The following is a 49,768-nucleotide window of genomic DNA, read 5'->3' as shown; positions in this document are numbered from 1 at the left end:
AAAACAATACCATCTAACGGGGGCCAACTCCCCCCCCCCCCCTCTCCCCACCCCCAATTACTTGGGGGCCCCCCCCCGGGGGGTGGGGGGGGGTGTGGGGGCCGCCACGCGCCCGGAGAGGGGTCTTTCTTTGCAGGCGCAGTCCCCTCTCCGTCTCGGCTTCGCCGAGCCACCTCTCCCCACTTTCGTGGGGGCGAGGAACCCAAGCTGGAACGAGGCCGCTCAGCCCCCTCACCCGATATTCTGAATCCGCCCCCAGGTGCTCTTGGTTCCCCAGATGCCGGAGCGATGCGCCTCGAGCCGAACGATCTGGCTGTGGTCGACGAACAGGTTGATCTCGCGGCGCGCGATGCGATCCGCGCAAATTGGCTGGGAACCCCTTGGGGTCACCGGGTGTTGGCACGCAGGAGATTCGAGAGCGATGCCGCAGATCGCGAACAACGCCGCCGCAGGATCTGAACGGTCCGTCCGAAGCAGCGCAAAGCTGTTCCTGTGCGGCGACGTGATGCTCGGGCGCGGCATCGATCAGGTCCTCGCCAGTCCCGGCAATCCGCACCTTGGCGAGCGCTTTGTCAAATCGGCGACGACCTATGTCGAGCTTGCCGAACGCGTCAATGGCCCGATCCCGAGAAAGGTCGACGAGGCGTATGTCTGGGGCGATGCGCTTAACGAATTGGGTCGTGAAGCGCCCGATGCGCGGATCATCAATCTCGAGACCAGCATCACCACCAGCCTGTCCTTGGCGCCCAAGGGGATCAATTACAAGATGAACCCGGCAAACATCGGCTGCCTGGCGGCGGCACGGATAAACTGCTGCGTGCTCGCCAACAACCATGTGCTCGACTGCGATGAGCCTGGCCTCGTCGAGACCCTCGATACGCTGCGGCTTGCCGGCCTCGCCTATGCCGGGGCAGGGCTTGACGCCGACGAGGCGGCGGCGCCTGCCGTCATTGAACCGGCCGGCGGGGGCCGCGTGCTGGTCTTCGGCTTCGCGCTCGAGTCGAGCGGCGTTCCAACTTCATGGGCAGCCGGAGCTTACAAGCCAGGCATCAATTTGCTGGCGGATCTCTCGGCCCGGTCGCTCGAGCAGATCGCCCGATCCGTGCAAGCCATAAAACAGCCTGGCGACCTCGCGGTGGCCTCGATCCACTGGGGCGGCAACTGGGGCTACCAGGTTCCGGCGGAAGACCGCGCACTTGCCCATGCTCTCATCGATGTTGCAGGTTTCGATGTCGTGCATGGGCACTCCTCCCACCATCCCAAGCCGATCGAAATCCATCACGGCCGGTTGATCCTCTACGGATGCGGCGACTTCCTCACCGACTATGAGGGAATCACCGGCAATGAAACGTTTCGTGGTGAGCTTGCGCTGATGTACCTGCCGCGGCTCGCCATACCGGACGGTACGCTTGTTTCGCTCGAGCTGGTGCCGTTCCAGCTCGCCAGGTTCCGGCTAAACCGCGCCCTGCGCGAAGATGCCGCCTGGCTCGCAGCCATGCTTGAGCGCGAGTGCTCATCTTTCGGCACGCATGTGGCGCTCGCGGACGACAATCGTCTCACCGTCGTCTGGTGAAGCCGGCAACCTGCGATCAGCAGCCAGCCGCTCTAGCGTTCAAGCCGCTCAGGCCGTCCTCGGCCAAGCGCACCGTCGGCGCGGGCCTGCAGGTAGGCGTAGATGTCGTCGATGTAAGGAGCGACGTTGGGGTCGTCGGCGAAGCCCTTCATCACCGAAGGGCCGCTGCGCACACCGTCGCGAACGTTGCGCCGAAAGACCTCGAGATCGGGCAGCCGGTCGACAAGGGCCGAGGCGAAGGTCGAGCCCATGCCGTCGGGACCATGGCAGTGATTGCAGCTGCCATGATAGCGACGGAAGCCGTTATAGGTCCGCGCATCGACCTTGCCGCCGACAATTTCGTAGAACTTGCCCGGGGCCAGCTCAGCCTGGGCGCCGAAGCCGGCGCCGACGGTAAAGACGACAACACACAGGACGAGCCATGCAGACGTCGTCTGTCGCCGACGTTGCAGGCTCATCCAGCGCCGCCGCAAGGCACCCGCCTCTGAATCACCAACCTTGGATCGCCTCACTCGACCTTGGATCAGTCAACGGCGAGCTTCGGGGAAGATACCACGATTCCGTCTATAGCCTGCGGACTGACGACGAGTTTGCCGCCGACACGCGATATCTCGATGATCTGGTCCGACTCTCCCAGCTTGCCCGGCACGGAGACCGCGACTATCTGGTTCTCGGTCAGTGTCGCCACGAAACGCACGGGCAAGCCAGCCTCGCCCTGCGCGATCGTGGTGACCACCCGATAGCCGTCCTCCTGCGGCGTGTAATAGACGACACCAAGGAAACCGGCGAGATCGATGCTTTCGGCCTTCATGGCTCCAAGCTCGCCGGCATGCGCGGGCATCGCCGCGATGCAAAGTGCTGCAAAAGCAATGTACTTGTACATAATGCTGCTCCATTCCGAATTGTCCGGGTCGAGCCCGGCTCAAGGTTTCAGCAATAGACGGTCGCGCCGTGATAATCGGCGCACGCAGGCAGAATTCTGGATTAGTCCCCCCGGCTGCATCACAGTGGCGAAGGTCCGCGAGCCGAGAACGCGCTGAACCCACTGGTTGTCACAGTTAAGTGTGACCTTATCTTCTGGGGCGAGAGTATTTCACCGCCCGGGTGCTTGCGCATCCCCTGTTTGGGGGAGATAATCGGAATTTAAGCGATCGCTAAAGTTGGAGAAGCGAGAGCACCTGTGAGAGGGCGCGGCTTTCCGCCCGCATGGGACGCGCTGTCGACATGCGAGGGGGCCGTCGATGGCCAAGGCATTGTCGCATCATGAGCTGTCGAAGCTGATCGGCTCGATCTACGATTGCGCACTCGACCCGGAGCGATGGGAGCACGCGCTTGCCGGAATCAGGGATGCGCTCGACGCCCAGACTGCGGTCCTGCAGCTTGACGACCTCGCCAACGACCGGCTGCTGATCTACAGGACCGTGGGCATAGAGCCGTACTGGCTGGAGCAACAGGCGAAATATATCCCCGAGATCCACGCCCGGCTGCTCGAGGATCTCTCGACATGGCCTTCGCTCGATATGCCGCATGTGGTCTCACGCCATATCCCTCAAACCTACCTGGAGACCTCCCGGTATTTTCAGGAGTGCCTGAAGCCGCAAGGCCTGGTCGACGTCATGTCGTTCTTCCTGATCCACACCCCTACCCGCCTTGCCGGCTTCGCCGTTGCTCGGCATAAGCGGCAAGGCATTATCACCGAGCGCGAAATCAAGCTTGGCAGACTGTTGCAGCCGCATGTGCGCCGTTCGGTGATAATCAGCAACATGCTGGACATCGGCACTGTCGAGCGCGCAGGAATGGCCGAGGCACTCGATGCGCTCACATGCGCCGTGGTCCTCACCAATGAACGTGGCGCCGTCCTGCACGCCAACCGCTCGGCCAAGCACATGCTGCGGAGCGGCGGCCCGATCCAGGATGTCCGGGGCATTCTGCAAGCGAAGATCCCGTCGGCTTCCAGGGAACTTCACAGCGCCATCATGCTTGCGGCTCAGGATGAGGTCAGCATCGGCAAGACAGGGCTTGCCGTCCTCCTCAGCGAATCCGGCCTGCCGCCCGTCTTCGCCCGCGTGCTGCCGATGGCCGGCGGCGACCTGCGCGCCGACATGGAACCCGCGGCGGTAGCCGCGGTGTTCATCGGCAATGCACCGGACGAGCATGACGCCGCCGGAATGCTGGCGAGAGCCTTTGGGCTTACGCTGGCCGAAACCCGCGTGCTCGCCAGCCTTGTCGCCGGGCACACCTTGGCCGAGACCGCCGCCAGCCTTCACATTGCCAACGCGACCGCCAAGACCCATCTCGACAATATCTTCCAGAAGACCGGCGCCTCCCGCCAGGCCGATCTGATGCGCCTCGTCATGCAGATCGTTCCGCCCGCCTGGCAGCCTGGTCCCTGAACCACACTCGTTCACCGCTTTGGATACAGGTATCCAACGCCGCGGATGGTCTTGATCAGTTCTGGCTTGGCAGTCAGTGCGTTTCTAATGTTCAGCGCTTGCGCTTGTTTCGATGAGGCAACCGAGCATCAGGCTTTCCGCGCCACGCCCCCCACCTGCTTGGTGCGCCTGCTCGTGTCGACCTTGGCCCGCATCTCCACCGCCTTCTCGATCTCCCGCTTCAGCTCGTCTTTGATATCAGCCGTTTCGGCCATCAAGGCGTCGATTTTCATGAAATCGAGCACGCGGTATTTCGACACCGCCGGCCTGACCAGTATGTCCGGCTGGCATTGCCTCAGCTTGGCGGCGATGATCGACTGCATCATCAATTGCGTGGCACCGAACATCAGGTCGACGGAGGTCGGGTATTTGCGCCCGCCTTTGGCCGGCGCGCCAACGACGTCGACGGCGATGATGATGTCGGCGTCGTCCTCGATCAGGTCGAACGGCACCGGATTGTAGATGCCGCCGTCGATCAGCAGCCTGCCGTCGCGCATCACCGGGCGAAATACCGCGGGAATAGCCGCCGAGGCGGCAAGCGCTGAATGCAGGTCGCCGTCGCTCAGCACGGCGAGCTTATGGCCGAAGAAATCCGTGGCCGTCACCTTCAGCGGTATTTTCAGATCGGCGAAGCTTTCGGGTATGGCGTCGGGCATGAATGCCTTGAGGATGCGCTCGACATTGAACTGGGTGACACCCAGCCCGCCCTGCAGCGCCTCGGCAAAGGTGCCTGGCCGCGCCCGCCACATGCGCGCCGCCACCTCGGCGCGGCGGCCGAGGATCGAGCGCATGTAGTGGTGAATGTCGCTGCCGGCCATGCCCGAAGCCATGCCGGCGCCCATGATGGCGCCGATCGATGAGCCTGATATGGCGACCGGCCTTATACCCAGCTCGTCCAGCACCTCGATGACATGGATATGCGCCAGCCCGCGCGCGCCGCCGCCGCCGAAGGCGATGCCGAAGCTCGGGCTCATCCCCTGCCCCCCATTTGGGCTCATTCCTCCTTGGCCTCGCCGTGCTTCGGCCCGACGACCATGATGGCCGGCTCGGCGGAAAGCAGCTTTTTCGCCGCCGCCTTGACCTGATCCAGCGTCACCGCGTCGATGAGGGCGGCGCGGCGCTGCATATAGTCGCTGCCGAGCTTGTCGAGCTGCAGCTCGAGCAGCGTCGCGGCGATGGCGCCGGAGGAGTTCAGATTGTTGATGGCGTAGGCGCCGATCAAGTATTTCTTGGTCGCCGCCAGTTCCGCTTCGGTCGGCCCTTCCTGGGCCATGCGCTTCACCACCTCGCGCACCACAGCCAAAGTCTCGGCCGCCCGGTCCGCGCGGGTCGCCGTGGTGATGGCCAGGGCGTCGGCGTGCTGGTGGTCGACCAGGTCGGAACTGACGCTGTAGGCCAGGCCGCGTTTTTCACGCACCTCTTCGAACAGCCGCGAGGTGAAGGCGCTGCCGCCGAGGATCTCGTTCATCAGAACTGCGGCGAAGAAATCCGGCGCACTCCGCTCGACGCCGGGATAGGCGAGTTGCAGCGACGTCTGGGGCTGGTCGTAATTGACCTCGAGCTGCTGGTTGAGTTTCGGATCGACATCGGCGACGGGCGCGAGCGCCTGATGCTGCGGCAGGCCGCCGAAGACCATATCGAGCTTTTTCTTCAACGTCTCGGCATCGATGGCACCGACCACCGCCACATGCAGGCCATCACGAGCGAAATTCGCCTTGTGAAAGGCGATGAGATTGTCCGGCGTGATGGTGGCGATGCTTTGCCTGGTGCCCTCTTCGGGCCGCGCATAGGGATGGGTGCCGTATAGTGCCTCCAGCCATTTGCGCTGGGCGAGTGTGTCCGGGTCAAGCTCGTTGGCGATGATGCCGGACAGCACTTGCGCGCGAATGCGGTCGATTGGCGCCTGGTCGAAACGCGGCTCGGTGACCGCCAGCCGCAACAGGTCGAACGCCGCGTCGCGCTGCTCGGCAAGCATGCGCATCGAGCCATAGATGCCGTCGCGCGCCGCTTCGAAGCTCATCTCGGCGCCGACGTCGTCGAGCTTGATCTGGAAGGACTCGCTGTCGAGATTGCCGGCGCCCTCGTCGAACAGGCCGCTCATCAGATTGGCAAGGCCCACCTTTCCAGCGGGATCCTGCGTCGTGCCGCCGTCGAAGGCGAAGCGGATGGCGACGAGCGGCACGGAATAGTCCTCCACCAGCCAGGCGGTGATGCCCTTTGACGACGTCACCTCCTGGATGCTCATGGCCGCACGAGCGGAAAGCGCCGGCAGGACGAGGAAGACGAGGGAGAGGAGCAGGGTAACTAAAGGGGTGGCAACACGCTTCGGCGCAATCGCTTCGGATAAATGGTAGCTTCCGACTGATTTTCGAGACGAATAGCTGTCGGAGTCAGCGCCGCCCCTCATCGCCCTGCCGGGCACTTCTCCCCGTATAGTGACGGGGAGAAGGGGCTGGCCGCAATGCCCGCGCCCTTCTTCCGAACGCTGGTGATTGGCGAAACCGTCGATGACAGCGCCCCTCTCCCCGTCACTATACGGGGAGAGGATGCCGGCAGGCAGGTGAGGGGCAGCGCAAACGCTCAAGCTCGTCATCACATCAATTCCCTGCCTGTGTCTGCGGCAAGAGATAGCCTGATGTCGAATGGTTGAGATTGAGATAGCGCGCCGCAACCTGCCTGACTTCGTCGGCGGTGACCTTGCGGATGCGGCCCGGCCATTCCTCTACATCCCTGACGTTGCCGCCGGTGGCGAGCGTCGCGCCGTAGATGTTGGCCATCGAATCCTGCTTGTCGCGGGCAAAGATCATCGAGCGGACGAAACGATCCTTGGCCTTCTCCAGCTCGCCCGATGTGACGCCCTCGCTGGCGATGCGGGCGACCTCGGCCTCGACCGCCGCCTGGACATCGGCCAGCTTGGCGTCGCCGCGCGGCGCGCCATAGACGGTGAAGTTGGTGGCGTCGAGCATGGTGCCTTGGAAAAAGGCGCCGGCCTCGGCGGCAATGCCTTGCTTGACGACAAGCTGCTGGTACAGCCGGCTGCGGCTGCCGCCGCCGAGGATCTCCGCCAGCAGGTCCAGCGCTTCCGCTTCGCCCGGCTTCGCAGTGTGATAGGAGGGAACCACCCATTGCGTCGAAAAATTCGGCACGCTGACACGCGCGTCAGCGAGCGTCACCGTGCGCCTGGTGTTCTGTTCGGGTTCGACCGGACGGATGCGCGGCGGCAGGTCTGGACCACGCGCGACCTTGCCATAGGTCTTTTCGGCCAGCGCCTTGACCGCCTGCGGCTCGACGTCGCCGGCCACCACCAGCACGGCGTTGTTGGGCGTATAATATTTGTCGTAGAAAGCCTTGGCGTCGGCGCGGTTCAGCTTTTCCATCTCCTGCATCCAGCCGATCACCGGAATGCGATAGGGCTGGTTCTGCCAGAGCGTGGCGTCGACCTCTTCGCCGAGCACTGCCTGCGGATTGCTGTCGATGCGCGAGCGGCGTTCCTCGAGGATGACGTCGCGCTCGGTGGCGATGACGTCGTCGTTGAGGATGAGGTTGCGCATGCGATCGGCCTCGAAATCCATCATCTGCTCGAGCGCCTGCGGCACCACCGTCTCGTAAAAGGCGGTGTAGTCATAGGAGGTGAAAGCGTTGTTCGAACCGCCGATGGCGGAGACGGCGCGGTCGAACGCGCCGGCCGCATGGTTGGTCGTCGCCTTGAACATCAGATGCTCGAAGAAATGGGCGATGCCGGACTTGCCCGGCGGCTCATCGGCGCTGCCGAACTTGTACCACACCATATGAGTGACGATCGGCGCGCGGCGATCGGGGATGACAACGACCTCCATGCCGTTGTCGAGCAGGAAATTCGTCACCTTGCCGTCGTCCGGCTTGTTGTCGGCCAGAACCGGCCCGGTCATCACAAGAGCCAGCGCAAAAAGCGTACCGCGCAGCCAATCAGCCTGAGATGTCATCAATGACTCCGGTTGTCATGGGGTGGGACGATAGGCGGGGGTGTTGCCACAGGCAAATTGATTTGTTCGTCATTTTGAAGGCGCTGCGCTCCCTTCATCCAACCTCGATGAAGCGGATAACCGTCTCGCCATAGCTGCGCTCGTCGACAACCGAAAAGCCCGGCCCTGCCTCGAACGGCGCCGCTGCCGCCTCCTCGACGACGCAGAGCGCGCCGGGGGCGAGCCAGCCGCCGGCCTTGGCCGAGCGCAAGGCACGCTCGCCCAGGCCCTTGCCATAGGGCGGGTCGGCGAACACCAGGCCGAACGCGGCCATCGTGCCCGCCTCGCCGAGAGCCGTAGCGTCGCGACGGAATATCTTGGTACGCCCGGTGAGGCTGAAGGCCTCGACATTGGTGCGGATCAGGCCGCGCCCTTCCGCCGATTCTTCGATGAAGACGCCATAAGATGCGCCGCGCGACAGCGCCTCGAGGCCGAACGCGCCGGTGCCGGCGAACAGGTCGAGCACCCGCGCGCCGACCAGCCTATCGGGGAAACGATGCGCAAGCACGTTGAAGACAGCCTCGCGGGTGCGGTCGGTGGTCGGGCGGATGGCGCTTGAGCGGGGCGTCGCCAGCGGACGCCCGCGAAACTCACCGCCGACGATCCGCATTGCCTCCCCTGGATCCCTTGGGGCCGCTGCGCGGCCGGTCGCCGCCTTTGCCGCCATCATTTGGGCGTTCGCCACGCGGCTTGCCGAACGGCTTTGCGCCTCCGGGCTTTCCCCCTCCATGGGCGGGCTTGCCATAAGACGGCTTGAACGAGGCCTTGCGTTCCTTGGCTTCGGCCACCCTGGCGGCATCGGCGTCCGCCCTGCCCTTGCCGATCGGCCGCGCGCCTGGCGCCATCCAGACATTGGCCTTGCGCTGGCCCGGCGGCTCGATCGGGCGCTGCTCGCGTTCGGACTTTTTCCCGCCGCCCGGTTTGCCGCCGAAGCCGCCCGGCCCGCTACGTTCAGATTTGGGGCCGCGATCGGCAAAGCCGCCGCGTTCGGGCCCGCTACGTTCAGATTTGGGGCCACGCGCAGCAAAGCTCTTTTCCGTCCCGAAGCTTCTGCCGGGACTTGTCGACAGCTTGCCCAGCGCCTCGTCGCGGCTGCCTTCGCGGCGCTTGCGGTTCTTGATCAATCCGCCTTCGCCGATCGGACGGCGTTCGCCATCGCGGGTGAATTTCGGCCGCTCAGGTTCCTCTTCGCGCACCGCTTCGCGCCGCACCGGCCTGTTGGAAAACGGCTTGGTGATGTCAGCGTCGAAATTGGCGCCGGACTCCTCGACCAGGCGTTCGCCGAGCTGGTCGCGCAGCACCCGGCCCTTGATCTCCAGCACATGGCCCTCGGGCAGGTCGTCGAGTTGGAACGGTCCGTAGGAAATGCGGATCAGTCGCGTTACGTCGAGGCCAAGCGAGCCCAGTATGTTCCTGACCTCGCGGTTCTTGCCTTCGCGCAGGCCAAGCGTCAGCCAGGCGTTGGTGCCTTGCTCGCGGTCGAGCGTCGCCTCGATGGCGCCATAGAAGACGCCGTCGACGGCGATGCCTTCGCGCAAGCCGGCGAGCGCACTTTCCTCGACCTTGCCGTGGACGCGCACGCGGTAGCGCCTGAGCCAGCCGGTCGCCGGCAGTTCGAGCACGCGCGCCAGCCCGCCGTCATTGGTGAGCAGCAGCAGGCCTTCGGTGTTGATATCGAGCCGGCCGATGGTCATCAGCCGCGGCAGGTCGGCCGGCAGCACGTCGAAGACGGTCTTGCGGCCCTCGGGATCACGATTGGTGGTAACGACGCCGGCCGGCTTGTGGAACAGGAACAGCCGGGTGCGCTCGATCGGCGGGATCTCCATGCCGTCGAGATGGATGATGTCGCCAGGCATCACATTGAAGGCCGGCGAGGACAGCACCCTTCCATTAACCTTGACGCGGCCGGCCGCGATCAGTTCCTCGGCATCGCGACGCGAGGCAAGACCGGCGCGGGCCAGCCGCTTGGCAATGCGCTCACCAGCCTCTTCCGTCGCTTCGGCGGGACGCGGGCGCGGCTTGAAGCCGCCCGATGCCCCTTGGGGCCGAGCGCCGGCAAAATCGCGCTTGGGCCGATCGCCGAAGGCGCGTTTTGGGCGATCGCTGAAGTCTCCCTTGGGACGGTCGAAGCGCCTTTCGCTGCGCTCGCCTTCGGCAGCCGCCGGCCGGTCGCCGCGCGGCGCGTATGGCTTGCGCGGCCCCTCGCGCTTTTCATAAGGCTTGCCTTCCGGACGCGGCCCCTTGCTGAACGGCCGGTCGCCGCTTTTGAAGTCGCGCTTCGGCCGCTCGCCGTCAGCCGCCATTGGCCGGTCGCCGCGCGGCGCGTACGGTTTTCGCGGCCCTTCGCGCTTCTCGTAAGGCTTGCCTTCCGGACGCGGCCCCTTGCTGAACGGCCGGTCGCCGCTTTTGAAGTCACGCTTCGGCCGCTCGCCGTCAGCCGCCATCGGGCGGTCGCCGCGCGGGGCGTATGGCTTGCGCGGCCCCTCGCGCTTTTCATAGGGCTTGCCGTCGGGCCGTGGTCCTTTGCTGAACGGCCTATCGCCACTCTTGAAGTCGCGCTTCGGCCGCTCGCCGTCAGCCGCCATTGGGCGGTCACCGCGCGGCGCGTAAGGTTTTTTCGCGCCGAAGGATGGCTTGCCGCCTTTGCCAGCAGCGGCATCGCGACCACGCGGGCCCGATGGTTTCGAGCCGTTCTTGCGCGGGAATTTCTTGTTTTTGTCGTCCATGTAGCTTTGCTCGTTTGCACTACAGCGCCGCGCGTCCGTACGGACGCGCAAAGGACGCTGTAGGACTTTGATTTGGTGCATGATCCCTTCCGAAAACCGATTTCGGTTTTCGGGATCATGCGCTAGATAACAGGATCACGCCGGAGTAGCGAGGAGATAATCGGAATGGAAACCGCTTGAAGCGGCCGGATTTCATGGCGCTGGCACTGAAGGAGGCCGAAGCCGCCGTCCTGCGCGGCGAAGTGCCGGTCGGCGCGGTCATCGCCAGCGGCGATACGGTCGTTGCCAGTGCCGGCAACCGCACCCGCGAGCTTGCCGACCCTACCGCCCATGCCGAGATGCTGGCGATCCGCGAAGCCTGCCGCAAGCTGTCGAGCGAGCGGCTCACCGGCCACGATCTCTATGTGACGCTGGAGCCCTGCGCCATGTGCGCCGGCGCCATTTCCTTCGCCAGGCTGCGCCGGCTTTATTTCGGCGCCGCCGACGAGAAGGGCGGCGCTGTGGTCAACGGCGTGCGCTTCTTCGCCTCACCGACCTGCCACCATGCACCGGACACCTATCCAGGCATGGCCGAGAGCGACGCAGCCCTGCTGCTGAAGGATTTTTTCAGGGAGCGACGCGAACCCTAACGTCGCAGGATTCTTAGCGCCGGCAGCTTACCACGGCAGCCAGTCGAACATGCCGCCGCTCTTGTTCTTGGCGGCCGCTTCCCGCTTGAGGCGGCGTGCTTTCTTGTACTCGTCCTCGCCGAGGTCATCGACCGGCGCGGTTGCGGAAGCGGCGCGATACTGCACCGGCGGCTCGCTCAGATATCGGCGGGTGTTCGGGTCGCCCTGCTTTTGTTCGGCAAGGCGGCGCTTGACTTCGGCGGCGCGGCCCTTGTCCGAATCCGCCGGCTTCCAAGCCGGCGGATGACTGGAACCCGAGTCCTTCATCGCAGCCTTGATCGCGGTTGGATCCGTCTGGACGTCATCGACGATCTGCGCCTGGTAGGACGGATCGTCCTGGTTGAGCGTGGCCTCGGCGCGCAGGCGAGCGCGGCGCTGCTCGGGCGATTCCGGCCAATCGGCGCTTGCCGTGGCGCTGTCCTGCGGCGGCGGCAGTTGCTTCTGGCCCGGCGCCGGCTTCACCAATTCGGGGCGCGGCTTGTAGTCGATCTTTTCCTTGTTCTTCGGCATGACTGAAAAAGCGCTGGTGAGATCGCCGGCAAGCTGGGCGGAGGCGGTCTTGTCGGTCCCGTAGGTCGGCGAGCCCATGCAGCCGGACAGGGCCAGGCCGGATGCGACAAGCGGCGCCAGCAGCGCAACGCGCGCGCAAGTTCTTTCGGTCATGCCAAAAAGTCCCACTCTAGACAGCCTCTCGATCGCCGCCGGCCAAAGGTCCGGTCCCCATCGCCTATGCTCTTCCGACGGAAATCCGGCGACAATTTGTCGTCCGGAGTTTCGCGTGTTTATCTCAACCACTCGTTAAGGGCAACGAGCCGAGGCCGATCAGCCGCCCGCCGCGGCATTTGTGCACCGCCTTATATACGACCAAGCGCCTTCAATTCATGCAGCACCGCCGCGTCCCGCGCCGAAACCTCGGGGAATTGCTTGTCCTGCCCGACATCGGCCGTGTAGCGCCATGAGCGCGCGCATTTGAGCAGGCCGCGGTCCTCGGCCTTCTCGACCACCACGGCGACGCCCTTGACGTCGTCCAGAGTGAAGGCGCCGGAAGGCGCGTTGCCATGCGCAATGACCAGATCGCTGGTGATCGCCATTTCGGCCATGTCGACATCCGATATCGCCGCTTCGAGCGCCGCATCATCGAGCGTGACGACCGGCACCGCTTCCAGAGACGAGCCGATGACCTTCTGGGCGCGCGCGATTTCCAGCGCGCCGGTGATGACGCGGCGAACCTGCCGCACCTTGCGCCATTTTTCCGCCAGCGCCTCGTTCTTCCAGTCGGCCGGGATTGGCGGAAACTGGTCGAGATGCACCGAGACGGCGTCCGGGTGACGGTCGAGCCAGGCCTCCTCCATGGTGAAGGGCAGCATCGGCGCCAGCCATTTCACCAGGCAGTCGAACAGTTGGCGTACCACCTGCACGGACGCCTTGCGCTTTATGCTGGACGGCGCCTCGCAATAGAGCGCGTCCTTGCGGACGTCGAAATAGAAGGCCGACAGCTCGACCACCATGAAATCGAGCAGCGTGCGGGTGATGCGCTTGAACTCGAAGGCGTCGTAGCCCGTGCGCACGACCTCATCGAGTTCGGCAAGCCGGTGCAGCATCAGCCGCTCCAGCTCCGGCATCCTGTCCAGCGGCACGTCCTCGCCATCGTCATGGGCAAGCGTGCCCAGCATCCAGCGGATGGTGTTGCGCAGCTTGCGATAGGCGTCGATGTTGGTCTGCAGCACGTTCTTGCCGAGCCGCTGGTCCTCCCAGTAGTCGGTGGTCACCACCCATAGCCGCAGGATATCGGCGCCCGACTGTTTGATAACGTCCTGCGGCACGACGGTATTGCCGAGCGACTTCGACATTTTCCGCCCCTCCTCGTCCATGGTGAAACCATGGGTAACGACGATGTCGTAAGGCGCCCTGCCCCTGGTGCCGCAGCTTTCGAGCAGCGAGGAGTGGAACCAGCCGCGATGCTGGTCGGAACCTTCGAGATAGACGTCGGCCGGCCATTTCAGATCCGGACGATTCTCCAGGGTGAAGACATGGGTCGAGCCGGAATCGAACCAGACGTCGAGGATGTCCATCACCTGCTGCCATTTCGAGGCATCGTGATTGCCGAGGAAACGCTCCTTGGCGCCGGCCGCAAACCAGGCGTCCGCGCCTTCCTTCTCGAAGGCGTCGATGATGCGCTGGTTGACCGCCTCGTCGCGCAGGACGTTGCCGTCGCCATCGGCGAAGACGGCGATCGGCACGCCCCAGGCGCGCTGGCGCGACAGCACCCAATCGGGGCGCTCCTCGATCATGGCGCGGATGCGATTCTGGCCGGCAGCCGGCACGAAGCGGGTGTCGTCGATCGCCTTCAGGGCACGGCTGCGCAGCGTCGTGCCGTCGCCGAGCTCCTTGTCCATAAAGACGAACCATTGCGGCGTGTTGCGGAAGATGATCGGCTTCTTCGACCGCCACGAATGCGGATAGGAATGCTTCAGCCGCCCGCGCGCGAACAGCGCATTGCGCTTGATCAGCTCGTCGATGACCGCCTGGTTGGCATTGCCCTTCTTGCCGTTGTCGTCGATGACGCGCGCCGCACCGCCCTCGCGGTCCGCGCCGAAGCCTGGCGCATCCTTGGTGAAGAAGCCGGCATCGTCGACGGTGAACGGGATCGCTGTGTCGATGCCGCGCTGGCGAAGATCTGACGCAGCGTCCATCCAGGCGTCAAAATCCTCGCGGCCATGGCCCGGCGCCGTGTGGACGAAACCGGTACCGGCTTCGTCGGTGACATGCTCGCCGGCGAGCATTGGGACGTCGAATTCATAGCCGCCATTCAAACCTTTGAAGGGATGAGAAAGCGTAAGGCTTCCAAGCTCTTCGGCCGAAATGCTACGGAGGCGGTCCATCGTCACCTTGGCTTTGGTCGCAGCCTCTTCCGCCAGCGCTTCGGCAAAGATCAGCCTTTCGCCAGGCTGCGGGCCGAAAGCATTCTCGGCCGCAGTGACCTCGTAGAGGCCATAGTTGATGCGTGGCGAATAGTTGACGGCACGGTTGCCGGGGATGGTCCATGGCGTGGTCGTCCAGATAACGACATCGGCCTCCAGCAAGTCCAGTGACGTCTGCGTCAGCCTCGGATCCAAGGCTGGCTGCCCATCTTCGACGTTGGTGACCTGACGAGCGAGGCTGACGACCGGAAACTTCGCCCAGATCGTATCGCTCTCGTAGTCCTGGTACTCGACCTCGGCCTCGGCCAGCGCGGTGCGCTCGACAACGCTCCACATCACCGGCTTCGAGCCGCGATACAGTTGGCCCGACATGGCGAATTTCAACAGCTCGCCGGCGATGCGCGCCTCGGCATGGAACGCCATCGTCGTATAGGGATTGTCGAAGTCGCCGACGACGCCGAGCCTCTGGAACTCGCCGCCCTGCACCTTGATCCAGTGTGCGGCGAACTCGCGGCATTCCTTGCGGAACTCGTTGACCGGCACCTCGTCCTTGTTCTTGCCCTTGGCGCGGTATTGCTCCTCGATCTTCCATTCGATCGGCAGGCCGTGGCAATCCCAGCCGGGCACGTAGTTCGAGTCGTAGCCGCGCATCTGGAACGAGCGGGTGATGACGTCCTTGAGGATCTTGTTCAGCGCATGTCCGATATGGATGCTGCCGTTGGCGTAGGGCGGGCCGTCGTGCAGCACGTATTTTTCGCGGCCGGCGGCGTTTTCGCGCAGCTTGCGGTAAAGCTCCATGTCCTGCCAGCGCTTGACCAGCAGCGGCTCCTTCTCGGGCAAGCCGGCGCGCATCGGAAAATCCGTCTGCGGCAGATAAAGCGTCTTGGAATAGTCGATCGTTTCAACAGTGTCGGTCATCGGCGTATCGGTCATTGGTCTGCCATATGCATTGCCCGGCAAAAGAGCCCGGGCGTTGAACTATCATGATCTGGAAAAAGCGCGAGAGGCCGCGCGCAAAATTCCCGGCGGCTCCGGCGGCGCTCAGGCCGCCCGGAACACCGGGCTTGTAATTCGCATCGCAATCGCGAGCGCGCGAGGAAACTGCGTCATGACCGGGCTTTTAGACGAGGCCGGCTCCATTGAAAAGCCCGAACTCTGATGCTTACCCTAGAGCGTGTACCAATTGCGCCTACGTTTATCGTCAGATGGTGTTGGAAGACCAACATCTACGGTTTTCATTTCACAGTTTAGCGCACCGGAAGGAACGAAATGTGACACTGACAACTACTGAGTCCGACCGCGCTCTGCGATTTGAACGCATTTCAACGATGGCGGATCGCGTTTTCGGCAACCATGAAAAGGCGCAGCGGTGGCTGCGCAAGCGAAGTCGTGTGCTCAACCAAGTGCCCATCGATCTCCTGCAATCGGAAGCAGGTGCCAGGCTTGTGGAAGACGAACTCAACCGCATCGCCTACGGCATAGTCGCCTGAGCCATGCGGCCGCGCGCAATACACAACTTGCGAGATCAGATCACATCGAGAAATCGAAGCGATAGGTCGTCGAAACACCGATCGTGAACTGATCCTTTGAGCCGCGCTCCTTGACCAGGCTGGAATCGGCCGCCGGGCCCATCAGCCGCGAATATTCGCCGAACAGGCTGGCCGTCATCGGCTCGGTCACTTTCCAGGTCAACGCGCCGCCGAGGCCCGCCGACTTCACGCCACCGTCCGGTCGGTACCGGCTGAGGCCCGACGCTATGGCTTCCCCGGCGTCGACGCCGTAATATGCGTCGAAATAATCCGACGAGGCGAACGAAACGCGCGGCCCGCCCGAGATCCTGACCTCCGGCGTCACATCGTGGAATGCGTCGGCGGCGATATCGGCGACGAAGCCGTTATGGGCGCGAATGCCGTGCCGCAATTCGGCGCGGGCGCGCAACCAGTCCAAAGGATAGAATTCGAAGAAGCCGCCGGCCTCGCCGCCCCAGCGCACCGGGTCGAGGCCTCTCAGTTCGTCGGCGTCGTCGCCATCGCGCGAAAACAGGATTTTTCCGGCCAGGCCGGCGCGGAAGCCGCCTTCGTCGATCAACCCCAGCGAGATGTTGTCGTTGCGCGAAGTGAAGCGGGCCGCAGGACCGGCCTTGCCGAGCGAGATGATCGGCTGGGCGCTGAGTATATAGTTCTTGCTGCCTTCGAAATCGGGGGCGACCAGGCCGGTGGCGCCGACTGTCAGATACCAGTCGCCGGACAGCCAGCCCAAGGCGCCATCGGCGGCTTCGGCTGCACCGGGCGCGCCCAGCAGGAAGGTGGCCAAGACCACCTGATATACCTTGATAGAACGCATCGTCACTCCATACGCGCGAAACACCGGCGGGAACAACCTGCCTGCAAAGAGCCATGGCGCCGGTTCAGTAAACTTTGATTTAAACTCGACACGCTGACTCACTTTTTTGGCGTGCATCCAGCGCAAGCTGCTCGCTGGACGGGCATGACCCTCGGCGATACCCGCCAAATTGGCAAGATGCCAAGTGACGACAAATGTCAGGCGACGCTGCGATCGGCCTGGCGAATTCGCTCAAAAAGCAATGGCCGTGTCGAGCTCGGACAGCGGGCTGACGCCGGCAAGCAGCGCCCTCGCCTCGGCCTCGTCGCGTTTCATCTGCGCGACTAGCGCGTCGAGCCCGTCGAACTTCACCTCGGCGCGCAGGAAACCGAAGAAGGACACCGCGCATAGCTCGCCGTAGAGATCGCCGGAGAAGTCGAAGACGTAGGTTTCCAGAAGCGGCGCGCCGTTGTCGTCGACGGTCGGGCGGCGGCCGAAGCTGGCAACACCATCATGAAGCGTGCCGTCGGCGCGGCGGAAGCGGACGGCGTAAATCCCTTCCTTCAGAGTGGCTTCCGGCGAAAGCCTCATATTGGCGGTTGGAAAGCCGAGCGTCCGGCCAAGCTGCTGGCCGCCGATCACCTCGCTCTCGACCGTGAAGCGGTAGCCGAGCAGGCCGGCGGCCTCGGCCACCGCCCCTTCGCACAGCAGCGCCCGGATTCGGCTCGACGACACCACCTCGGCGCCTTCGTCGCGAAAGGCGTCAACCAAGGTGACGCCGAAGCCGTGGCGTTCGCCGGCCGCCATCAGATAGGCCGGTCCGCCTTGCCTGTCCTTGCCGAAGTGGAAGTCGAAGCCGGTCACGGCGTGGATGATGCCGAGATTGCTGTCGAGCACATCGGTCACGAACGCTTCCGCCGACAGTGCGGCGAAGGCGCGCGTGAACGGCTGCTCGACGAGTGCGGCAAAGCCCAGATGCGACAGCAGCATTGCCTTCATCGGCGGCGGTGTCAGCACGAACAGCGGTATCTCGGGCCGGAACACCTTTCTCGGATGCGGCTCGAAGGTCAGCACCAGCGCCGGCGCGCCGCGCCGGCGGGCCTCGGCCAGCGCGCGTTCGAGCACGGCCTGGTGGCCGCGGTGCACGCCGTCGAAATTGCCGATCGCCACCACGCCACCCCGCAAATGGGCCGGCAGCGGCGAGATTGCAGAAACGCGTTCGAAGGCTTCCGTCATTTCGGGGCTTGCGTCATTTCGAGGCTTCCGTCATCGAGCGAGCCTACTGCAGTCTCGGAATGACCGCGACCGGCCGGTAGCCATGCCTTTCCAGAAAGGCGATCAGCCTGGCCGGATCCGGTTGTAGCGGATCGCCGTAGTCGCGGGCATGGATGCCGCCCGACACGTAGAGCACGTCGAAGCCATTGTCGGCAGCACCCTTGATGTCGGTCATCATGCCGTCGCCGATAGCCAGCACGTCCGAGCGCTCGACCGGGCGGCCGAGCAGGTCGGCGATCTCCTTCATCGCGACGTCATAGACCGGGGCATAAGGTTTTCCGGCGATCAGCGTGCGCCCGCCGAGCTGGGCATAGTCGCGGGCCAGGGCGCCCGCGCACCAGATCATCCGCTCGCCGCGCTCGACCACAATATCGGGATTGGCGCAGATGAAGGGCAGGTTCCTGGCGCGCAGCCGCCGCAGAAGATCGGCGTAGTCCTCCGGCTTCTCGACCTCGTCGTCGAACAGCCCGGTGCAGACCACGCCGGACGCCTCGAACTCCTCGACCAGCTCGACATCAAGCCCGTCATAGAGCGTGAAATCGCGATCGGCGCCAATGTGGAAGATCTTTCGCGGCCCCTCCATGATCAGGTCGCGGGTCACGTCACCGGAGGTGACGACGCGGTCATAGGCCGCAGAGGGAACGCCGATCGCATTCATCTGCGCCACGACATCGGCGCTGCGCCGCGGCGAATTGGTGATCAGCACGACAGGTATCTTCGCCTCGCGCGCGGTGCCCAGCGCCAGAGCCGCGGCCGGAAAATGCCGTTCGCCATTGTGGACCACACCCCAGACGTCGCACAGGATGGCACAATAGGCTCCCGACAAATCCGCGAGCGAGCCGATGATATCGGGCGAGTCCGCCATATCGTTTCCCAAATCATGATGGTTGCGAGCGTCGCCGCCGACGTCCGCCGCGGCAGGGGTCCACCGCGGCAGGTTCGCATTAACCGAAGCACTTGACCCTGTCACCAGCTTTCACATTTTTCAGGATTGCCCTGGTTTCAGGATTGCCTTGGCACTGACGAAGGCAAGCGCGCAAGCCGCTCTTGCCGAGACTTCCCCATTCTGAACGCTTCGGCGGCCGGTCCAGCCGCGCGCAGCAATGCCGGCATCGGCGGCGTGGTTAACGAGCCTTGAAAAAGCAAGCCGATCTTGGATGTTTTTCAGCGATCTGAAATTTAAGGATTGATGGCATCTTTCGCCGACTAGGGGTTTTGGCGAGGGGCTGAAGACAATGATCCGAAAATTCGGTAGGGACCGGCGTGGCAACTATACGCTGATGACGGTCATCACGATGGTGCCACTGATGGGCGGAGTGGCGCTCAGCGTCGATTACTCGGAACTGCTGCGCCAGAAGCACGCCACGTTGAACGCTTTGGACGCCGCCGGCCTCGCCACGGCTCAGCAGGTCGTCTCCGGCGCAACCGACGACGCCGCCAGGGCCTACGCCAAGACTTTCTTCGAAACCAATCTCGGCCCCGTCGATCCGGCCAACACGTCGCTTACCGTCACCCTGCCCAACAGCAATGCGGGTGGCGGCACGTTGAAGCTCTGCAGCGCCCTTACCTATCACCCCTATTTTCTGCCGGCCGCCGCCATGCTGCTGGGCGGCGGGACCACCAGCGGCGCTACAACTTTCACGGATTGCTCGGAAATCCGTCTCAAGAACACGCTGGAAGTCGCTCTGGTGCTCGACAATTCCGGCTCGATGAACGAACTCGGTTCCGGCACCGGCGCGAGGCGAATAGACCTGCTGAAGACTGCCGACAAACAGCTTGTCGATACGCTGGCGCTGCAGGCACAGCAGATGAAGCAGGTCAGCAAACCGGTGCAGTTCTCCCTGGTGCCGTTCGCTGCTTCGGTCAATGTCGGTCCCACCCATGACCAGGACAGCTGGATGGACCAGGATGGCATCTCCCCGATCCAGCATGAGGATTTCGACTGGACGAAGATGACCGCCGCCAACGATCCGGACAGATACGCCGAGAAGCTCAACGGCGTCTGGTACAAACGCGGCACCGGCTGGGGCGACACCGAGGATCAGCCACTGACCCGCTTCAGCCTCTACGCCGACATCACCCTCGAGTCCGGCCGCGAAGAAGTGCCGAACACGAAACAGTATATCTGCGACACCTATAACAAGAAAGGTAACTGCAGCAGCGGCCACTGGACCACCCCGGAATATATCTACACCACCAGCCGCTATGCGAGTTGGCAGGGTTGCGTGGAGGCGAGGCCGCACCCGTATAACAACGACGACACGACGCCTGATACCGCCACACCTGCCACGCTGTTCGTGCCGATGTTTGCGCCCGACGAGGCCGGCACGCTCTGGCTCGATTTCAACCGCGACGGCGCTAACGACGTGATCTATCTGAACTATGGTTACGGCAACAACTGGTGGGCCGACTGGCCTTACACCGACAGCCCAACCGCTTCGCAGCGGCAGTCGGACATGCGCAAATATTTCCTGGTCAAGCCTTACGGCTCGAAGTCGGCTGCCTCGGGCGACGGCCCAAATTCGTCCTGCACGACCAACCCGATCACGCCGCTCAAAGACGTGACTCAGCTTGCCCAGAAAGAGGAGATCGACAACGCCATCGACGCCATGGCGCCGAACGGCAACACCAACGTGCCGGAAGGCCTTGCCTGGGGCTGGCGGACGGTGTCGAGCAACGAACCTTTCACTGCGGGCCGGCCGAACACTGAAAGAGGCAACGACAAAGTGGTCATCGTGCTGACCGACGGCGCCAATACCTACAGCGCCGTCAGCGACAGCGGCCACGCCAATAACAGGTCGACCTATGCCGCTTACGGTTACACCGGCCTGACATATCCGGGGTCTGGAAGCGTGACGCGGCTGTTTATGAACACAAGCACCGACATCGGCAAGACGACCTACACGGACGCCAACTACACCGCCGCGCTGGACGAGCAGATGCAGACCCTTTGCGGCAACGCGAAGAAATCGAACGTTCTCGTCATGACCGTTGCGCTCGACCTGTCGACCACCGATGCCGGTGAGAAGAAAGCACTCGACGCGCTGAAGGCCTGCTCCTCGGACTCGCGCTTCCGCAAGGATCCCACCGATCCGACCAAGCCGGCCAAGCTGTTCTGGAACGCGACCGGGGCGACGCTGTCGCACAATTTCAGGGAAATCGCCAACGAATTGTCGAACCTGCGCATCGTCGGCTGAAGGGGGTGGGGTCGGCTGAAGGGGGCGCAAGCGCCCGGAAATGACAGGCTGGCGGAACAGCGCCCCCCTCTGTCCTGCCGGACATCTCCCCCACAAGGGGGGAGATCGGATGTCGGCACGGCTTTCGCCAATCTCCAACGCCGCAGAAGAGGCGAGGCGCAGAAGCTGCCGATCTCCCCCTCGTGGGGAGATGCCAAGTTGTGGCAAGGGGGCAGGCCAGAGGGGGGCGCGGAAGGATAGCGACCGAACAGCTTTGTTTGGGCCGCTGCATTCTTCGGCTGTTAACGCCGCTCCAGCCTACATCGGCCGCCGGTCCGGCTGCGCCCGCTCCGGTTCGACCAGCCTGCGATAGAGATGCCACGTCGCATGGCCAAGCACGGGCATGACGACGGCGAGCCCGGCAAACAGCGGGATCGAGCCGATGACCAGCAGCACGGCGACCATCAGGCCCCACAGCGCCATCTGCAGCGGGTTTGTCATCACCGCCCGTGCCGAGGTCTCGATCGCCGAGACCGCGCCGACATCACGGTCGAGCAGCAGCGGGAAAGCGACGACGGTCGTCGCCAGCACGATCGCGGCGAAGACGAAGCCGGCCGCATTGCCGAGCAGGATCAGCGTCCAGCCTTTGGGCGTTGTCAGCACCTCGCGCACAAAGCCACCGATCGAGGCCGGCGGCTGAGCGCCGAACAGGCTGGAGTAGATCGATTGCGCGGTGAACAGCCAGAGCAGGAACAGTGCCACCAGCATGATGCCGATGACCGCGATCGCCGGCAGCGCCGGCGAGTGGCGCACCTCGAGGGCGTGCCACCAGGACGTGTCCATGCCGAGCTCGCGGCGGCGGCTGATCTCGTAGAGGCCGATCGCGGCGAACGGTCCAAGCAGGGCGAAGCCGGACATCAGCGGGTAAAGCAGCTGGATGGCGTAGGCGCCGGATGTCGTCCACTGCGCCAGGATCAATCCGACCACGGGATAGATCAGGCACAGGAAGACGTAATGCGATGGCTTTGCCCAAAAATCCTCGACGCCGAGCCGCAGCACATCGATCAGGTCCGCCGTGGTGATGCGGCGCACCCTGGGCTGCACGTGCATCCCACGCGCGTCCGACATGACATGAAAGCTGGCCATACCCATTCTCCCGTATTCAGGGGGCGGCCACCGCCAGGATGGCCGCCCGTAGCTGCCACTTCAAGAGCGATGGCATGATAGCCGAATTCGATGTGCTTGTCGCGAATCGGGTGGGATTGAGCATGCGCGGCGCGGCACAGGCCGTGTTCGTGCCGCGCCGCTGGCGTGTGCTAGACACCAAATCGTTCAATCACCTCGGCCAGCGGAACGTGGCCAAGGCAGGCACCCGAACCCGCCGGCGTTTCGCCGTCCTCGATGGCCTGCGCGTATCGCACGTCCGGATTGCTTTCGATCCCACGGCGCAGCGCTGCCAGCCTGGGATAGGCGGCGCCGTCGACCGCCTGGTGGAACTCCGCCCAACGTGCCACGCCGATCAACGTGGTATCGGCCAACGTCAGGCGGTCGCCGACCAGAAAGTCGGTGTCGCCGATCATCCTCTCAAGCCGGTCGTGGCGTTCGGCAACGGCCTGGCGGCCGAAGTCACGCAAGGTCGCCAGCAGGGCCGGTTCGGCCGATTCCATTTCATAGGCAGCCCAGAGCGGGGTGAAAGCGGCGGTGAAACCGGTGTTCACGAAAGCCATCAGCTGATGCATCCGGTCGGCTTCCGGCGAGCGCGGGTCGAAGCTGATGCGACGTTGCGTGTCGCGGGCTTCGAGCCAAGCGGCAATCGCCATGGTCTCGGTGAGCACTCTGCCTTCGTCGGTGATCATCACCGGCGTTTCCTGGCGGCCGTTGATGCGGGCATAGGCATCGTTCTTCATTTCGGTGAGCATGTCGACGCGGCACAGGCGGTAGGGCTGTCCGAGGCGTTCAAAAGCAGCGACGAGCCCCATCGAACTTCCCGCCGGGACGCCGTAAAGGAGGATAGGTTCCATTTCTTTGTCTCTTCCATGTTCAGGGATCACGCTGCGCAGCGAAGCTTGACCCTAAACGCTGGTCGCCCCATGTAAATTACGCACTATTTTGTAACCAGGATCCGCCATGAAAGATGTCGTCTCAAGCTGCCCGATCGAAGAGGCCATGCGTGTGCTCAGCGGTCGCTGGCCGACCTTGCTGCTCTACTATCTGAAGGACGGCACCAAGCGCTTCAGCGACCTGAGGCGTGACAACGCGACCGTGTCGCACCGCATTCTGGCGCTGGAACTGCGCAAGCTGGAGGAAGCCGGGATCGTGCGGCGAACGGCGCATGCCGGCTATCCGCTACGCGTCGACTATGATCTCACGGCAGCGGGTCTCAAGCTTGTGCCGCTCTTCGACGCCTTGGGCGACTGGTGGGAAGATACCGAGAACGATCGGGCCGGCCGGGTCTCATCGGCGCCAAGGCTGGTGGCGGCGGAGTAAGCAGTGGGGGAAATTTGGCGATTGCAACTATACGTTGTGCAACTGCTTGGGTGGAATCAGCCGACCGGGCCGAATACCTCAGGGAGCGCGCAGCGCCAGACGGTGTCTACTGGCCAACACCTGCGGTTACCAAACAACACACGTGCTAACCCTCCTATCACTAAATCACGTTTTTGGTGATTGTCACTTGAATTCCCCTCAATCACTTGTTAGGTGATTGAGGGGAGAATCATTATGAAGACCGCGCAATACAAGCTGATCCTGAGCCGCGCTGGCGAACGCGCCATCGACATGACTTTCGCGGCTTATGCCGTCATGCACGACATCCTGGATCGCACCGCCTCTAGCCAACGCACCAACACGTTTGAACTCCAGAAGCTCGCCTATGAAGCGATCCGCGCCGAGACGGGCCTGCCGGCGCGACTGGTGACCAATGGCATTCGCGAATACGCCTCCGGCGCCTGGTCGCCCGACCGGCTGCCGCTTGACGACAAGCTCATGTCCTTCAAGGGCGTCGACAAGGTTTCGATTTCTACCGTTGAGGGGCGTGTGATCGCGGGATTCCTGGCCACCGGCTACTCCGATAGCCAGGAGAAGGCGCAACTTTCCCATCTCGTACGGGATAACGGGGCCTATCTGCTCACCGTTCCGCTGTCGGCGGACATGCAACACAGGGAGATCGAAGCCATGCAGACCGAATCCATTTCCGGGCGCGTTTCGCGCCTCGCCGCCGGCCTAGTCGCAACCGTGATCGACGGCCTTGAGAAGAAGGCTCCCGAGGCGGTGGCCGAACAAGCGATCCGCGAGATCGACAAGGCCGCCGACGAGTTGAAATCCAACCTCGCAGCGCTTATCGCCGAGCGCAAGCGCTACACCCTGCAGAAGGACGACCTGACCGAGGAACGCGAGGGGCTGGACCAGAATATCCGTGTCGCCCTGCAAGAGGGCCGCGAAGACCTCGCACGGGCCGGTATTGGCCGTCAGGACGACATCGACGCGCAGGCCGCCTCTATCGACAAGCTGATCCAAGATGTTGATGTGCGCATTGACGAAGCGCGAGGCGCGCTGAGCGCCGCAAGTGCGGCCCGCCGCGATTCCGAGGAGCGGGTGAAGATAGCGCGTCGCGCCCGCGAGGCGCAGAACCCGGGCACGGCAGGCAACGCTGGCGGCGGGTTCCGCAAACCCGCACCGGAGGATCGCATTGCGGCCGCGCTTTCCAGCGTGGCGCGGCTGACCGACCTGCCCGCTGGCAAGCCGCGCGACAACGATCTTGTCGAACTCGAAGAATTTGGGCGCCAGCGCCGCATTGACGACCGGCTGGCGGCTCTGCGCAGCGAACTCAAGGGTAAAAAGTAGCGCCGATGGCAGAAATTCTCCACGCGCCGGCGCTCTATCTCTATCCATTGCTGGCAGGGATGTTGCTGGGTGTCCTGCAGATCGTCCTGTTCTTTGTTGGAGCCGGGCATTTTGACCATGGTGGCGGCGAAGACGGCGCGGTCGACCACCTCCTCGACGCCACACATCTGGGCGACGTATTCGATTGGTTGAATTTCGGTCGGGTACCCTTCGCCATCCTGATACTGCTTCTGCTGGTCACGTTCGGCATGGTCGGCATCATGCTGTGGCAGATCTTCCCGGCCTTGCCGGCGTGGAGCTACGCTTTTGGCGCGGCGCCGGCGGCGGTGATGGTCACGAAGATCACCGGCGGCTGGATCGCTCATCTCCTGCCGCAGGACGAGAGCTACGCCGTCAACCACGATCATCTGGTCGGGCGTCGCGGCACGGTCACGCTCGGGCCGCTGGACGACGGTCGGCCCGGCTCGATCCGGGTGCGCGATGAGCATGGCGAATTGCATACGCTGCGGGCGCGGCCCGCAGACGCGGGAATGAAAATCGAGAAAGGCGCCTTGGTCGTGGTGGTGAAAGCCGCCGAGGGACCCGGTCGTGTCTGGCTGGTAGTGCCGTTCGAGGAGCACATCTAGCCAGAGCTTTGGGCAAAGCTGAACATCAAACACTTTCAAATCTGGGGGCAAGTTATGGACAATATGGTTCAATTTCTGATCTGGGTCGGCATCGTTCTCTTCGTGATAGCGGTGATCGGCTTTGTGCTCGGGCGGCTCTACCAGCGCGCCGAACGTGACGAGGCCTTCGTGCGTACCGGCGTCGGCGGCCGCAGAGTGGTCAAAGACGGCGGCGCGCTGATCCTGCCCATCTTGCATGCGCTGGCGAAGGTCAAGCTCAACACCGTCAAGCTGGTGGTCGACCGCCGCCGCGAGGACGCCTTCATCACCTCTGACCGCATGCGCGTCGACATCCGTGCCGAGTTTTACGTACGCGTCGACGGCACGGATGACGGCATCGGCCTCGCTGCGCAGACACTGGGCGACCGTGTCAACGACCCGAAGGCAATCCAGGATCTGGTGGAAGCCAAGCTGGTCGACGCGCTGCGCTCCGTCGCCGCGCGCAACACGCTCGATCAGCTGCATGAGAATCGCTCGGACTTCGTCAAGGCGGTGCAGGACGCAGTCGAGACCGATCTGCGCTCGAACGGGCTGGAGCTGGAATCGGTGTCGTTGACGGGCCTCGACCAGACGCCGCGTGAGTTCTTCAACGAAACCAACGCCTTCGACGCCGTCGGTTTGGCCAAGCTGACAACCATCACCGAACAGCGCCGCAAGGAGCGCAACGAGGTGACGCGGAAGACCGAAGTGGCGATTGCCGAGCAGGACCTGAACGCCTCGCGCGAAAAGTACGCGTTGAAGCGGCAAGAGGAAGAGGCGCGGCTGGAGCAGGAGCGCGACGTAGTCTCCAAGCAGGCCTCCACCCGCTCCGAAATGGCCAAGGCCGAGGAAGCGGCGAAGCTCGCCGAACAGGCCGCCCAGATCGCGCGCGAACGCGAGATCGCCGAGCATGCGGCGGAAGCGCAGCGCGCCAAGGAAGAAGCGCGCATCAACTCTGAGCGCGAGGTTGAATTGTCGCGCCAGAATATGGCGGTGGCCATCGCCAAGAAGAGCCAGGAAACCAGCCAGGCTGAAGCCAAGGCCCGCGAGGCCGAGGCGCTGACGGTTGCGGCTGAAGAAAAGGTGCAGACGGCGCGCGAACGCGAAATCGCCGACCGTGCCAGGCAGATCGCCGTTCTGCAAGCACAGGAAGCGGCGGAATCTGAGGCTGTGTCAGTGACAGTTGGCGCGAGCGCCGAAAAGGCAGCGGCGGAAGACCGCGCCGAGGCGGCGCTGGTAGAAGCCCGCGCGGCGGCGGAAGCGATGAAGGTCCGCGCCGAAGGCGTGATCGCGGAAGGCGAGGCGGAGGCCGCGACCATCCGCGCGACGAACGAAGCGCGCAACCTGCTCTCCGACCGCCTGATCCAGCTTGAACTGACGCAGGCGCGGATCACCATGCTGCCGGAAGCATTAAAGGCGCTGATGGAGCCGGCGAGCCGTATCGATAGCATCCGCGTGTTCGACACGGCGGGATTTTCGGGCGGTCGCTCGGGCGGCGAAGGCGGGCGTTCGGGTCCGGGCGATCTGGCCGATCAGTTGCTGAAGTTCACCGGCAACAAGTCTCTGATCGACGCGCTCCTGAAGGAAGCTGGCATCGCCGGCGCCGGTGGCTCTCTGAAGGATCTGGTCTCGACGCGGCCGCGGGAAACGGATGCTGACGGGGCCGGTCTGTTCGAGGAGGCAGACGGGGAGGACGACGAGCTGGTCGCCCCCCTGCCGGGGATACCGAGGGCCTGAACTGCCCGAGCGCTGATCTCGATCGGGCCTGGAACAATCCACGCCCGATCTATTTGCCAGCCAGGATCGCGTTTATGTCAGGCAGGCCGCCTTGCCGCCACCGTGCTGCCCACCGGCGATGGCGGCGGCGCTGCTATCGACGTGGGATGGCCGCGCGGGCGCGGCACCCTGATGGCTCATGGCTGGCTTGAAGCGGCGATCGCGGGATAGTCGGTATAGCCGGCGGAGCCGCCGCCATAGAGCGTCGCCTGATCGAACACGGCCAGCGGCGCGCGCGTCTGCAGCCGTTCCACAAGGTCGGGATTGGCGATGAACGGGCGCCCGAAGGCGAACAGATCCGCCTTGCCCTCGGCGAGCCGCGACCCCGCGAGCTCAAGGTCATAGCCGTTATTGGCGATATAGGTGTTGTTGAAGCGCCGGCGGAGTGATCCGAAGTCGAACGGCGCGACATCGCGCGATCCGCCCGTGGCGCCCTCGACGACATGGATGTAGACGATGCCCAAAGCATCGAGTTGATCGACGATATAGTCAAACTGCGCCTGGGGAGCGCTGCTCGAGACGCCGTTGGCGGGCGAGATGGGCGAAATCCGGATGCCGGTGCGCTCAGCGCCGATCTCCTCGACCACCGCAGTCGCAACCTCCAGCATCAGCCGGGCGCGGTTCTCGACCGATCCGCCATAAGCATCCGTGCGGAGGTTCGCGCCGTCCTTGGCGAATTGGTCCAGCAGATAGCCGTTGGCGCCGTGAATCTCGACGCCATCGAAGCCGGCCTCGATGGCGTTCGCAGCTGCTTTGCGGAAATCCTCCACGATGCCCGGCAATTCATCCAGTTCGAGTGCGCGGGGCTCCGAAACGTCGACAAAGCCGTTGCCGACGAAGGTCTTGGTCGCGGCCCGGATCGCCGAGGGCGCGACGGGGGCGGCGCCGTTCTCCTGCAGATCGACGTGCGAGACGCGACCGACATGCCAGAGCTGCAGGAAAATCCGCCCGCCCTTGGCGTGCACGGCGTCGGTGACCTTGCGCCAGCCGCCGATCTGCGCCTGGGTGTAGATGCCGGGCGTGTCCTGGTAGCCCTGTCCCTGCTGCGAGATCTGCGTGGCCTCGGAAATCAGCAGGCCGGCCGACGCGCGCTGGCCGTAGTACTGCGCGGCGAGATCGCCTGGAACGAAGCCCGGGCCAGCGCGATTGCGCGTCAGCGGCGCCATGACGATACGATTGGAGAGGGTCAGCGAGCCGAGAGTATAGGGCTCAAACAGCGTTGTGCTTGTCATAGGTCACCTTTGTTTGTCCCCGCCGCGGCGGGTCGTCTATCGAAACGGGATCGTTGGTGCTCAGGCGACCGTGCGGTACCGCTCGGCGGGATGTTCGTTCCGATAGTTCGGAAGCATGGCCTGGCGTGCGGCCTGAAGCGCGTCCCACTGCCCGGCATCAGGTAGCGGCGGGATGGTCACCAGCTCGCGGCGGTCGAAGCCGACCAGCGCCGCATCCACCAGATCGTCGACCTCCATCACGTTGGAAAGCGTGTTGACGTCGGCGCCGACATGTCCCCAGATCTCCGTTCGCGTCGTGGCGGGAAGCACGGCCTGGACGTAGACACCCTTCGGCGCGAGCTCGAGGCTGAGTCCCTGCGACAAAAACAGCACGAAGGCTTTTGTTGCGCCGTAGACCGTCATGCCGAACTCCGGCGCCAGGCCGACCACGGAGCCGATGTTGACGATCGCACCTTCGCCGGCCGCCGCAAGACGCGGGGCAATGGCGCTGGCAAGCCGCAGAAGCGCGGTCGTATTGAGCGCAACCAGCCGCGCTACGTCATCGGTGCTCTGCTCGATAAAACTTCCGCCGATGGCCGTTCCGGCATTGTTGAGGAGAATTCCGATGCTGGCGTCCTCGCGCAGCCTCGTCTCCACCGCTGCAAGCTCGGCAGGCTGCGTAAGATCCGCCTGGATGATATCGATCGCCACGCCGTTTTCCTGACTTAGACGGGCCGCCAAGGCCTCCATTCGTGCGTTGTCACGGGCAACCAGCACGAGGTCGTGCCCGCGGCGCGCAAAGCGCTCGGCATAGGCGGCTCCGATGCCGGTGGAGGCGCCGGTTATGAGGACTGACGGAATGGTCATGGCATTGCTCTTTTCGCTGATGGACTCTATATTCATGACGATCATCATGAATGCAGGTAAATATGATACCCATCATGTAAATGTCAACGGCGCCGGCGGAGGATTTTGAAATGAAGGTCAGTCGGGAACAGATGGCGGAGAACCGCCGCCGAATTCTGGATGTTGCCAGCCGGCTGTTTCGCGACAAGGGGTTCGACGCGGTCAGCGTGGCGGAGGTGATGAAAGCCGCTGGGCTCACCCATGGCGGCTTCTATGGCCATTTCAGCTCGAAGGACGACCTGATCGCCCAAACCCTTGCCCATGTCATCGCCGCAGACTCAAGCGGAGGGGGCGACCTTCGCGCCTATGCAGATGCCTATCTTTCGCCCCGGCATCGCGACAATGCCGCCGGTGGTTGCCCGACAGCGGGCCTTGTTGCGGACATCCGCCATCAGACCCCGGCTGCACGCTCGGCCATGACCGAAGGCCTTCGCTCGCAGATCGACCGTATCGGCAAGACGCTGCCGGAGTTGGATCCGGCAGACAGACGCCGCACAGCGATCGGATGCTGGGCAGCGATGGTGGGGGCAGTGATCCTCGCCCGGGCTATCGACGATCCCGCGCTTTCGGATGAAGTTCTGGAACAGACGCGTGCCTGGATCGATACCGGGATCAGCCAGGTGTCTGCCAGATAGCCGCCAGGAGCGCCCTTGAGCAATGCGGCTACCGGGGTGGTTGGGCGGCAAGCTTGGAGAATATCGCGCCGCAGCGCGCATCAGCGGGGTTCGCGGACGGCTAAGGCGGCAGCGAACGAGATTTCTGAACGCCTGCCCGGCAAAAGCCACTATTGCCGCTATGTCAGGCAGGCATGACGCTCACCGACACCGCCAATCAACCATCCCTAGAACCCCGCTCTGACGAAATGCGCCCGACGCCAAACAGGCGAATGCTGCTTAGAGCTGCCGGCCTTGCCGCACTGGCCGGGCTTGCCGCTTGCGCCACTGTGCTGCCCACCGGCGAAGGCGCCGGGGTCTCCGCCTCCGCCGTCGGCACGCTGGCGGGCATCCGCGCCTCAGCCGGCCTCGAACCGCTTGTTCCCGACCGTCAGCTCGAACAGGCAGCCCTGCAGCAGTCCGGCTATATGGCGCGCGGCGGCCGCATGACCCACTCGACCGGCTGGGGCAAGGGATTTGCTTTGCGCGTCAAGGGCAACGGCATTGCCGGTGCTGCCGCCGAAAACATCGCCGAGGGCCGTTTCGATCAGCAGAAGCTGTTCGACATCTGGATGCATTCGGCCGGCCACCGCCGCAACATGCTCGACCCGCGCTTCACCCGCTTCGGCCTGGCCTATGTGCGGGACGGCCGCGACAGCTCGCGGCGTTACTGGAGCCTTGTCCTGGGCAAATAGCAACGCGGGCACAGGGCAATCCGCGCTGGCGGCAATGCCGCCTTGGCTGAGGAGATCATGGTCGACCCGTCAATCCATGGGTTCGCCACTGAGCATTTTCTCGATGTCAGGGGCCGAAACCGGCTCGCTGAAATGATAGCCCTGCATTTCATCGCAGTTGTTCTTGCGCAAGAAGGCCACCTGATCGTCCGTCTCGACGCCCTCGGCAATGACCCTCAGATTCAAATTTTGACCCAATGATATTACGGCGCTGGCGACAGCCTGGTCGTTTTCGTCAGCAGCGATATCGTTGATGAACGACTTGTCGATTTTCAGCCGCGCCACTGGAAAGGTCTTGAGCGCACTGAGGCTGGAGTAGCCTGTTCCGAAATCGTCGATCGAGATCTGAACGCCCAGGTTTTGCAGCTGGTTCATCGTTGCGATCGCCAGGTCGATATCCTGCATGATCAGGCTTTCGGTCACCTCCAGCTCGAGATATCTGGCCTCCAGACCGCTGACTTTCAGGGCATCGGCGACGCGGCCGATCAGGTTCTTTTCCCTGAATTGCCGCGTCGACACATTCACGCAGACGGTCATCGGCGGCAGGCCGGCATCCTGCCATGCCTTGTTCTGCCGACAGGCCTCGTGCAGGACCCAATCGCCGATCGGCACGATCAGACTTGTCTCCTCGGCCGTCGGAATGAAGGCGTTCGGTGCCATCATGCCCCGCGTCGGATGATTCCAGCGAAGCAACGCTTCGACGGCAAAGACGAGGCCCGACCGAAGGTCGACCTGCGGCTGATAAAACAGCGTGAATTCCGAACGGGCCAGGGCGTTACGCAAGTCCTCCTGAAGCACGAATTTCTCATGCGCTCTGGTGTTGAATTCGGGAGCGTAGAACTGGAAATTGTCGCGGCCGAATTCCTTGGCGCGATACATGGCCGCATCGGCATTGGCCAGCAGCGTGTCGGGGTTGGTCCCATCCTTGGGGTAGCTGGCGATGCCGATACTGGCCGTCGCCCTCAGCCGATGTGCTCCGAGCTGAACCGGCTCTGCAATCGCCGCCCGAATTGCTTGCAGGGTCTCGGAGATGAGATCGACATTCGTCGGTTGATCGAACAGAACGACGACGAATTCGTCGCCACCAAGCCGCACGACCGTATCGGTCGCCCTTACGCGCTCGACGATACGGCCGGCTACGGTCTTCAACAGCTCGTCCCCGGCATTGTGGCCAAGCGTGTCATTGACGAGTTTGAAATTGTCCAGATCGATGAACACCACCGTCACCCAGCGATCGTATCGCTGCGCGTAGAGGATCGCCTGCGAAAGCCGGTCCTCGAGCAGAGCGCGATTGGGCAGTCCGGTCAGCACATCATGGTTGGCCATGAAGTGGATCCGATCTTCGGCCAGCTTGCGCTCGATGGCGATCCCGGCAATACGCGTCGTGAAATCGATGAGCCGGGTCTCGGCCGCGGTCGGCTCGCGCACGGTCGTCGAGTACATGGCAAAGGCGCCCAGCACAGCGCCCTGGTGCGACAGGATCGGGGTCGACCAGCACGAACGGTAGCCATAGGCCGCCGCCAATTCGCAGTGATCGTGCCAAAGCGGGTCGTGCATGATGTCCGCGACAATGACTGGCTCGCGCCGGTAGGCAGCGGTTCCGCAGGATCCCATTTTGGGGCCGACGGCGATCCCGTCGATGGCGCTCGTATAGGCCTTTGCCAAGCTCGGCGCGGCGCCGTGCCGCAAGTGGCTGCCATCCTTGTCGAGCAACAGGACGGAACCGAATATCCCCGTCAACTGAGACTCGGCGAGGCGCATGAGGCAGTCGAGCACATCTTCGAGCGGGGCGCTCGTCGCGATCATTTCCAGTATCTGCGCCTGCCCGTCTCGAAGGGTGTCCGCTTGCTTGCGGGCGGTGATGTCGTGGGCGATGCCGACCAGACCGAAGATATCGTTTTGAACATTGCGCAACGGCACCTTCGTCGACGAAAACCATTTGCCGGCGCCTGACGCATCGACAACGAACTCTTCCTCATCGATCATCGGCTGTCCGCTGCGCAGCACGCCTTGCTCGATGGCGCGAAACTTCTGCGCAAGGTCGGGGGCATGAAGATCGGAATCGGTCAAACCGATCATGTCACTGGTTTTGGCCTTGCCGCTGTCGGAAGCAATGGCCCTGTTGGCGACGACGAAGCGGCTTTCGGTGTCCTTCACCCACAGGTAGTCGGGCACCCAGTCGATCAGCGTTTGCAGCGAGATGCGCTCGTCGACGATCAGGCGATTGGCGGTGAGTTCCGTTATGTCCTCATGCGTGGCCACCCATCCGCCGTCAGGCATCGGCTGATGGCAGATCTGAATTGTCCGGCCGTCGGTGAGATTGGCGGTCCAGTTTCTCAGGGTCGTGCCCGAATTGACCGCTCGGGCGAATGCGAGATAAGCGTCGCTGGCCATCGCGGATGTCCCGGCAGCGATGCGGCGTTCGACGATTTCGCCCAGCGTCCGGCCGGGGCGCAAGTGTTCGGGCGCGATGCGGTAAATTTCCGCATAGCGGCGGTTGCACAGGATCAGCCGTTCAGCGGCGTCGAAAAAGCAGATGCCTTGCGAGATGTTGTCGATCGCCGTCTCGAATCGCAGCGCCTGTTGCTCGAGTGTTGCGATCGTAGCCCTGAGTTCGCGCTCGAGCGTCTCGTACGAGGAGCCCGCCAGTTTCGCCAGCGTGGCAAGCTCGGTCGATTCGGGCGCCTGGGCGGCTTGCCTCGATGATTTCGTGACCAAACACAGTTCCTCCGGTTCGGCGCCTGGCGCAAAGCAAGGAAAGCTCGCTGCAAGCTAAGCGACCGCATAGTGGTCCAGATATACTAATGGCATGTGAACCGGGTCGATGCCGGGGCATGGCGCAGTTCTTGCCTTCTCCCCTTGTGGGAGAAGGTGGATCGGCGCGCAGCGCCGAGACGGTTGAGGGTGCTGGCCGGAGCGCTGTCGGTTCCAAGCTGGAGCACCCCTCATCCGGCCGCTTCGCGGCCACCTTCTCCCACAAGGGGGCCCACAAGGGGAGAAGGTGGAGCCAATCTCGTGCAGGCCCATCGCACATGATGGCCGATCCTGCCGGTGAAAATCTCGACGGGCGGTTCGGCGCGCTGCGCCGGTCCCAGAGGTCAGTCCAAAGACTCGGCATTGTGCCAGAAGCCGGCAAGTGTGCATGGCAGCCCATCATGAACGATTGCGAATGAGCATGGTGACCACGAAGAAAGCGCCGACCGAACTGGTGATGATGCCGATCGGCAGTTCCTGCGGCGGCAGCAGCGTGCGCGCCAGAAGGTCACTTGCTAGCAGCAGCACCGCTCCGAAGAGGGCGCAGCTTGCAATCAGGCGCAGATGCAACGGGCCGGCCAGGGGCCGGGACAGATGCGGGATCATCAGCCCGACGAAACCGATGACACCTACGACCGAGACCAGGATCGCCGTCGAGAAGGCAGCGACGAGAAACGCCGTCCTGCGCATCCGCACAACCGGCACGCCGAGGCTTTCGGCAGCATTCTCGCCGGCCAGGAAGGCGTCGAGCTTGCGATGGTTCCACAGGCCATAAGCAAGAATGGTGCACGCGCCAAGAGCAGCCAGCCCGACATTGTCCCATCGCGCTAGGCCGAGCCCGCCCATGGTCCAGAACAAAACCGAGTGAGCGGCGCGCTGGTCTCCGGCGAAGACGAGATAGTTGGTCAGGGCGATGAACATGAACGAGACGGCAAGCCCGGCCAGTATCAGCCGTTCGGGGCCTTGCCCCCTCACCCGCGAAACCAGCAAAAGCACGATGCCGGCGGCCAAAATGCCGCCGGTGAAGGCGGCAACCGGCAACGTCCAGATGCCGAAACGGTCGCCAAAAATGGTGATGACGGAAACAGCGCCGGCCGCGGCACCGGAGGACAGCCCGAACAGGAATGGATCGGCGAGATCGTTTCGGGTTACCGTCTGCAGCAGCGCGCCGATGACGCCCAGCCCTGCGCCGACACAGATCGCCATGATGGTGCGCGGCAGCCTGAGATCGACGACAATCTTGGCAACCGGGATCTTGGCGACCGGGATATTGCCGACTGAGCCGGGCACGAGGTCTCCGTCCAGCCCGGCCGCATGTCCGAGCGCAGCAATCACGTCGCTCAACCCTATGACTGTCGATCCATAGGCGATCGACAGCAGAGCAAGAGCGGCGATTGCTGCCGCTCCTGCTGCCATGGCCAATTCGAACGCCCTGTGGCGCAAGCTCAGAAGGCTTCCGGGTGCATCGCGCTGGCGATCTTGCCGATCGCCTCGATGTTAGCAGGTCCGGGCGTCAGCTCGGCATAGCGCAGCGCGACGAAGCGCTCGCTCCTGACCGCATCGGTCTCCTTCATTGCCGGATGGACTTTGAGGAAGTCGAGCAGTTTCCTGTAACCGCCGCCGTCCTGGTAGTCGAGCAGGATCAGGAACTGCGGATTGCGGGAAGCGACCGTTTCCCAGTCCGTGTTGCCCCAGTTCGTCTGCATGTCGGCCATGATGTTGTCGCCGCCGGCAGCGGCGATCATGGCGCTGGGGATCGCGAACTTGCCTGATGTGAAGGGTTTGTCTTCGCCGGAGTCGTAGAGAAACACCCGCGTCCGCTCGCGGTCGCCGGCCTTTGCCGTGATATCGGCGAGTTGCGCTTTCCAGCCTGAAACGAGTTTTTCCGCCTTGGCTTGCTTGCCGAAAATCCTGCCCAGCTTTTCGATGTCGCCGTAGAGCAGGTCCATCGAGGCGGCGGGGCGGTTGTTGTCGAGATGGACGCAGCTTTCCGTCAGCACCAGCGTCTTGACGCCGTGCGGCGCCAGCGTATCTGGCGTTACCTCGCCGCCCGGCTTCATACCGTAATACCAGCCGGCGAAGAAGAAATCGGGCTCGACCGCGACCAGGTTTTCGAGCGCCGGGTATTTCGGCGCAAGTTCAGGGATCGCGCCCTGCTTGGCCTTGAATTCCGGACCGACCTTGTACCATCCGGTGATGCCGGTCAGGCCGACGATCGACGGTTGCAGCCCCAGCGCGAAGGCCATCTCGGCCATGTTCATATCCTGGATGACGGCACGCTTCGGCGCGGCGTCGAACGTCAGCGGCGTACCGCAGCTGTCGACTGTTACCGGGAAAGCGAAGGCGGTCTGGGCAAGCAGCAGAGAGGCAAAAGACAGTGCGAGGCGTTTCACGGATGTTGCTCCTTGGTTAGATCAGAAGAGGCACGGTTCGGGACTTCGAACACCGTGAGTTCGCGGTCTTCGGTCGGATGGCGCAGCCGAAGCACGTCGACGCCGAAAATCTCGCGGATCAACTGCTTGGTCAGCGCCTCGCGCGGACCGGCGAGTGCCTGCAGCCGGGCCTCGTTCATCACCGCGACCCTGGTGGCAAATGGCGTGACCAGCGACAGATCATGCAGCACCGCCACGACGGTCATGCCAAGCTGCGATACGAGTTCGAGAAGTTCGCTGCGGGCGCGCGGATCGAGATGATTGGTCGGTTCATCGAGGAACAGGATTTTCGGCTCCTGGGCGATGGCGCGCGCCAACTGGGCGCGTTGCCGCTCACCACCCGACAGCGAGCCGATCGTGCGGCCGAGCAGCGGCAGCAGGCCAGTTCTGCGAAGCGCTTCGACGACGACGTCGCGTTGCTCGCTCCTGCGTCGCCAGCCGGCATGCGGGACCCGCCCAAGTCCGACGTAGTCGATCACGGCAAGCCGCGGATCGGGCTGATCGGTCTGGCCGACGACCGCCATGTGCAGCGCCCGCTCGGCGGCCGGAAATGTCTCCAGCCGGCGTCCGGAAAATCTCACACCTCCCGCGCTCGGACGCAGCGTGCCGCATAGCATGCGCAGCAGCGTCGTCTTGCCGGCGCCGTTGGGACCGATGATGGCGAGGCGGTCTCCCGCCGCGACGGAAAGGCTGACCGCACTGACCAGGCGCTGGCCATTCGCCGTGGCGCTCAGTTCACGCGCTTCAAGAAGAGGCTGGCAGGCATCCAACTTACCGTCACTTTCTCAAATGGCGACGGAAGGAAGCTGGACCGGCCGACAAGACCGATGTCCACGTCTCCTCCCGGCACACCCCGTCCGGTCAACTCGTGCGATGGCAGGTCTCCTGGCTCGCGGGTCCTTGCGCCATCCTGCCTTCCCAGCCTTGGCCAGTGGCATTTCGGATTTTGCTCGCCGCTTACAGTTGCGGGGGCAGCCACGGCCTCGATCCGAAGATCTCACCGTGTTCCCTTTTCACCCCTCGCCTTTCGGCTTGGGGACCATCAGTCAGCCACCCTAGTTTTCCGCCAATCCCAGCGCAATAAATTTCCGGGTTCCGGAGTGCCCCGCGAGCAATGGTCTTGTCAGAACGAGCATACCGAATCTCGTAATGTAATAACGTTACTACTTAAAAGACAACGCCTGCGCCTGTCAACCCCTTCGCCCAACGCTTTCGGCTTGCCGATCACCGTCGCATTGCGCGGTGCGCAATTTCGATCAAACTGCCTCCACCAGTAAGCGATACCATGACCTGGCCAATGCGCAGTCCCACAGCGAGGAGCCATATGAACCCGACCGAGAAAGCGCTGTGGTTCGTCGAAAGCCATCTGCCGGAGGCCATCTCGCTCGACGATGTCGCCAACAGCAGCGGCGTGTCGCGCTTTCACGTGACGCGGGCTTTCGGTGCGGCGACCGGACGTTCGGTGATGGGCTACCTGCGTTCTCGCCGCCTGACCGAGGCGGCGCGCAGGCTCGCCGCCGGCGCACCGGACATCCTCTCGGTCGCGCTCGACGCCGGCTATGCCTCGCATGAGGCTTTCACCCGTGCCTTCCGCGACCAGTTCGGCACCACGCCGGAACTGGTGCGCGCGCAAGGCTCGCTCAAAAACCTCGATCTCGTGGAGCCGATCCTGATGGACCAGTCCTTCCTCACCAATCTCGAGCCGCCGCGTTTCGAAACCAGCCGGCCGTTCCTCATCGCCGGTCTCGGCGAGCGCTACAGCTGCGAAACCAGCGCCGGCATCCCGATGCAGTGGCAGCGGTTCGGCCCCTATATCGGCAACATTCCAGGCGAGGTCGGCGACGTCGCCTATGGCGTCTGCGTCAACGGCGACGATGCAGGCAATTTCGACTATATCGCCGGCGTCGAGGTGTCCGATTTTTCGGACCTGCCGAAGGAGTTTTCGCGCGTACGCGTGCCGATGCAGAAATACGCCGTGTTCGCCCATCGTGGCCACATCTCGACCATCCGCCGCACGGTCAACACGATCTGGAACAAATGGCTGCCGGCCTCCGGGCACAAGATTGCCGACGCGCCCGAATTCGAGCGCTACGGCCCCGAATTCGATCCGCGCAGCGGCAATGGCGGGCTGGAAGTCTGGATACCGGTCGGGTGAGGAAGGGCCAGTTTTCAACTTGTGTTGGAGACTAGTGTCGAGGCGCTCCGCCTTATCTTGCCTACTCCCCTTGTCCCACAAGGGGAGTAGGGAAAGACGCTACAACTCCAGGTTCCAGTTCTGGCCGACCAGATCCTTGCCGAAGGCGTGGTGGCGTTCCTGATTGGCCAGCTTGAACCCGGCCGCCTCGTAGATGCGGCGCGCTGAGGTGAGCACGTCGTTGGTCCACAGCGTCAATTTCTTGTAGCCCTTGGCACGGGCAAAGCGGATGCATTCCTCGACCAGCCGCCTGCCGATGCCGAGACCGCGCGCCGAGGGTTCGACGTAGAGCAGGCGCAGCTTCGCCACCGCGTCCGACTGGCGCACGACGAAGACCGAGCCGACGACTTCCCCTTCCCGCTCGGCGATCCAGCTGCGTTCCCATTTCGGATCGTAGGATTTGGCGAAAGCGCCGAGGATTTCGGCGACCAGCGCCTCATAAGTTTCGTCCCAGCCATATTCCTGCGCGTAGAGCAGGCCCTGGCGATGGATGATCCAGCCGATGTCGCCGACCTGCAAGGACCGCAGCATGTAAAGGACCTTGGGCTCTGCACTCTCGCCCAGTAGATGCTGCACCGTCTGCATCGCCTTGACCAGCCTGTCCTGTTCCGGTGCGGAAAGCCGCTCGAGCAGGGCCGCGACCTGATCGTGCGAACCCTGGTTCAGCGGCGCGAACGCCGCTCTTCCCGCCGGCGTCAGCGCAATCGACGAGCGCCGCGCATCGGCTCGCGTCGCCACGCGCTCGACCAGACCACGCTCCTCGAATTTTTTCAGCAACCGGCTGAGATAGCCGGGGTCGAGACCGAGATCGCGCGCAAGATCGGTGGCGGTCAGGCCATCGCGATGCGCCAGTTCATAGAGCACCCGAGCCTCGGTCAGCGAGAAGGCGCTTTTCAGCAGCCCTTCATCGAGCAGCCCGATCTGGCGGGTGTAGAAGCGGTTGAAGCCCCGCACCGCATCGATCCGCTCCCTGCCGGGTTGATGATGAATCGTCATGGCATCTCCTGCCAGCACAAGATCAACCATTTAGTTGACTTAGTCAAGTATCAGTTCGAAGCAGGCTGCGGCTGTCGATCAGCTCACTCAGCGCCTTGACTCTCGCCAGCCACCGGCTTATCTCACCGCCACGTTAGCACTCGCCATTGGTGAGTGCTAAGCGTAGGTCCGGCGCCGCCGGGCTTATAGGTTTGTCCGGCGCCGCCGGACGGAGGAACTATTCTCACCATTCTCACCGAGGAATAAAAAATGGCAAAGTCGAAGTTCCGCCCGCTTCATGACCGCGTGGTCGTACGCCGGGTTGAATCCGAATCCAAGACTGCCGGCGGGATCATCATCCCCGACACGGCGAAGGAAAAGCCGCAGGAAGGCGAGATCATCGCCGTTGGTTCCGGCGCCCGCGACGAAGCCGGCAAGCTCGTCCCGCTGGACGTCAAGGCCGGCGATCGCATCCTGTTCGGCAAGTGGTCGGGCACCGAAGTCAAGCTCAATGGCGAAGACCTTCTGATCATGAAGGAATCCGACATCATGGGCATCATCGGCTGAATATCGGCCTCACCATCACTTAAATCCCAGGGCTCAATTCAAGCCCCTGCCAGGAGCTAAAAATGGCTGCCAAAGACGTAAAATTTTCTCGCGATGCCCGTGAGCGCATGCTGCGCGGCGTCAACATCCTCGCCGACGCAGTGAAGGTCACGCTCGGCCCCAAGGGCCGCAACGTGGTCCTCGACAAGTCGTTCGGCGCACCGCGCATCACCAAGGACGGCGTCACCGTCGCCAAGGAAATCGAACTTTCCGACAAGTTCGAGAACATGGGCGCGCAGATGGTCCGCGAAGTTGCTTCGAAGACCAACGACATCGCCGGCGACGGCACCACGACCGCGACCGTTCTGGCGCAGTCGATCGTCCAGGAAGGCCACAAGGCGGTTGCCGCCGGCATGAACCCGATGGACCTGAAGCGCGGCATCGACCTCGCGGTCAGCGACGTCGTCTCGACGCTGATCAAGAACGCCAAGAAGATCAAGACCTCGGAAGAGGTTGCCCAGGTCGGCACCATCGCCGGCAATGGCGATGCTTCGGTCGGCTCGATGATCGCCGAAGCGATGCAGAAGGTCGGCAATGAGGGCGTCATCACGGTCGAGGAAGCCAAGACCGCCGAGACCGAACTCGAAGTCGTCGAAGGCATGCAGTTCGACCGCGGCTATCTCTCGCCCTACTTCGTCACCAACGCCGACAAGATGGTTGCGGATCTGGAAGACGCCTACATCCTTCTCCACGAGAAGAAGCTCTCCAACCTGCAGGCCATGCTGCCGATCCTCGAGGCTGTCGTGCAGACCTCGAAGCCGCTGGTCATCATCTCGGAAGACGTCGAAGGCGAGGCCCTGGCCACGCTGGTCGTCAACAAGCTGCGTGGCGGCCTGAAGATCGCCGCCGTCAAGGCGCCGGGCTTCGGTGATCGCCGCAAGGCCATGCTGGAAGACATCGCCATCCTCACCGGTGGCCAGGTCATTTCCGAAGACCTCGGCATCAAGCTCGAAAATGTCGGCCTCAACATGCTCGGCCGCGCCAAGAAGGTGTCGATCTCCAAGGAGAACACCACCATCGTCGACGGCGCCGGCAAGAAGGCCGAGATCCAGGGCCGCGTCGCCCAGATCAAGCAGCAGATCGAGGAGACCACCTCGGACTACGACAAGGAGAAGCTGCAGGAACGTCTCGCCAAGCTGGCGGGCGGCGTTGCCGTCATCCGCGTCGGCGGTGCGACCGAGATCGAAGTCAAGGAAAAGAAGGACCGCGTCGACGACGCCCTCAACGCGACCCGCGCGGCCGTCGAAGAGGGCATCGTTCCCGGCGGCGGCGTCGCACTGCTGCGCGCTTCGCTGAGCATCAAGGCTGTCGGCGCCAACTCCGACCAGACCGCTGGCATCGCCATCGTGCGTCGCGCGCTGCAGGCTCCGGCCCGCCAGATCGCGGCCAACGCCGGTGCGGAAGCATCGATCGTTGCCGGCAAGATTCTCGAGAACAAGGGCCCGACCTTCGGCTTCAACGCCCAGACCGGCGAATATGGCGACATGATCGCCATGGGTATCGTCGATCCGGTCAAGGTCGTGCGCACGGCTCTCCAGGACGCGGCCTCGGTCGCCGGCCTGCTGGTCACCACCGAAGCCATGATCGCGGAGGCTCCGAAGAAGGAGTCGGCTGGCGGCGGCATGCCAGGCGGCATGGGCGGCGGCGGCATGGGTGGCATGGGCGGTATGGGCGGTATGGGCGGTATGGATTTCTAAGGTCCACGCACTTCAACAATCTCGATGGGCGGCAGCGATGCCGCCCTTTTCTCTGACTCGGAGCCAAGCCGGATGCCACATCCACAAGGCTACATACGGCGGCACGTTCACGGCGGACACCATGACTGACTTCATTCTGTTCGCCATTGTCGGCTTCCTCGCCCAGGCGGTTGACGGCGCGTTAGGCATGGCCTATGGCGCGATCTCCTCCACCGTGCTGCTCTCCTTCGGTGTTCCGCCGGCGCAGGCTTCCGCCGCGGTACACGCGGCGGAAGTGTTCACCACGGCCGCTTCCGGCACGGCGCACCACTACCACCGCAATATCGACTGGAAGCTGTTCTGGCGGCTTGCTCCTTTCGGCATTCTCGGCGGCTGCCTCGGCGCCTTCGTGCTGACCTCGTTCGACGGCGACATGGTGAAGCCCTACGTCACGACCTATCTCGCTGTGATCGGGCTCTGGCTGTTCCTCCGGTCGTTCCGCAAGATCCCCAGCAATCCGGTTCCTACCCGTCTTGTGGCGCCGCTGGGTACTGTAGGCGGCTTCCTCGACGCCGCAGGTGGCGGCGGATGGGGCCCGATGGTCGTGACCGGATTGCTCGGCGCCGGCGCGCCGCCCCGCTACGTGATCGGCACTGTCAATGCGGCCGAGTTCCTGATCACGCTAGCGGTGTCCGTCACCTTCATCGTCGCGCTCGTCAGTGGGCACTGGCAGGAAGCGGGGGCGCTGTCGACACATGCAAGCTCGGTGCTGGGGCTGATCGTGGGCGGCATAGTCGCCGCTCCGCTTGCCGGATGGGTGCTCAAGGCGATTGCCGAGCGGACGCTTTTGCGGCTCGTCGGCTGCCTGATCATGCTGCTCGCTTTGTTCCAGACCGCCCAACAACTGGGATTCGTCTGACCTGAGCAAGCGGACTACCCTTCTAAGCCTTCCCTTTGCTTCCGGACATCATGATCGGCGTAACCGAAGTGAATCGCGGACTGGAGGCGACTTGCCACCCTGGAAAACCTAACCTGCGCCACGAACAGCGTATGGCACGCCAGTGATCAACGTGTTTCCCATTTCCGCCTCGCCCGGCCCATCGGTCCTTTTACGCTCTGCTCGATGCAGTGACTGCTCTGCTCGATGCAGTGACTGATGACGGCGGCGATCAACATTGCTTCGCGTGCTCTTTTAGTGCCAATTCAATCGCCTGGCTTAGAGGCACCGCCTTGGAGAATAGGACGCCCTGAGCGGTTCTGCAGCCAAGCTTGTGCAGAATTTGCCGGTCTGCCTCTGTTTCGACGCCCTCGGCCATGACATCGATCCCGAGCGCCCGACCAATCGATCACCGTTTTGACAAGCAGCCGGTCCTCCCGAGACTTGGCTAGGCCGCGAATGAAGCCTTGGTCTATTTTCACCTTGCGTATCCGACTGTCCTTGAGAGATGCCAACGTGGAAAAGCCGGTGCCGAAGTCATCGAGCGCGATGGAAATGCCGGCATGTGAAAGGCGCCCGAGCTTTTCATCTACTCTGTCCGGGTCCACTGGGGATTCTTCGGTAATCTCGATTTCGAACATCGTTGCTGGGAGGTCTTTGCCGCCAGACCATTCAGAACTATGTCGTCGATATCGCCGGCTTCCAATTCGCGCGGTGACAATACCTCTTCGGGGCGACATTTAGGGCCTGCCGCGGGAAGCTGCCGCCTCTGCGTGCAGGGGCAGCGATTACTCCGGCGAATGAGGCCCTCTTTCATCGCGCAAGGTCCAAAGCTGCTGGTACGGTTTCATCGCCTAAGCATGGCCGAAATGCCATGCCGCATAAAGGGGGCATGTTGGGCGAACCGAAGCCCCACATGTCGTGCAAGCCGTGCCGCCGGGTGCTCGCTTGAGTAGAGTCCGACGAGAATGTTCGTGCCGTGGAAGAGCGGCGCCGCTGACAGGCGCAGCCACCTTTCGTATCCGTGCAGCATGTCGGGATCGGCAATCTCGCGACCGTCGCGACATGCTGTTAGGATTCCATAGGCGAGTTGCTTCTGGCCGCTGATACCGATGTTGAAACCATGCGCAGTCACCGGGTGCATGCCGATGGCAGCGTCGCCGATGAGTGCGGCGCTGGGAGCTCGGAATTTGTGCGCCCAAGTCGTGACCAGCGGATAGGTATGGCGCTTGCTTGCCAAGGTCATTTTTCCAAGGCGCCCTCGACACCGGTTCGTCAATTCCCTCAGAAACAAATGGTCGCTGAAGGCAAGCAGTCTATCGGCCTCGTTTGAGCGCAGGGTGAGCAGCAGCGACGACACTCCCTCCGCCAGGGGCAACATCGCTATCGTCTGATGGTGATCGAACCATTCGATTGCCACCTGGTGGTGGGGGCGCTCATGCCGCACCCGGCATATTAGCATCGAGTAGCCAAGCCGATTGATATCGGCGCCTATGCCGAGCAGATCACGAGTGGCCGACAGACGTGAATCGGCGGCAACCACAAGGCTAGCGTTCAACTGCACGCCATTAGACAGCGTTACGAGTGCTCCTGTGTGGCTGGTTGTTGCATCTACGACCGAGTGGCCGCACAGCAGCCGCGCGTGATTCTGCACGTGGATTGTCTTGAACAGCGCGTCGCGGATCCGGCAATTTGGGACCAAAACTCCGAGGGGTTCTCCAGACCCGCTGGGAGGATCGAAACGCAGAGCGAAAGGGCTCGAACCGTTGAGCACGCGCGCGCCGTGAAGCTGTGATTTGTCCGAAGCGGGGATGGCATCCCAGGCGCCGATCTCGCGAAGGATTCTGATCGAGGCGTGGGTCAGCGCGATTTCGCGGCCGTCAAAAGGCGGATTGGCGAGAGTATCAATTGGGTTCTGTTCGACAACTGCGACCTTGAGTTGGCTTTGAGCGAGTGATGCGGCGAAGCAAAGTCCGACCGGCCCCGCTCCAACGACAATGATGTCGAAGCTGTCATCGGAGTCGGCCATCAGCGTGGCGCCATCGCGTAGGCTCTCCAGTGCCCAAGCACGAGCTGCGAAATCAAAAAACGCCTCTGATGCCAGTTAAGCACGACGCGCACAAGCTATGGCCGCCTAAATAAGTGGCAAGCCGCCTCATCAGCGGCAGATGCTCACAAAGCCGTTGCTTGACGGCTGTAGCTGGCAAGTAAGCGGTCGATCGGGCCGTTGCTGCGGCGCGATCTCGCGATCCTGGGAACGGAACTGCTGCTGCTGCTGCTGATATTGCTGCCGCCGCAGCCTGTTCTCCAGCATCAGTAATTCGTTCTGCTCGACCAGCCCATTGCGATTGGCGGGGTTGAGGACTGGTGCCGAGGCGACTGGATCCGGCAACGTCGCCGTTCCCAGCATTCCCGACATGAAGATCGTCAATAGGCGAAATCGCGACATCCGTTCACTCCTGCAAACAAAACTTTGGCATACTCCGCTCACCTGGGCAGATAGCCAGCCAACCAACGGGTTTCTCACCTCGGCCATTCAGCTTTCCAGCAGCCACACTTGCATCGAGCCTTTTGCCCGATTGTTCCAGAGATAGTATGGCAGGGCGGTTAGCCGGCAGTCCGAAGCGATGGGGGGCGTATTTCTGTATAGGCTGTCTCCCCAGCCTTGGTCTTCGACGCGCTGCGCGGAGGCAGTCAGCGTGACCACGCCATCGAAAAGATCGCCCCGTTCCATCGTTTCGATCTTGGACTCTCGCGGTAGTGTGAGCTGCTGCACGGGCGCCCCGGGATTGTCGACCTCTTCAACGCAATAAACCAATGGTCCGCGCTTAAGCGCCACCCGGCCGATATCCTGCTTGACCGAGGGATGAGCATAGATGCGCTCGGGAGAAATCGGTAGTTCGAGGGCGATGGTGTCTCCGGCATTCCATAGCCGCGAGATCGCAAGATAGCCATTTCTGGTGCATGCCGTCACGTCGACTGCACATCCCCCGACCGAAGCTTCGGCTTCATGAGCCCAACCGGGAATGCGGAGGTTGATCGTGAACTCGGCCGGCGCGTCAGGGCTGACCTCGATCCTGATCGAGCCGAAAAATGGATAGGCGCTGGTTTCCCGCAGGAACACATTGCCCGTAGCGAGTTGAATGTTCGTCGAAACGCCGCCGTAGAGATGGAAGGCGATTGCGTTTTCACTGGCCGAGACGAAATAGCCTCCGATCGAAGCAATCAAACGAGACGAATTCATCGTGCAGCATGGGCATGAGTGCCAGGCCCATCTGCTGCGTCGCCCATCGCTCTCGAGCGGATTGGAGTAGAAATAGCGCTCGCCATCGCGCGAAAGGCCGGTCAGCGCGCCGTTGAACAACGCCTGTTCCAGAACGTCGGCGTATCGGCCGTCGAGTTCGAGATGCAGCATGCGATGTGCCCAGAAGATCAGGCCTACCGAGGCGCAGGTCTCCGCATACGCCGTATCGTTCGGCAGGTCGTGATCCTCAGTAAAGCCTTCATTCGCGGCAGCCGGACCCAAGCCGGACGTGATGTAGATTTTCGAGGAGATGACGTCGGCCCAGAGCACCTCGCATGCTTTCTTGAGGCTGTCGTCATTCAGTTCCGCCGCGAGGTCGGCCATGGCAGAAAGCATGTACATCGCTCGGACCGCATGTCCGACCACCTTAGTTTGCTCGCGCACCGGCCTGTGCGACTGGTTGTACTCATATCTTTTCGCCCTGAAATCCCTGGGGTTCTCCCCGCGCGCGACCGCTTCCTGATCGAAGTAGTGCGGCTGACGCCCGCGCTCATTCATGAAATAGGCCGCGAGGTCGAGATGCATTCTGTCTCCAGTCAAGCGATAGAGCTTAACGAGGGCCAGCTCGATTTCCTGATGGCCGCAATAGCCGCGCTTCTGGCCGGGGTTCGGGCCGAATGTCTTGCGCACATGGTCAACATACCGCTCAAGGATGTCCAGGAGCCGGCGCCGGCCCGTCGCGAGGAAGTAGGCGATACCGCCCTCGAGCAGATGTCCAAGATTGTAGAGTTCGTGATTGTCGCGCAGGTTGGTCCAGCGCTTGTCGGGCTCGCGCTGCAGGTACCAGCAGTTTAGATAACCGTCGGGAGCCTGCGCCTTTTCGAGATCATCGACAATGTTTTCGATCCATGCCTCGATGTCGGGATCACGCCTGTGTGACAGCGCGTAGGATGCTGCTTCTATCCACTTGCCGGCGTCGGAATCCCAGAACACCTGCCCGAAATCGTGCTCGTTGCCTGGGACGCTCAGTGGCAGCGACTGGTTCGGCAGTGTGAGGGACAGCAATACACCTTGCTTGCCAAGCTGGACGTGCTGGCTGGGAATGGTCCGTGTCAGCACCGTCTCCAGCCGCTCGCGCCAGAATTGCCCCTCCAGCGCGACATCAACGAACCGAACTGGCTTGAACTCGCTCATTCGAACGCATCGCAATGACATGCGCCGGCCTGCTCACGGCTTCGACAATGCCGGCGCCCCGGCGAACACGGCCAGCACCTGATACCGCTCAGCTTCCGTCCGGCTAGACATGCGTTCTCCCCTTGAAAAGACTCGTCCATTAATCAGGGCGGTGGGGAGACAGCACTGATCTGGGTCAGCCAGACACGACAAACCCGCGCCGCCGGTCTATCCGCTCCGTTGCACTTGGAACACGTACATCGCCAGCGCTCGTGCGGCCGTGGGAGGTACTTCGTGGCATCGGCCGCTTGCATGGCGGAATGGGCGACGCAGGCCCTCGGGTGACGGAATCAGCGTTCCGGCCTCTCGTCCCGGTCAATGAGGATCCGCTCGGCGGCTCCGTCGAGATCCTCGTATTGACCGCTCCTCAAGGCCCACAGGAAGCCGGACAGACCCAGCGCGCCGAGAAACAGAGCTACGGGCATGAGATAGATAAGCGTCGTCATGACAATCGTGCCAATGCGCCGATACTGGGACGTTTGCCCCGCGTACGAACCGTCTGCGTTGGGCTCGCGGCAATGCCTTGCAGCCTCAGCGCATTGCCAATGACAAGCAGTGACGAAGCCGACATCGCGATTGCGGCGATCAGCGGAGTGACGTGCCCCAGGATGGCGATAGGCACGGCAACAGCATTGTAGACAATTGCTATGGCGATGTTTTGCCGGATCAGTTGTCCGGCCTTTCGCGAGACGTCGAGGGCAAGGGATACTGCCGAAAGGCTTTCGCGCAGGAACACGAAATCCGCTGCTTTGCGGCCAACATCGGCCGCCGTGGCTGGAGCGATCGAGACGTGTGCCGCGCCCAGCGCAGGGGTGTCGTTGAGGCCGTCGCCAACCATCAGCACCTTGTGGCCGTCCTTCGACAGCGTTTCGATATGCTCGACCTTGCCCGAAGGAAGCAGCGCCGGAACAAAGTGATGGATGCCCAACATCGCCGCGACCTCGCCGCAGGCAGCTGCGGTATCGCCAGACAGCATTTCCACGGAGATGCAGGCGTTGTTCAATTGCTCGATGGCCTCTCTGGCGTCTGCACGCAGCGCGTCCTCGAAGACAAAAGACGCGACAATGATCCCATCTTTGGTCAGAACCGTTCCGCCGTATCCGCGTTCGCCGGCGGTTCGGGCCTTCCACCCGGCCCAGCCGCGCCGGCCAAGTCGCCAGGTGCTGCCAGCGGCGGTGGCTTCGATCCCGAAACCAGGGTGCTCGCTGACGGACTCGAGCTTCGGCTGACCGGCAAAGCCCGCAGAGCCGGCTATGGCCCTTGAGAACGGATGGCGGGAATGCACGGCCATGTCGCCTGCGATGGCCAGCATGGCCGGATCAATGGACGACGCGTTGACGAGCCGGGGCTGTCCGAGCGTAAGCGTTCCTGTCTTGTCGAACACCGCCGTGTCGATCGCCGCCAGACGCTCCATAGCCGAGCCATCCTTGACCATGACGCCGCTTTCGAACAGACGCCGCGCAGCGACCACCTGCACGATCGGCACGGCGAGACCGAGCGCACACGGGCAGGTGATGATGAGAACGGCGATGGCGATCGTTACAGCCTGGTGCCAATCGCCGGTCGCCGCCATCCAGCCAAGGAACGTCACCAAGGATGTCAGATGGACCACTGGAGCATAGAGCGCTGAAACGCGGTCGGCGATCCTGCGATAATGCGCGCGACCGCCCTCGGCGGCTTCCATCAGCCGGACCATTTCGGCCAGGAAGGAATCCTTTGCGGCGGCTGTTGCTTCGATGGTCAGCGGGCCCGTGAGATTGAGTGTGCCGGCCTGCACGGTTTCCCCTGACGACACGGTTCTGGGTGTGCTTTCACCGGAAACCAGTGAACAGTCGAGATCGGAAGAGCCTCGAATGATCTTGCCGTCGACGGGAATCCTTTCGCCGGCGGTGACCAGCAGTTGCAAGCCGGGTTCGATCTCCTCGACCGGCAGGTAGTCGCGCGAACCATCCTCGCGCAGCACCATGGCGCCCCGCGCCGCCAGCCGTGACAGGCCGTTCACCGCGGTCCGGGCACGCTCGCGCATCACGTGATCCAGCGTGCGGCCGATCAACAGGAAGAACAGCAGCGACACCGACGCATCGAAATAGGCGTGGTCGCCATGGTTGATGGTCTCGTAGAGGCTCATTGCGTAGGCGAGCGAAACGCCAACCGCAATCGGCACGTCCATGTTCATGCGACCGTGACGCAAAGCATTCCATGCCGAGCGGAAATAGATTCCGCCGGCAAAGGCGAGCGCCGGGATAGCGATCAGCGCCGAGACCCAATGGAACAGGTCACGCGTCGCGCCTTCAGCGCCTGACCAGACCGAGACGGAAAGCAGCATGATGTTGCCCGCAGCAAAGCCGGCGACCGCGACGGCCCGGATCAGCTCCGAAAGCGTCTTGTCCTTCTCGCCGACCTGCGGGTCGAACAGATGCGCCGCGTAGCCCAGCCGTCCAAGCGCGGCGGCGAATGGCGGAACCTCCACCCCACGCCACCGGATCGATACCCGTTTCGTCGACAGGTTGACCCGAACGCCCTCGACGCGATCGAGCTTTTCGAGAGCCGTCTCGATCGCCTGGATGCAGGCCGCGCAGTGAACCGTCGGCACCGACAGATCGGTCTGGCGAAGGTCATCGCCAAGCAAGCGGCTTGCCAACCCGATCTCCTGGCTCGACGGCAAGCTGGACGTCGCTCCGCCCACATCCAGCGCCATTTCAGCGCCCGGCGCACAGCAGCTCATTGCAGTGCTCCCTGAGAAATCATGATCCGGCGAACGTCGCGATAAGGTTCTGGCAGACCGGCATCGGTGTCGACTTCGACGATCCAGACGCCATCCCTTAGCGTGTGCTGGGCGGCAAATTCCTGGCCCGA

44 protein-coding genes, 1 pseudogene and 1 riboswitch (1 of these 46 running past the window's edge) are annotated in these 49,768 nt (G+C 63.2%); of the genes and pseudogenes, 16 read left to right on the top strand and 29 right to left on the bottom strand.

What is annotated here, in order from left to right:
- Positions 1–421 precede the first annotated feature (421 nt).
- A complete protein-coding gene (locus AC0L2Z_RS16860; RefSeq protein ID WP_473628818.1) occupies positions 422–1,573 on the top strand; it encodes a CapA family protein in 1,152 nt (383 codons plus the stop codon).
- 32 nt (positions 1,574–1,605) lie between these two features.
- On the opposite strand, the gene AC0L2Z_RS16855 is transcribed toward AC0L2Z_RS16860, so the two are convergent.
- Both AC0L2Z_RS16855 and AC0L2Z_RS16850 read right to left on the bottom strand, forming a co-directional pair.
- Entirely contained in the window at positions 1,606–2,031 is a 426-nt protein-coding gene (locus AC0L2Z_RS16855) for a c-type cytochrome (RefSeq protein WP_023802275.1), read from the bottom strand.
- Positions 2,032–2,096: 65 nt separating this feature from the next.
- The gene (locus AC0L2Z_RS16850) at positions 2,097–2,456 is read right to left on the bottom strand and encodes a hypothetical protein (RefSeq protein ID WP_023802274.1); all 360 of its coding nucleotides are present in this window, start codon (positions 2,454–2,456) and stop codon (positions 2,097–2,099) included.
- Between the two features lie 358 nt (positions 2,457–2,814).
- Between AC0L2Z_RS16850 and AC0L2Z_RS16845 the strand changes: the two genes are divergently transcribed.
- Positions 2,815–3,966: a helix-turn-helix transcriptional regulator gene (locus AC0L2Z_RS16845; protein ID WP_023802273.1), complete on the top strand. Its 1,152-nt coding sequence runs from the start codon at positions 2,815–2,817 to the stop codon at positions 3,964–3,966.
- A 128-nt stretch (positions 3,967–4,094) separates the two neighbouring features.
- Here the strand turns inward: AC0L2Z_RS16845 and AC0L2Z_RS16840 are convergent, their stop codons facing one another.
- The 5 genes from AC0L2Z_RS16840 to AC0L2Z_RS16820 form a co-directional block, all read right to left on the bottom strand.
- A complete protein-coding gene (locus AC0L2Z_RS16840) occupies positions 4,095–4,979 on the bottom strand; it encodes a patatin-like phospholipase family protein (protein ID WP_023802272.1) in 885 nt (294 codons plus the stop codon).
- Between the two features lie 20 nt (positions 4,980–4,999).
- On the bottom strand, positions 5,000–6,340 hold the full coding sequence (locus AC0L2Z_RS16835) for a M16 family metallopeptidase (protein WP_473628833.1): 1,341 nt from the start codon (positions 6,338–6,340) through the stop codon (positions 5,000–5,002).
- A 262-nt stretch (positions 6,341–6,602) separates the two neighbouring features.
- Entirely contained in the window at positions 6,603–7,967 is a 1,365-nt protein-coding gene (locus AC0L2Z_RS16830) for a M16 family metallopeptidase (protein WP_287346899.1), read from the bottom strand.
- 94 nt (positions 7,968–8,061) lie between these two features.
- A complete protein-coding gene (gene rsmD / locus AC0L2Z_RS16825) occupies positions 8,062–8,616 on the bottom strand; it encodes a 16S rRNA (guanine(966)-N(2))-methyltransferase RsmD (protein ID WP_023802269.1) in 555 nt (184 codons plus the stop codon).
- Complete coding sequence (locus tag AC0L2Z_RS16820) at positions 8,597–10,732, bottom strand: pseudouridine synthase (protein WP_473628816.1); 2,136 nt, start codon at positions 10,730–10,732, stop codon at positions 8,597–8,599. Before AC0L2Z_RS16820 ends, rsmD begins: the two co-directional genes overlap by 20 nt.
- 176 nt (positions 10,733–10,908) lie before the next feature.
- Between AC0L2Z_RS16820 and AC0L2Z_RS16815 the strand changes: the two genes are divergently transcribed.
- Positions 10,909–11,361 (top strand): nucleoside deaminase, encoded by a 453-nt coding sequence (locus AC0L2Z_RS16815; RefSeq protein ID WP_473628814.1) that lies wholly within the window; start codon positions 10,909–10,911, stop codon positions 11,359–11,361.
- Between the two features lie 27 nt (positions 11,362–11,388).
- Here the strand turns inward: AC0L2Z_RS16815 and AC0L2Z_RS16810 are convergent, their stop codons facing one another.
- Both AC0L2Z_RS16810 and ileS read right to left on the bottom strand, forming a co-directional pair.
- Positions 11,389–12,063 carry a hypothetical protein gene (locus tag AC0L2Z_RS16810; protein WP_473628812.1) on the bottom strand — a complete coding sequence of 225 codons (675 nt, stop codon included), beginning with the start codon at positions 12,061–12,063 and terminating at the stop codon, positions 11,389–11,391.
- Positions 12,064–12,254: 191 nt separating this feature from the next.
- Entirely contained in the window at positions 12,255–15,239 is a 2,985-nt protein-coding gene (gene ileS, locus AC0L2Z_RS16805) for an isoleucine--tRNA ligase (protein ID WP_473628811.1), read from the bottom strand.
- Between the two features lie 55 nt (positions 15,240–15,294).
- Here ileS and AC0L2Z_RS16800 point away from each other — a divergent pair, with 55 nt between their 5' ends.
- Together AC0L2Z_RS16800 and AC0L2Z_RS16795 are read left to right on the top strand one after the other, a co-directional pair.
- Entirely contained in the window at positions 15,295–15,480 is a 186-nt protein-coding gene (locus AC0L2Z_RS16800) for a hypothetical protein (protein ID WP_473628809.1), read from the top strand.
- 46 nt (positions 15,481–15,526) lie between these two features.
- Positions 15,527–15,811, top strand: coding sequence for an antitoxin Xre/MbcA/ParS toxin-binding domain-containing protein (locus AC0L2Z_RS16795; RefSeq protein ID WP_473628808.1), 285 nt, complete (start codon positions 15,527–15,529; stop codon positions 15,809–15,811).
- 40 nt (positions 15,812–15,851) lie between these two features.
- Here AC0L2Z_RS16795 and AC0L2Z_RS16790 read toward each other — a convergent pair whose 3' ends face one another.
- The 3 genes from AC0L2Z_RS16790 to AC0L2Z_RS16780 all read right to left on the bottom strand — a co-directional run bounded on the left by AC0L2Z_RS16790 (position 15,852) and on the right by AC0L2Z_RS16780 (position 18,783).
- A complete protein-coding gene (locus tag AC0L2Z_RS16790; RefSeq protein ID WP_473628806.1) occupies positions 15,852–16,664 on the bottom strand; it encodes a MipA/OmpV family protein in 813 nt (270 codons plus the stop codon).
- Between the two features lie 231 nt (positions 16,665–16,895).
- Entirely contained in the window at positions 16,896–17,879 is a 984-nt protein-coding gene (locus tag AC0L2Z_RS16785; protein ID WP_128176964.1) for a bifunctional riboflavin kinase/FAD synthetase, read from the bottom strand.
- A gap of 43 nt (positions 17,880–17,922) precedes the next feature.
- The gene (locus tag AC0L2Z_RS16780) at positions 17,923–18,783 is read right to left on the bottom strand and encodes a TIGR01459 family HAD-type hydrolase (RefSeq protein ID WP_023802261.1); all 861 of its coding nucleotides are present in this window, start codon (positions 18,781–18,783) and stop codon (positions 17,923–17,925) included.
- 370 nt (positions 18,784–19,153) lie between these two features.
- Between AC0L2Z_RS16780 and AC0L2Z_RS16775 the strand changes: the two genes are divergently transcribed.
- The gene (locus AC0L2Z_RS16775; RefSeq protein ID WP_473628804.1) at positions 19,154–21,115 is read left to right on the top strand and encodes a pilus assembly protein TadG-related protein; all 1,962 of its coding nucleotides are present in this window, start codon (positions 19,154–19,156) and stop codon (positions 21,113–21,115) included.
- Between the two features lie 297 nt (positions 21,116–21,412).
- Here the strand turns inward: AC0L2Z_RS16775 and AC0L2Z_RS16770 are convergent, their stop codons facing one another.
- Positions 21,413–22,240 carry a DUF2189 domain-containing protein gene (locus AC0L2Z_RS16770; RefSeq protein ID WP_287249790.1) on the bottom strand — a complete coding sequence of 276 codons (828 nt, stop codon included), beginning with the start codon at positions 22,238–22,240 and terminating at the stop codon, positions 21,413–21,415.
- Between the two features lie 170 nt (positions 22,241–22,410).
- The gene (locus AC0L2Z_RS16765; protein ID WP_128169758.1) at positions 22,411–23,115 is read right to left on the bottom strand and encodes a glutathione S-transferase family protein; all 705 of its coding nucleotides are present in this window, start codon (positions 23,113–23,115) and stop codon (positions 22,411–22,413) included.
- Positions 23,116–23,221: 106 nt separating this feature from the next.
- Here AC0L2Z_RS16765 and AC0L2Z_RS16760 point away from each other — a divergent pair, with 106 nt between their 5' ends.
- The 4 genes from AC0L2Z_RS16760 (at position 23,222) to AC0L2Z_RS16745 (ending at position 27,318) form a co-directional block, all read left to right on the top strand.
- Positions 23,222–23,581, top strand: coding sequence for a winged helix-turn-helix transcriptional regulator (locus AC0L2Z_RS16760; RefSeq protein WP_473628802.1), 360 nt, complete (start codon positions 23,222–23,224; stop codon positions 23,579–23,581).
- 234 nt (positions 23,582–23,815) lie between these two features.
- Positions 23,816–24,937 (top strand): PspA/IM30 family protein, encoded by a 1,122-nt coding sequence (locus AC0L2Z_RS16755; protein WP_023802256.1) that lies wholly within the window; start codon positions 23,816–23,818, stop codon positions 24,935–24,937.
- A gap of 5 nt (positions 24,938–24,942) precedes the next feature.
- Positions 24,943–25,563 (top strand): OB-fold-containig protein, encoded by a 621-nt coding sequence (locus AC0L2Z_RS16750; protein WP_128169755.1) that lies wholly within the window; start codon positions 24,943–24,945, stop codon positions 25,561–25,563.
- A 54-nt stretch (positions 25,564–25,617) separates the two neighbouring features.
- Positions 25,618–27,318, top strand: a complete 1,701-nt coding sequence (locus AC0L2Z_RS16745; RefSeq protein ID WP_128169754.1) for a flotillin family protein — start codon at positions 25,618–25,620, stop codon at positions 27,316–27,318.
- Between the two features lie 176 nt (positions 27,319–27,494).
- Here AC0L2Z_RS16745 and AC0L2Z_RS16740 read toward each other — a convergent pair whose 3' ends face one another.
- Entirely contained in the window at positions 27,495–28,589 is a 1,095-nt protein-coding gene (locus AC0L2Z_RS16740) for an alkene reductase (protein WP_128169753.1), read from the bottom strand.
- Between the two features lie 60 nt (positions 28,590–28,649).
- A complete protein-coding gene (locus AC0L2Z_RS16735; protein ID WP_287378011.1) occupies positions 28,650–29,435 on the bottom strand; it encodes an SDR family NAD(P)-dependent oxidoreductase in 786 nt (261 codons plus the stop codon).
- Between the two features lie 110 nt (positions 29,436–29,545).
- Here AC0L2Z_RS16735 and AC0L2Z_RS16730 point away from each other — a divergent pair, with 110 nt between their 5' ends.
- Positions 29,546–30,109 (top strand): TetR/AcrR family transcriptional regulator, encoded by a 564-nt coding sequence (locus AC0L2Z_RS16730; protein ID WP_023802251.1) that lies wholly within the window; start codon positions 29,546–29,548, stop codon positions 30,107–30,109.
- Between the two features lie 227 nt (positions 30,110–30,336).
- Positions 30,337–30,822 (top strand): CAP domain-containing protein, encoded by a 486-nt coding sequence (locus tag AC0L2Z_RS16725; protein WP_128169800.1) that lies wholly within the window; start codon positions 30,337–30,339, stop codon positions 30,820–30,822.
- A 69-nt stretch (positions 30,823–30,891) separates the two neighbouring features.
- Here AC0L2Z_RS16725 and AC0L2Z_RS16720 read toward each other — a convergent pair whose 3' ends face one another.
- The 4 genes from AC0L2Z_RS16720 to AC0L2Z_RS16705 all read right to left on the bottom strand — a co-directional run bounded on the left by AC0L2Z_RS16720 (position 30,892) and on the right by AC0L2Z_RS16705 (position 36,817).
- Positions 30,892–33,579: an EAL domain-containing protein gene (locus AC0L2Z_RS16720; protein ID WP_473628800.1), complete on the bottom strand. Its 2,688-nt coding sequence runs from the start codon at positions 33,577–33,579 to the stop codon at positions 30,892–30,894.
- Positions 33,580–34,014: 435 nt separating this feature from the next.
- Complete coding sequence (locus AC0L2Z_RS16715) at positions 34,015–35,031, bottom strand: FecCD family ABC transporter permease (protein ID WP_473628798.1); 1,017 nt, start codon at positions 35,029–35,031, stop codon at positions 34,015–34,017.
- 29 nt (positions 35,032–35,060) lie between these two features.
- Complete coding sequence (locus AC0L2Z_RS16710) at positions 35,061–36,008, bottom strand: ABC transporter substrate-binding protein (RefSeq protein ID WP_128169749.1); 948 nt, start codon at positions 36,006–36,008, stop codon at positions 35,061–35,063.
- A complete protein-coding gene (locus AC0L2Z_RS16705; RefSeq protein ID WP_128169748.1) occupies positions 36,005–36,817 on the bottom strand; it encodes an ABC transporter ATP-binding protein in 813 nt (270 codons plus the stop codon). Before AC0L2Z_RS16705 ends, AC0L2Z_RS16710 begins: the two co-directional genes overlap by 4 nt.
- 88 nt (positions 36,818–36,905) lie before the next feature.
- Positions 36,906–37,106, bottom strand: a riboswitch (cobalamin riboswitch).
- 265 nt (positions 37,107–37,371) lie between these two features.
- Between AC0L2Z_RS16705 and AC0L2Z_RS16700 the strand changes: the two genes are divergently transcribed.
- Positions 37,372–38,202 carry an AraC family transcriptional regulator gene (locus AC0L2Z_RS16700; protein ID WP_128169747.1) on the top strand — a complete coding sequence of 277 codons (831 nt, stop codon included), beginning with the start codon at positions 37,372–37,374 and terminating at the stop codon, positions 38,200–38,202.
- Positions 38,203–38,301: 99 nt separating this feature from the next.
- Here AC0L2Z_RS16700 and AC0L2Z_RS16695 read toward each other — a convergent pair whose 3' ends face one another.
- Positions 38,302–39,237 carry a bifunctional helix-turn-helix transcriptional regulator/GNAT family N-acetyltransferase gene (locus AC0L2Z_RS16695; protein ID WP_473628797.1) on the bottom strand — a complete coding sequence of 312 codons (936 nt, stop codon included), beginning with the start codon at positions 39,235–39,237 and terminating at the stop codon, positions 38,302–38,304.
- A 249-nt stretch (positions 39,238–39,486) separates the two neighbouring features.
- Between AC0L2Z_RS16695 and groES the strand changes: the two genes are divergently transcribed.
- The 3 genes from groES (at position 39,487) to AC0L2Z_RS16680 (ending at position 42,417) form a co-directional block, all read left to right on the top strand.
- Positions 39,487–39,783 carry a co-chaperone GroES gene (groES, locus tag AC0L2Z_RS16690; protein ID WP_006203049.1) on the top strand — a complete coding sequence of 99 codons (297 nt, stop codon included), beginning with the start codon at positions 39,487–39,489 and terminating at the stop codon, positions 39,781–39,783.
- A gap of 62 nt (positions 39,784–39,845) precedes the next feature.
- A complete protein-coding gene (gene groL / locus AC0L2Z_RS16685; RefSeq protein WP_473628796.1) occupies positions 39,846–41,519 on the top strand; it encodes a chaperonin GroEL in 1,674 nt (557 codons plus the stop codon).
- Between the two features lie 121 nt (positions 41,520–41,640).
- Positions 41,641–42,417: a sulfite exporter TauE/SafE family protein gene (locus tag AC0L2Z_RS16680; RefSeq protein ID WP_065010507.1), complete on the top strand. Its 777-nt coding sequence runs from the start codon at positions 41,641–41,643 to the stop codon at positions 42,415–42,417.
- 250 nt (positions 42,418–42,667) lie between these two features.
- Here AC0L2Z_RS16680 and AC0L2Z_RS16675 read toward each other — a convergent pair whose 3' ends face one another.
- From AC0L2Z_RS16675 to AC0L2Z_RS16640, 8 genes and pseudogenes are all read right to left on the bottom strand, one after another.
- Positions 42,668–42,841 (bottom strand): EAL domain-containing protein, encoded by a 174-nt coding sequence (locus tag AC0L2Z_RS16675; RefSeq protein WP_473628832.1) that lies wholly within the window; start codon positions 42,839–42,841, stop codon positions 42,668–42,670.
- A 58-nt stretch (positions 42,842–42,899) separates the two neighbouring features.
- Positions 42,900–43,076, bottom strand: a pseudogene (locus AC0L2Z_RS16670) (EAL domain-containing protein); the annotation flags it as partial.
- A 206-nt stretch (positions 43,077–43,282) separates the two neighbouring features.
- The gene (gene ubiM / locus AC0L2Z_RS16665; RefSeq protein WP_473479543.1) at positions 43,283–44,464 is read right to left on the bottom strand and encodes a 5-demethoxyubiquinol-8 5-hydroxylase UbiM; all 1,182 of its coding nucleotides are present in this window, start codon (positions 44,462–44,464) and stop codon (positions 43,283–43,285) included.
- A gap of 129 nt (positions 44,465–44,593) precedes the next feature.
- On the bottom strand, positions 44,594–44,971 hold the full coding sequence (locus tag AC0L2Z_RS16660; RefSeq protein WP_473479540.1) for a hypothetical protein: 378 nt from the start codon (positions 44,969–44,971) through the stop codon (positions 44,594–44,596).
- Positions 44,972–46,873, bottom strand: a complete 1,902-nt coding sequence (locus AC0L2Z_RS16655; protein WP_473479538.1) for a glycoside hydrolase family 127 protein — start codon at positions 46,871–46,873, stop codon at positions 44,972–44,974.
- Positions 46,874–47,202: 329 nt separating this feature from the next.
- On the bottom strand, positions 47,203–47,358 hold the full coding sequence (gene ccoS / locus AC0L2Z_RS16650) for a cbb3-type cytochrome oxidase assembly protein CcoS (protein ID WP_473479536.1): 156 nt from the start codon (positions 47,356–47,358) through the stop codon (positions 47,203–47,205).
- Positions 47,355–49,637 carry a cation-translocating P-type ATPase gene (locus AC0L2Z_RS16645; RefSeq protein WP_473479534.1) on the bottom strand — a complete coding sequence of 761 codons (2,283 nt, stop codon included), beginning with the start codon at positions 49,635–49,637 and terminating at the stop codon, positions 47,355–47,357. The genes ccoS and AC0L2Z_RS16645 overlap by 4 nt, the downstream gene beginning before the upstream one ends.
- A protein-coding gene (locus AC0L2Z_RS16640) for a FixH family protein (protein ID WP_473479532.1) crosses the window boundary here: on the bottom strand, positions 49,634–49,768 show its end. The gene runs 363 nt beyond the window's last position; 135 of the gene's 498 nt are visible here — the last part of the coding sequence; the start codon falls outside the window, past its right edge; it ends in the stop codon at positions 49,634–49,636. Before AC0L2Z_RS16640 ends, AC0L2Z_RS16645 begins: the two co-directional genes overlap by 4 nt.

This window comes from Mesorhizobium sp. WSM4850, from assembly GCF_055811735.1.
This window is presented reverse-complemented; position numbering and strand designations above follow the sequence as displayed.

Coding starts and splice junctions, on each gene's coding strand:
- AC0L2Z_RS16850 (WP_023802274.1), bottom strand. CDS start 2,456: ATGTACAAGTACATTGCTTTTGCAGCACTTTGCATCGCGGCGATGCCC.
- AC0L2Z_RS16810 (WP_473628812.1), bottom strand. CDS start 12,063: ATGACCGAAAGAACTTGCGCGCGCGTTGCGCTGCTGGCGCCGCTTGTC.
- AC0L2Z_RS16745 (WP_128169754.1), top strand. CDS start 25,618: ATGGACAATATGGTTCAATTTCTGATCTGGGTCGGCATCGTTCTCTTC.
- AC0L2Z_RS16845 (WP_023802273.1), top strand. CDS start 2,815: ATGGCCAAGGCATTGTCGCATCATGAGCTGTCGAAGCTGATCGGCTCG.
- AC0L2Z_RS16735 (WP_287378011.1), bottom strand. CDS start 29,435: ATGACCATTCCGTCAGTCCTCATAACCGGCGCCTCCACCGGCATCGGA.
- AC0L2Z_RS16795 (WP_473628808.1), top strand. CDS start 15,527: ATGGTGTTGGAAGACCAACATCTACGGTTTTCATTTCACAGTTTAGCG.
- AC0L2Z_RS16700 (WP_128169747.1), top strand. CDS start 37,372: ATGAACCCGACCGAGAAAGCGCTGTGGTTCGTCGAAAGCCATCTGCCG.
- AC0L2Z_RS16695 (WP_473628797.1), bottom strand. CDS start 39,237: ATGACGATTCATCATCAACCCGGCAGGGAGCGGATCGATGCGGTGCGG.
- AC0L2Z_RS16790 (WP_473628806.1), bottom strand. CDS start 16,664: ATGCGTTCTATCAAGGTATATCAGGTGGTCTTGGCCACCTTCCTGCTG.
- groES (WP_006203049.1), top strand. CDS start 39,487: ATGGCAAAGTCGAAGTTCCGCCCGCTTCATGACCGCGTGGTCGTACGC.
- AC0L2Z_RS16680 (WP_065010507.1), top strand. CDS start 41,641: ATGACTGACTTCATTCTGTTCGCCATTGTCGGCTTCCTCGCCCAGGCG.
- AC0L2Z_RS16740 (WP_128169753.1), bottom strand. CDS start 28,589: ATGACAAGCACAACGCTGTTTGAGCCCTATACTCTCGGCTCGCTGACC.
- groL (WP_473628796.1), top strand. CDS start 39,846: ATGGCTGCCAAAGACGTAAAATTTTCTCGCGATGCCCGTGAGCGCATG.
- AC0L2Z_RS16860 (WP_473628818.1), top strand. CDS start 422: ATGCCGCAGATCGCGAACAACGCCGCCGCAGGATCTGAACGGTCCGTC.
- AC0L2Z_RS16725 (WP_128169800.1), top strand. CDS start 30,337: ATGCGCCCGACGCCAAACAGGCGAATGCTGCTTAGAGCTGCCGGCCTT.
- AC0L2Z_RS16760 (WP_473628802.1), top strand. CDS start 23,222: ATGAAAGATGTCGTCTCAAGCTGCCCGATCGAAGAGGCCATGCGTGTG.
- AC0L2Z_RS16750 (WP_128169755.1), top strand. CDS start 24,943: ATGGCAGAAATTCTCCACGCGCCGGCGCTCTATCTCTATCCATTGCTG.
- AC0L2Z_RS16730 (WP_023802251.1), top strand. CDS start 29,546: ATGAAGGTCAGTCGGGAACAGATGGCGGAGAACCGCCGCCGAATTCTG.
- AC0L2Z_RS16755 (WP_023802256.1), top strand. CDS start 23,816: ATGAAGACCGCGCAATACAAGCTGATCCTGAGCCGCGCTGGCGAACGC.
- AC0L2Z_RS16785 (WP_128176964.1), bottom strand. CDS start 17,879: ATGACGGAAGCCTTCGAACGCGTTTCTGCAATCTCGCCGCTGCCGGCC.
- AC0L2Z_RS16765 (WP_128169758.1), bottom strand. CDS start 23,115: ATGGAACCTATCCTCCTTTACGGCGTCCCGGCGGGAAGTTCGATGGGG.
- AC0L2Z_RS16645 (WP_473479534.1), bottom strand. CDS start 49,637: ATGAGCTGCTGTGCGCCGGGCGCTGAAATGGCGCTGGATGTGGGCGGA.
- AC0L2Z_RS16715 (WP_473628798.1), bottom strand. CDS start 35,031: ATGGCAGCAGGAGCGGCAGCAATCGCCGCTCTTGCTCTGCTGTCGATC.
- ileS (WP_473628811.1), bottom strand. CDS start 15,239: ATGACCGACACTGTTGAAACGATCGACTATTCCAAGACGCTTTATCTG.
- AC0L2Z_RS16655 (WP_473479538.1), bottom strand. CDS start 46,873: ATGAGCGAGTTCAAGCCAGTTCGGTTCGTTGATGTCGCGCTGGAGGGG.
- AC0L2Z_RS16780 (WP_023802261.1), bottom strand. CDS start 18,783: ATGGCGGACTCGCCCGATATCATCGGCTCGCTCGCGGATTTGTCGGGA.
- AC0L2Z_RS16855 (WP_023802275.1), bottom strand. CDS start 2,031: ATGAGCCTGCAACGTCGGCGACAGACGACGTCTGCATGGCTCGTCCTG.
- AC0L2Z_RS16840 (WP_023802272.1), bottom strand. CDS start 4,979: ATGAGCCCGAGCTTCGGCATCGCCTTCGGCGGCGGCGGCGCGCGCGGG.
- AC0L2Z_RS16830 (WP_287346899.1), bottom strand. CDS start 7,967: ATGACATCTCAGGCTGATTGGCTGCGCGGTACGCTTTTTGCGCTGGCT.
- ccoS (WP_473479536.1), bottom strand. CDS start 47,358: ATGACGACGCTTATCTATCTCATGCCCGTAGCTCTGTTTCTCGGCGCG.
- AC0L2Z_RS16775 (WP_473628804.1), top strand. CDS start 19,154: ATGATCCGAAAATTCGGTAGGGACCGGCGTGGCAACTATACGCTGATG.
- AC0L2Z_RS16770 (WP_287249790.1), bottom strand. CDS start 22,240: ATGGCCAGCTTTCATGTCATGTCGGACGCGCGTGGGATGCACGTGCAG.
- rsmD (WP_023802269.1), bottom strand. CDS start 8,616: ATGCGGATCGTCGGCGGTGAGTTTCGCGGGCGTCCGCTGGCGACGCCC.
- AC0L2Z_RS16660 (WP_473479540.1), bottom strand. CDS start 44,971: ATGGCCGAGGTGAGAAACCCGTTGGTTGGCTGGCTATCTGCCCAGGTG.
- AC0L2Z_RS16820 (WP_473628816.1), bottom strand. CDS start 10,732: ATGGACGACAAAAACAAGAAATTCCCGCGCAAGAACGGCTCGAAACCA.
- ubiM (WP_473479543.1), bottom strand. CDS start 44,464: ATGGCCGACTCCGATGACAGCTTCGACATCATTGTCGTTGGAGCGGGG.